53 protein-coding genes and 1 tRNA gene (1 of these 54 running past the window's edge) are annotated in these 57,671 nt (G+C 29.2%); 17 read left to right on the top strand and 37 right to left on the bottom strand.

What is annotated here, in order from left to right:
- Together HKP59_RS09390 and HKP59_RS09385 are read left to right on the top strand one after the other, a co-directional pair.
- Positions 1-505 carry the 3' end of a TolC family protein gene (locus HKP59_RS09390; RefSeq protein WP_291806086.1) on the top strand. It extends 890 nt beyond the left edge of the window, so the window shows 505 of its 1,395 coding nt (coding positions 891-1,395); the start codon falls outside the window, past its left edge; its stop codon occupies positions 503-505.
- A 163-nt stretch (positions 506-668) separates the two neighbouring features.
- Positions 669-3,806, top strand: a complete 3,138-nt coding sequence (locus HKP59_RS09385) for a glycosyl hydrolase (RefSeq protein ID WP_291806082.1) — start codon at positions 669-671, stop codon at positions 3,804-3,806.
- 81 nt (positions 3,807-3,887) lie between these two features.
- On the opposite strand, the gene HKP59_RS09380 is transcribed toward HKP59_RS09385, so the two are convergent.
- The 5 genes from HKP59_RS09380 to HKP59_RS09360 all read right to left on the bottom strand — a co-directional run bounded on the left by HKP59_RS09380 (position 3,888) and on the right by HKP59_RS09360 (position 11,211).
- A complete protein-coding gene (locus tag HKP59_RS09380) occupies positions 3,888-5,087 on the bottom strand; it encodes a toll/interleukin-1 receptor domain-containing protein (protein WP_291806080.1) in 1,200 nt (399 codons plus the stop codon).
- Positions 5,088-5,175: 88 nt separating this feature from the next.
- Positions 5,176-7,398 carry a caspase family protein gene (locus HKP59_RS09375; RefSeq protein ID WP_291806077.1) on the bottom strand — a complete coding sequence of 741 codons (2,223 nt, stop codon included), beginning with the start codon at positions 7,396-7,398 and terminating at the stop codon, positions 5,176-5,178.
- A 5-nt stretch (positions 7,399-7,403) separates the two neighbouring features.
- Positions 7,404-7,967: a hypothetical protein gene (locus HKP59_RS09370; RefSeq protein ID WP_291806075.1), complete on the bottom strand. Its 564-nt coding sequence runs from the start codon at positions 7,965-7,967 to the stop codon at positions 7,404-7,406.
- 35 nt (positions 7,968-8,002) lie between these two features.
- Positions 8,003-10,003, bottom strand: coding sequence for a tetratricopeptide repeat protein (locus HKP59_RS09365; RefSeq protein ID WP_291806073.1), 2,001 nt, complete (start codon positions 10,001-10,003; stop codon positions 8,003-8,005).
- Between the two features lie 290 nt (positions 10,004-10,293).
- A complete protein-coding gene (locus HKP59_RS09360; protein ID WP_291806071.1) occupies positions 10,294-11,211 on the bottom strand; it encodes an EamA family transporter in 918 nt (305 codons plus the stop codon).
- Between the two features lie 211 nt (positions 11,212-11,422).
- On the opposite strand from HKP59_RS09360, the gene HKP59_RS09355 reads away from it, so the two are divergent.
- On the top strand, positions 11,423-12,490 hold the full coding sequence (locus HKP59_RS09355) for a 6-phosphofructokinase (RefSeq protein ID WP_291806069.1): 1,068 nt from the start codon (positions 11,423-11,425) through the stop codon (positions 12,488-12,490).
- 20 nt (positions 12,491-12,510) lie between these two features.
- On the top strand, positions 12,511-13,611 hold the full coding sequence (locus HKP59_RS09350) for an ATP-dependent 6-phosphofructokinase (protein ID WP_291806068.1): 1,101 nt from the start codon (positions 12,511-12,513) through the stop codon (positions 13,609-13,611).
- A 110-nt stretch (positions 13,612-13,721) separates the two neighbouring features.
- Here the strand turns inward: HKP59_RS09350 and HKP59_RS09345 are convergent, their stop codons facing one another.
- The 11 genes from HKP59_RS09345 to HKP59_RS09295 all read right to left on the bottom strand — a co-directional run bounded on the left by HKP59_RS09345 (position 13,722) and on the right by HKP59_RS09295 (position 25,627).
- Complete coding sequence (locus HKP59_RS09345) at positions 13,722-15,275, bottom strand: DEAD/DEAH box helicase (RefSeq protein ID WP_291806066.1); 1,554 nt, start codon at positions 15,273-15,275, stop codon at positions 13,722-13,724.
- Between the two features lie 231 nt (positions 15,276-15,506).
- A complete protein-coding gene (gene ppk2 / locus HKP59_RS09340; protein ID WP_291806065.1) occupies positions 15,507-16,298 on the bottom strand; it encodes a polyphosphate kinase 2 in 792 nt (263 codons plus the stop codon).
- Positions 16,299-16,300: 2 nt separating this feature from the next.
- Positions 16,301-17,158 (bottom strand): polyphosphate kinase 2, encoded by an 858-nt coding sequence (ppk2, locus tag HKP59_RS09335; RefSeq protein ID WP_291806064.1) that lies wholly within the window; start codon positions 17,156-17,158, stop codon positions 16,301-16,303.
- A gap of 3 nt (positions 17,159-17,161) precedes the next feature.
- Positions 17,162-17,884: a sulfite exporter TauE/SafE family protein gene (locus tag HKP59_RS09330; RefSeq protein ID WP_291806063.1), complete on the bottom strand. Its 723-nt coding sequence runs from the start codon at positions 17,882-17,884 to the stop codon at positions 17,162-17,164.
- Positions 17,885-17,886: 2 nt separating this feature from the next.
- Entirely contained in the window at positions 17,887-18,339 is a 453-nt protein-coding gene (locus HKP59_RS09325; RefSeq protein WP_291806062.1) for a FixH family protein, read from the bottom strand.
- Positions 18,340-19,755 (bottom strand): cytochrome c oxidase accessory protein CcoG, encoded by a 1,416-nt coding sequence (ccoG, locus tag HKP59_RS09320; protein ID WP_291806060.1) that lies wholly within the window; start codon positions 19,753-19,755, stop codon positions 18,340-18,342.
- A gap of 172 nt (positions 19,756-19,927) precedes the next feature.
- Positions 19,928-20,581 (bottom strand): cbb3-type cytochrome c oxidase N-terminal domain-containing protein, encoded by a 654-nt coding sequence (locus HKP59_RS09315; RefSeq protein WP_291806058.1) that lies wholly within the window; start codon positions 20,579-20,581, stop codon positions 19,928-19,930.
- Positions 20,574-20,771, bottom strand: a complete 198-nt coding sequence (locus HKP59_RS09310) for a CcoQ/FixQ family Cbb3-type cytochrome c oxidase assembly chaperone (protein WP_291806056.1) — start codon at positions 20,769-20,771, stop codon at positions 20,574-20,576. Before HKP59_RS09310 ends, HKP59_RS09315 begins: the two co-directional genes overlap by 8 nt.
- Before the next feature lie 5 nt (positions 20,772-20,776).
- Positions 20,777-22,948, bottom strand: coding sequence for a cytochrome-c oxidase, cbb3-type subunit I (gene ccoN, locus HKP59_RS09305; RefSeq protein ID WP_291806054.1), 2,172 nt, complete (start codon positions 22,946-22,948; stop codon positions 20,777-20,779).
- Positions 22,949-22,967: 19 nt separating this feature from the next.
- Positions 22,968-23,150 carry a cbb3-type cytochrome oxidase assembly protein CcoS gene (gene ccoS / locus HKP59_RS09300; protein ID WP_291806053.1) on the bottom strand — a complete coding sequence of 61 codons (183 nt, stop codon included), beginning with the start codon at positions 23,148-23,150 and terminating at the stop codon, positions 22,968-22,970.
- A gap of 107 nt (positions 23,151-23,257) precedes the next feature.
- Positions 23,258-25,627, bottom strand: a complete 2,370-nt coding sequence (locus HKP59_RS09295; protein WP_291806052.1) for a heavy metal translocating P-type ATPase metal-binding domain-containing protein — start codon at positions 25,625-25,627, stop codon at positions 23,258-23,260.
- A gap of 113 nt (positions 25,628-25,740) precedes the next feature.
- On the opposite strand from HKP59_RS09295, the gene HKP59_RS09290 reads away from it, so the two are divergent.
- Positions 25,741-26,427, top strand: a complete 687-nt coding sequence (locus HKP59_RS09290) for a Crp/Fnr family transcriptional regulator (RefSeq protein ID WP_291806050.1) — start codon at positions 25,741-25,743, stop codon at positions 26,425-26,427.
- Positions 26,428-26,501: 74 nt separating this feature from the next.
- Here the strand turns inward: HKP59_RS09290 and HKP59_RS09285 are convergent, their stop codons facing one another.
- The 4 genes from HKP59_RS09285 to HKP59_RS09270 form a co-directional block, all read right to left on the bottom strand.
- Entirely contained in the window at positions 26,502-27,749 is a 1,248-nt protein-coding gene (locus tag HKP59_RS09285) for a pyridoxal phosphate-dependent aminotransferase family protein (RefSeq protein ID WP_291806048.1), read from the bottom strand.
- 153 nt (positions 27,750-27,902) lie between these two features.
- Positions 27,903-28,940: a cysteine synthase family protein gene (locus tag HKP59_RS09280; protein ID WP_291806046.1), complete on the bottom strand. Its 1,038-nt coding sequence runs from the start codon at positions 28,938-28,940 to the stop codon at positions 27,903-27,905.
- A gap of 69 nt (positions 28,941-29,009) precedes the next feature.
- Positions 29,010-31,076, bottom strand: coding sequence for a S9 family peptidase (locus tag HKP59_RS09275; protein ID WP_291806044.1), 2,067 nt, complete (start codon positions 31,074-31,076; stop codon positions 29,010-29,012).
- Between the two features lie 120 nt (positions 31,077-31,196).
- A complete protein-coding gene (locus HKP59_RS09270) occupies positions 31,197-32,624 on the bottom strand; it encodes an AAA family ATPase (protein ID WP_291806042.1) in 1,428 nt (475 codons plus the stop codon).
- 104 nt (positions 32,625-32,728) lie between these two features.
- On the opposite strand from HKP59_RS09270, the gene HKP59_RS09265 reads away from it, so the two are divergent.
- The 3 genes from HKP59_RS09265 to HKP59_RS09255 are packed head-to-tail and all read left to right on the top strand — an operon-like array spanning position 32,729 to position 34,817.
- Positions 32,729-33,457, top strand: coding sequence for a hypothetical protein (locus HKP59_RS09265; RefSeq protein ID WP_291806040.1), 729 nt, complete (start codon positions 32,729-32,731; stop codon positions 33,455-33,457).
- Positions 33,426-34,265 carry a DUF3822 family protein gene (locus HKP59_RS09260; protein ID WP_291806038.1) on the top strand — a complete coding sequence of 280 codons (840 nt, stop codon included), beginning with the start codon at positions 33,426-33,428 and terminating at the stop codon, positions 34,263-34,265. Before HKP59_RS09265 ends, HKP59_RS09260 begins: the two co-directional genes overlap by 32 nt.
- A 3-nt stretch (positions 34,266-34,268) precedes the next feature.
- The gene (locus HKP59_RS09255) at positions 34,269-34,817 is read left to right on the top strand and encodes an RsmD family RNA methyltransferase (RefSeq protein ID WP_291806036.1); all 549 of its coding nucleotides are present in this window, start codon (positions 34,269-34,271) and stop codon (positions 34,815-34,817) included.
- Here the strand turns inward: HKP59_RS09255 and HKP59_RS09250 are convergent.
- The 5 genes from HKP59_RS09250 to HKP59_RS09230 form a co-directional block, all read right to left on the bottom strand.
- On the bottom strand, positions 34,814-35,767 hold the full coding sequence (locus tag HKP59_RS09250; RefSeq protein WP_291806035.1) for an AAA family ATPase: 954 nt from the start codon (positions 35,765-35,767) through the stop codon (positions 34,814-34,816). The genes HKP59_RS09255 and HKP59_RS09250 overlap by 4 nt on opposite strands.
- A gap of 6 nt (positions 35,768-35,773) precedes the next feature.
- Positions 35,774-37,162 (bottom strand): peptidylprolyl isomerase, encoded by a 1,389-nt coding sequence (locus HKP59_RS09245; protein WP_291806034.1) that lies wholly within the window; start codon positions 37,160-37,162, stop codon positions 35,774-35,776.
- A gap of 1 nt (position 37,163) precedes the next feature.
- Entirely contained in the window at positions 37,164-38,012 is an 849-nt protein-coding gene (locus tag HKP59_RS09240) for a peptidyl-prolyl cis-trans isomerase (protein WP_291806033.1), read from the bottom strand.
- Between the two features lie 7 nt (positions 38,013-38,019).
- Positions 38,020-39,624 carry a peptidylprolyl isomerase gene (locus HKP59_RS09235; RefSeq protein WP_291806032.1) on the bottom strand — a complete coding sequence of 535 codons (1,605 nt, stop codon included), beginning with the start codon at positions 39,622-39,624 and terminating at the stop codon, positions 38,020-38,022.
- A gap of 103 nt (positions 39,625-39,727) precedes the next feature.
- Positions 39,728-40,009, bottom strand: coding sequence for a DUF493 family protein (locus HKP59_RS09230; RefSeq protein WP_291806030.1), 282 nt, complete (start codon positions 40,007-40,009; stop codon positions 39,728-39,730).
- 113 nt (positions 40,010-40,122) lie between these two features.
- Between HKP59_RS09230 and HKP59_RS09225 the strand changes: the two genes are divergently transcribed.
- The 5 genes from HKP59_RS09225 (at position 40,123) to HKP59_RS09205 (ending at position 44,609) form a co-directional block, all read left to right on the top strand.
- On the top strand, positions 40,123-40,659 hold the full coding sequence (locus HKP59_RS09225; RefSeq protein ID WP_291806027.1) for an ATP-binding protein: 537 nt from the start codon (positions 40,123-40,125) through the stop codon (positions 40,657-40,659).
- The gene (locus HKP59_RS09220) at positions 40,656-42,551 is read left to right on the top strand and encodes an ATP-dependent DNA helicase RecQ (RefSeq protein ID WP_291806025.1); all 1,896 of its coding nucleotides are present in this window, start codon (positions 40,656-40,658) and stop codon (positions 42,549-42,551) included. Before HKP59_RS09225 ends, HKP59_RS09220 begins: the two co-directional genes overlap by 4 nt.
- Positions 42,551-43,495 (top strand): methionyl-tRNA formyltransferase, encoded by a 945-nt coding sequence (gene fmt, locus HKP59_RS09215; RefSeq protein ID WP_291806023.1) that lies wholly within the window; start codon positions 42,551-42,553, stop codon positions 43,493-43,495. The genes HKP59_RS09220 and fmt overlap by 1 nt, the downstream gene beginning before the upstream one ends.
- 185 nt (positions 43,496-43,680) lie before the next feature.
- Positions 43,681-43,953: an HU family DNA-binding protein gene (locus tag HKP59_RS09210; RefSeq protein WP_291806021.1), complete on the top strand. Its 273-nt coding sequence runs from the start codon at positions 43,681-43,683 to the stop codon at positions 43,951-43,953.
- 98 nt (positions 43,954-44,051) lie between these two features.
- Positions 44,052-44,609 carry a YqgE/AlgH family protein gene (locus HKP59_RS09205; protein ID WP_291806020.1) on the top strand — a complete coding sequence of 186 codons (558 nt, stop codon included), beginning with the start codon at positions 44,052-44,054 and terminating at the stop codon, positions 44,607-44,609.
- Here the strand turns inward: HKP59_RS09205 and HKP59_RS09200 are convergent.
- On the bottom strand, positions 44,601-45,419 hold the full coding sequence (locus tag HKP59_RS09200) for an aminotransferase class IV (protein ID WP_291806019.1): 819 nt from the start codon (positions 45,417-45,419) through the stop codon (positions 44,601-44,603). The genes HKP59_RS09205 and HKP59_RS09200 overlap by 9 nt on opposite strands.
- Before the next feature lie 80 nt (positions 45,420-45,499).
- The gene (locus tag HKP59_RS09195; RefSeq protein WP_291806018.1) at positions 45,500-45,883 is read right to left on the bottom strand and encodes an START-like domain-containing protein; all 384 of its coding nucleotides are present in this window, start codon (positions 45,881-45,883) and stop codon (positions 45,500-45,502) included.
- 116 nt (positions 45,884-45,999) lie between these two features.
- Between HKP59_RS09195 and HKP59_RS09190 the strand changes: the two genes are divergently transcribed.
- The 4 genes from HKP59_RS09190 (at position 46,000) to HKP59_RS09175 (ending at position 48,751) form a co-directional block, all read left to right on the top strand.
- Positions 46,000-46,073 (top strand) — tRNA-Met (locus HKP59_RS09190).
- 52 nt (positions 46,074-46,125) lie between these two features.
- Positions 46,126-47,457: a site-specific integrase gene (locus tag HKP59_RS09185; RefSeq protein ID WP_291806015.1), complete on the top strand. Its 1,332-nt coding sequence runs from the start codon at positions 46,126-46,128 to the stop codon at positions 47,455-47,457.
- Positions 47,458-48,216, top strand: coding sequence for a hypothetical protein (locus tag HKP59_RS09180; protein ID WP_291806014.1), 759 nt, complete (start codon positions 47,458-47,460; stop codon positions 48,214-48,216). It abuts the gene before it with no gap.
- A 64-nt stretch (positions 48,217-48,280) separates the two neighbouring features.
- A complete protein-coding gene (locus HKP59_RS09175) occupies positions 48,281-48,751 on the top strand; it encodes a hypothetical protein (protein ID WP_291806013.1) in 471 nt (156 codons plus the stop codon).
- A gap of 19 nt (positions 48,752-48,770) precedes the next feature.
- Here HKP59_RS09175 and HKP59_RS09170 read toward each other — a convergent pair whose 3' ends face one another.
- The 10 genes from HKP59_RS09170 to HKP59_RS09125 form a co-directional block, all read right to left on the bottom strand.
- Positions 48,771-49,511, bottom strand: coding sequence for a LytTR family DNA-binding domain-containing protein (locus tag HKP59_RS09170; RefSeq protein WP_291806012.1), 741 nt, complete (start codon positions 49,509-49,511; stop codon positions 48,771-48,773).
- Between the two features lie 4 nt (positions 49,512-49,515).
- Positions 49,516-52,452, bottom strand: coding sequence for a sensor histidine kinase (locus HKP59_RS09165; RefSeq protein WP_291806011.1), 2,937 nt, complete (start codon positions 52,450-52,452; stop codon positions 49,516-49,518).
- Between the two features lie 21 nt (positions 52,453-52,473).
- The gene (locus tag HKP59_RS09160) at positions 52,474-53,118 is read right to left on the bottom strand and encodes a PH domain-containing protein (RefSeq protein WP_291806010.1); all 645 of its coding nucleotides are present in this window, start codon (positions 53,116-53,118) and stop codon (positions 52,474-52,476) included.
- Between the two features lie 5 nt (positions 53,119-53,123).
- Positions 53,124-53,831: an OmpA family protein gene (locus HKP59_RS09155; RefSeq protein ID WP_291806008.1), complete on the bottom strand. Its 708-nt coding sequence runs from the start codon at positions 53,829-53,831 to the stop codon at positions 53,124-53,126.
- A 7-nt stretch (positions 53,832-53,838) separates the two neighbouring features.
- Positions 53,839-54,321, bottom strand: a complete 483-nt coding sequence (locus HKP59_RS09150; protein ID WP_291806006.1) for a lipocalin family protein — start codon at positions 54,319-54,321, stop codon at positions 53,839-53,841.
- Between the two features lie 11 nt (positions 54,322-54,332).
- Entirely contained in the window at positions 54,333-54,926 is a 594-nt protein-coding gene (locus HKP59_RS09145) for a hypothetical protein (RefSeq protein ID WP_291806003.1), read from the bottom strand.
- Between the two features lie 105 nt (positions 54,927-55,031).
- On the bottom strand, positions 55,032-55,919 hold the full coding sequence (locus HKP59_RS09140) for a sporulation-delaying protein SdpB family protein (RefSeq protein ID WP_291806002.1): 888 nt from the start codon (positions 55,917-55,919) through the stop codon (positions 55,032-55,034).
- Positions 55,909-56,424: an SdpA family antimicrobial peptide system protein gene (locus tag HKP59_RS09135; protein WP_291806000.1), complete on the bottom strand. Its 516-nt coding sequence runs from the start codon at positions 56,422-56,424 to the stop codon at positions 55,909-55,911. Before HKP59_RS09135 ends, HKP59_RS09140 begins: the two co-directional genes overlap by 11 nt.
- Positions 56,424-57,179, bottom strand: coding sequence for a hypothetical protein (locus HKP59_RS09130; RefSeq protein ID WP_291805998.1), 756 nt, complete (start codon positions 57,177-57,179; stop codon positions 56,424-56,426). The genes HKP59_RS09135 and HKP59_RS09130 overlap by 1 nt, the downstream gene beginning before the upstream one ends.
- A 73-nt stretch (positions 57,180-57,252) precedes the next feature.
- Positions 57,253-57,671, bottom strand: a 419-nt coding sequence (locus HKP59_RS09125; RefSeq protein WP_291805996.1) for a hypothetical protein, incomplete at its 5' end; no start/stop codon positions are given.

Raw genomic sequence — 57,671 nt, 5'->3', positions numbered from 1 at the left:
TAAACAAGAAAGTTTACTAATTGAAAAACGATTAAAATTAAACAACCTATTACCTAAAATTGATGTAGAGTATAATTTTTTATCCACTGATTACGAAAATATAAACACCTTTAATACCGCAAATTATAAAAGTGGATTAAATATTAGTTTGCCTTTATTTTTAAGAAAAGAAAGAGGTGACCTCGCACTGGCAAAATTAAAGTTAAAGGATATTGCCTTTGATATTTCTGCCACAGAGGTCAGTTTAAAAAATAAAGTAAATGCAACAGTACAAGAGATTGATTCATACAGAAAACAATATCAAATACTTAAAAATTTAGTAATTAATTACAAACAATTGGTTACTAGTGAAGAACGTAAATTTAGCTTAGGTGAGGGTTCTCTATTTCTAATTAACTATCGTGAAGTAAAACTTATTGAAACTGAACTAAAAAGAATTGATGCTGAATTTAATATATTTATTAGTAAATCTAATTTATCAAGAGTCATAAATAATTTGTACTAAGAACTTAATAATACTATTAAACATGTTTCTGATAGTTAATTTTAAAAATTAACTATACTGTCATTATATAAATAATCTGTATCAATTAGCCATATTTATATTTGTTTATCTCTATTTTCAATTTTAATGTATATTTGAAACAATTAATTCTTATATACATAAAATGAAAAAATTAGTATCATCTTTTATAGTTGCTTTTGTAGTACTTTCAAGTTTTGCACAAGAAGCTAACAAGTTTTTCAACCCTTTAAAATATCGGAATATAGGACCTTTTAGAGGCGGTAGATCTGTTACAGCTAGTGGCGTTATAAATGACCCGCTCACCTACTATATGGGTACAACAGGTGGTGGACTTTGGAAAACTGAAGATGCTGGTGTAAGTTGGAATAATATTTCTGATGGGTTTTTTAAAACGGGTTCTGTTGGTGCTGTAGCAGTTTCTGAGTCCAGTCCAAACATTGTGTATTGTGGAATGGGTGAACATGCGGTAAGAGGTGTCATGACATCATATGGAGATGGTGTATATAAATCTACAGATGCAGGAAAAACTTGGAAAAAAATTGGATTAGATAAAACACAACATATTTCAAGAATAGTAATTCATCCTACCAATCCAAATATTGTTTTTGTTTCGGCGCAAGGAGCTTTATATGGTCCAACAAAAGAGCGTGGAATTTATAAATCTATTGACGGAGGAGCAACTTGGAAAAATGTGCTATTTGTAAATGAACTAACCGGTGGTGTAGAACTATCAATGGATATGAATTACCCTGAAATCATGTATGCAGCAATGTGGGAACACCAACGTAAACCTTGGAAAATTATTAGCGGTGGTGAAGGTAGCGGACTTTATAAATCTGTTGATAGTGGTGAAAGTTGGTTTAAAATTCACGAGGGTTTACCAAAAGAGAAAGGTAAAATGGCTATTGCCGTAAGTCGTTCAAATTCAAATACCGTTTATGCACTTATTGAAAGTGATAGCAATAAAGATTTAGGAGGATTATTTGTTTCTACAAATAGCGGAATGAATTGGACTAGAGTGAGTGATGACAATCGTTTAACGCAAAGAGCGTGGTATTATACAGAGGTATTTGTTGATCCAACAAATGAAAATGTAGTGTATGTTTTAAGTGCATCAGCATTAAGATCAATTGATGGCGGTAAAAATTGGGAGTTACTAAGTGGTACTCACGGTGATTTCCATGATTTATGGATACATCCAAAAAATGCTAACAATATGGTTATTGCAGATGATGGTGGTGCTTTTATTTCTTTTAACAATGGTGAAAGTTGGTCTGGGCAATCAAATATGCCTACTGCACAATTTTATCGTGTAAATGCAGATAATTTATTTCCTTATAACTTATATGGCGGGCAGCAAGATAATTATTCTGTAAAAATAGCGAGTCTATCAGAAGGTAGAAGTAGCATTTCTACTCAAGATTGGACAGATTGTGCAGGTGGTGAAAGCGCTTTTTTAGCTTTTGATCCTGACAATCCTAGATATGTTATGGGTGGTAGTTATTTGGGCACAATAGAAGTACTAGATATGAAATCAAAGGCGAGTACTAATATTATGGCCGCTCCTATTCAATATTTAGGAAGAGAAGCTAGAAATATGAAATATCTCTACAATTGGAATGCGCCAATAATTAGATCTAAACATAACCCTAATACCTTTTATCACGGTGCTCAATTAGTTTTAAAAACAACTGATATGGGTGAAACTTGGGAAGAAATTTCACCAGATTTAACAAGAAATATAGATGAAAAACAAGGAAATGGTGGTGGGCCTTATACCAATGAAGCTGTTGGTGCAGAAAACTATGGAACGCTAAGCTATATTTTAGAGTCACCTTTTGAAAAAGGAATTATTTGGACAGGGAGTGATGATGGATTTGTATATATCTCTAAAGATGATGGTAAAAATTGGGTAAATGTTACACCAAAAGGACTTCAAGAATGTTTAATTAATTCTATTGAAGTATCTCCTCATAATCCAGGCACAGCTTATATTGCAACTACTCGTTACAAATTTAATGACTATACGCCTGCTATTTACAAAACTGAAAATTATGGTAAATCTTGGGTAAATATAAGTGCTGGAATTCCATATGGTTCTTTTACAAGAGTTGTTCGAGAAGATTCAGATAGAAAAGATTTACTTTTTGCAGGTACTGAAACAGGAATTTATATTTCTTGGAATGGAGGAAAATTTTGGGAGCCATTTCAATTAAATTTACCAGTTACACCAATTACCGATTTAATGGTGCATAAAGGAGATTTATTAGTTGCTACTTCAGGTAGATCATTTTGGATTTTAGACGACTTAGGACTTTTATCTCAATATCAAAAGGATACTACAAATAAACTTTACAAGCCTGAAGACACCTACTATGGATCTTGGAGAAGCCCTCTTAATTCAACTAATTCAAAATTTGATGGAACAGACCTTTTTGAAGGTGTGAATCCTGCAAATGGTGTTGTAATTTATTATAACCTTGAAAAACTATCTGATTCAGTTGAAATTTCATTAGATATAAAAAATGAAAAAGGCGAATTAATTAGAACTATAAGTTCCATAAAAAATAATACTTTTAAAAGGTATGCTGGCGGACCTTCTCCTGCTCCAACGCTTTCAAAAAATGAAGGCTTAAATAGATTTGTTTGGGATATGCGTTACCCAATGATGCCCGGAATTCCTGAAGTATATTTAGAAGCGAGTTACAGAGGACATAAAGTTACACCCGGATCTTATACAATTGATTTAAAAATAGAAGATGTAGTTTTAAACTCAAAAGTTCAAATAGTAGAAAATCCTAATTATGGTGTTCCAATGAATCAATACTACGTTTATGATACATTTATGACAGAAATGGAAAACTCTTTAACTGAAATGCATTTAACTGTGAATAAACTAAAAATTATTCAAGAAGAAGTTAAAAAAATTGTAACAAATTTAAAATTGAATGAAACGAATGGTAGTGAATTACTAGCTAATGGAAATAACTTATTAAAGAAATTAGTTACCTGGGACGAAGCAATGGTTCAACGAAAGTCTAAAGCTTACGATGATGTTGAAAATTTCCCTAATAAGTTTACTGCTGAATATTTATACCTTATTAACCAAACTGAGAGTGCTATTCCAAGGGTTAATAAATCATCAATAGATAGAAAAGCTGAATTAGATGCACAATGGATTCAGTTAAAAGAGGAAGCAACTACTTTGATAAATTCATCAATACCAGGCTATAATAAAAAACTTTGGGAAGCCGGTATTGGCGCACTAAAAATGGATTAAAATATTGTTTTAGTTTATACTTTAATATAAAAAGCGGAATAGTAAATATTTACTATTCCGCTTTTTATATCATTGATTTCTTTAAAAAGAGACTTGTATCCAATAGGCCGTTCCGCTCATTTGAACATCTATTACTTTAAAGACTTCGTCTTTGGATGTACTATGAATTTTATTTCCAAATCCTGGAGAACCATAAGGTCCTTTGTGAATGAATCGTTGCGTTCTTGCAAAAATTAAATCATTTACTTCTGGTGTAAATCCAGTCTCATCTTCAAAAATTGTGAAATATAATTCTCCATTTGATGCAGAAAACTGAACAAACCCAGTTTTCGTAAAATACCTATCTAACTCCGTTAACGCATTTTCATAAAAGATAGCGTTCTTTTTATATTTCATTAAATAATTTAAGATAGCCGTTGAAGTATTTTGTGAAACGGCAACATTGTACTCATTTTCCTCTTCTGCAACAGCTCTTAGCTCATTTAAAATTAAATTTATCTCATTGCTGTGCTCACAATTAGGAAAGTTCGCTAAATGAGTTTCATAATCTATTATTTCTATACTTTCACCTATTTTAGCATAATCCTCAGCATCAGTTATAACTGCTATAGGCTCAATGGGAATAACGTCTTCTTTATCTTTGTTATCAATTTCACCGCCCATTTGGGTCATAAAAAATGCACCTGCCGCAATCACTGCAACTCCGATACCATACAATAGTAAATTACTCTTTTTTTTAGAAGCAGTATCTTTAGGAAAAGACTCTTTTTTTTCTTCAATGTTCTTTTTATCTACAGTTTTAACTTGTTCTTTTTTTTCGTTAAAAGCTTTTTCAGGTTCCTTTTTTATCTCAATACCAGATTTGGGAGTAATAATATTTTGAGAATCAACAGGTTTAAGTGGTTTAACATCTAAAGTTGATAGCAAAAGCTTCATGCTGTTTTCTTCATTCAAATAATAATCAATATGCTGAATTCTTCTTAATCTGAATGGAACATCGCACTCTTCAATTTTTATAGGAATAACACGCTTTCTTTCTTCCAATGCATAAGAAATTTCATCCATTACATTTCCAGATTCTACAGAGTTTTTTGACATGATCAAAATCACATCTTGGCAAGTTTCTAAGGCTAACTCAATTGAAGCATCCCAATGACCACCAGGCCTTATTTGTTTATCTAGCCACAAAGTTGCGCCAGCTTCTCTTAAGCTTTGAGTGAATTTTGCTACAAAATCAGCATCCTTTCGAGAATAACTAATAAAAATAGTATTCGAAGACATAATAAAAAAATTTAGTTAGTAGTAGTATTTGTTTACTAATATAGTAAAATTTATTACATCATGATTAAATCATTTTATAATCAGCTATTTACATTAAGAAATGTTCATACAAAAACTTTATAAAATCATCTTCAGGATTATCGGTACTCATTAAAACTGTATAAGCCTTATATGCATTAGTATGCATTGATAATTTTTCTCTTATTCCTGACATTTTAGTAGCCTTCAAATAATATTCTTTTGACTTATCAAATTTTCTGGCGTATAAATATGCTTCGGCTAAAGTTGCAAACTGCCAAACATTTTTACTACTAGCTTCTGCGGCTTCAATGGCTTTATTTGCATATTTGAGCATATCATTTTCATTATGATACTTCACAAGACTTAAAAAAGCAAGATTGATTGCGTGATAATAAATTTGATCTAAATTATTTGCTTGAATGGCAAGCTCATACCCTTTCGTGTAATACTCAAATGATTTATCTCCATCTTCACTTGAATATGTATTCAAATATAATCGCTTATATCTTCCAGCAATTAAACCATAAAGGTCTGAATTATTCTTAGCTAGCGGATGACTTATTAAAATTTCTAAAGCTTCCTCTTTTCTATCGAGCCCTTCTAATGCAAAAACAAGCCGTTTTAATCCATTCGCATCAATTGAATTTACAACGGGTAATAACTTTTTAACAACGGTATTATATTTACCTAATGCTAAATTAATTTCCTCTTTATTTGTATATTCATTATAAAAATTATTCCCTGTTAATGTATTTACTATCAATAGATAACAATCATTAAACTCATCTTTAGGTTTAACCATAGATAAGTGATTACCATCAACCATTTCACAATAGTCATCCTCAAAAGGTTCAAAACAAGAATCAATAGCTACATACTCATCATTGGTAGCTGCGGCAACTTTTAATTCAAAAGGATAATCATTCTTAAATTCAGTATCCCAATTACTGCGCAAGGATTTAATAAAATCTCCATCACTGCTTAATTGTAAATATTTATTATCAAAAGTATTTGCTAATACATCTGGGTTAATTCCATTATTAGGGGAACCTATAAGTATTAAATGTGATATCTTATTTCTTAAATCTTCATCTAAGCTTAAAATGGCTTTTTGAGCTATTAAACCACCAAGGCTATGCGCTACAATGGCAAGTCTATCGTATTTATCAAATTTATACTTAAATGATTTTGCTAAAAATTTAGCGATTTTATCAATGTCTTTCGTTCCACCCCATATGTCTTTTCCAAATTCTGGATTTACATGTTGTGAAAAACCCAATGGCTTCATATCCCAACCATCCATTCTTTTATCATTCATCAATAATTCAGGGATAATACCAAAAGTATCAGCAGCCTCACCAGAAAAACCATGTATAAAAAGCAACAAATTATTGGACTTTTCATCTTGTCTATAAGAGGTAACAACTTCTTTTAATTCTTTACTAGAAACTTTATTTGGCTGTTCCCATTTTTCCACAGAAAGCTTTTCTCTAATTTTTTTCGGAACATAACTAAGGGTAAAGTTATCATACGCTTGCAAATTAGCATAAGGGTTCTGTTTTTTACCCACCATTTCAGCTAATCTTGGAACTTCCCATTGAATATAATCTAAAACTTCATAAATTCGAATAAATGGATCCCTAAATTCAGATTTATGTTTGCCTTGAAAAACATCTAATATACATTTTGTAAAGAAACTATTTTGACCCTCTGGTTGAAATGAGATTTGGTCTTCCCAGCACGAAGAAACGATGGTTACTCCACGCTCATTATCAATTTTTTGCCCCAGCCCATCTCTTATTTGAGAACTCTTTGGTCTTAATGAAGATTTACTTTTAACCTCTTTCGAGTTATGCAAATTGAAGCCTTGTGTTATTCCAGCTGCATGACAACAATCTAAGAAAAATATTAATCGCTTAGATTTTAACCCATCCAATTTATCCTTAACAGTCTTAGCACTTATCCAAGTTTCCTTAAATATTTCATCACTTTCATTGCTCATATCAGAAGGCTGAATGAAGTATTCATTAAATTCATATCCACCATGACCAGTATAGTACAAAAAAACAGAAGAGTCCTCATTAGTTATTTCTTGAAGTTTATCAAAAGCATCTAATATATGTTGTTTTGTAGATTCTTTTCCTGTTACTAAAATAATATTATTTGGATCGTAGCCTGAAAGATTTTCATCAATCAAAATATCATAAATAGCTTTTGCATCTATATATGTATTTAGTTCTGGATCTTCTACACCTATTATTAAAGCATACGCATTTTCTAACTTTTTCATGGAAATTATAATTTTAAATTACTGTATAACAATTTTACCTTATTGACTTGTGATTGTGTGATATTAGTAAAATTTGAGTTTGTTAATTGCAGTAAGGTTTGAAATAATTTTGCCTGTTGAAATGAAATAGCTTCAGCTTTCAATAATTCGTCTTTCAAATCTATATTAGTTTTATTTTGAGATGAAATATCATTTTCTTGCGCTTTTAGAATAATTCTATGGTTTAAACCATCTCTTATGTTCATCATTTGATGATATGGTGTTACCTCTTTAAAAGATGGTCTTTTCTCGCCAATTTTCATAGCTTGCTTCGCTATTAATCGAGGTGTTTGTTCCGTCAAATTTTCACCAATTGCTTCATCAATTTCTTGATCAAATTTTAATGAAATTCCAGTAGCAGTGGCGTCTATACCACTTAACTTATTCATTATATTTGAAAAATGTTTTCTGAAAATCCAAAAAATAATTAGCATGGTTATAGGCCAAATAATATGCCCTATAATACTACTAATAAATTCTAAAGTTGTCCATACTTCTTTAACCTCTTCGGTAGAATCTTGAAAAGCCATAAATTTGATTTAGTTAGTTAGTTTTTAAAAATTAGTTAATGCCAAAAGTTCAAAACATTTTTAAATCGGTCATCATTAAAATAGTCAACAAATATTGGGTCATTCATATATGAATTTGGTGTAAATAAATATCCATGAGCAACTGCTTGTGTTAAATGTTCAAATACTTTATTGTCTTCACGAATAGTTGCATAATACTGTGCTAAAGCATAATCAATAGTTCCAAATTGATAATCAGATTGTTGTAATCTAATTTTTTTAAGCGTTTCTTCAGACTCTTGATGTTGGTTATTTTTGAATTGAGAACTTGCAAGCTTAGAAAGTAACTCTGCATTTAAAGGATCTTTTTTTAATACTCTTTCAAAGTGATTTTTAGCTTTTTTAAAATTTTGATTATAAAAATAGGCTAATGCTAAATTTTCGTCATTCTGTTTAATACTAGCCGATTGAATCAATTTATTAAAATAAACTTCTGCCAGATCTATTGATTTTAGTAACAAATATTCATTCCCTATATACAGGTATAACTCTTGTATCTCAGAAAATTCTTTATATTCTAATTTTGAAATTAAGTCTTCAACTTCTTTATTTTCACCAGAACGAATGAGCGCTGAAAACAATGGTTTTTTTAATTGATTTTCATCCACCGTTTTATTAATTTCAGTCAGTAAATCAATAGCGTCATCATAATTACCTAATTCAATTTCTGATAATGCTTTTATATAAATTCTATCTTTACAAAAAGCACAATTTTCAATTTCCATTCCTTTAGTTGAAATTTCATTAAAAATAGCAATCACGTCTTCAGGTTTATTTACAAACTGCAATGCAATTGTCATATTACCTGAATTCGTTGACAAATCAAATGGAGTAATATCATATTCCTTTTTTGAGTAATAATAAACTTTATCGTTTTGACCTCGCAATAATGCCTCATACATATTTAGCAAATTTTGTTGTCTTAGGTTTGCAAACGATGTTGGATTAATTGTTTTTAACAAAGAATCTGATTTTTTAAAATCTCCTGTATTGAAATAATGTGCTACTCTTTCAACCTTCGGTTCAAAATAGTTAGAATCGGCTTCAATAGATTTATCGAGCAATTCAACATATTTTATAGGATCATCTATTGTCGCCTTTGCTTCATAAAGATATTTGTAAGCTTCAAATTTAGGAGGAGAGCCTGGTTGTAAATTCGCTTTTTTATTTTCTTCTGTTATTAAAAATCCTAAAATAAGTTGATTCAATTTTTCAATACATTCTAACGGTGATTTAGAATCACATTCTATTAATTTAAATGATATCAATTGCGTATCCTCAGCGCTATTTGTTATTGTTCCTTGAAACAATAATTTTTCGTTTTCTAAATAAAAATTTCCAGAAATAAGCTTACCTGCATTGAAATATTCATTAATTACACTCTTGTTGTCAATTGGAGCTGAAGAATCAGATGCATTATTTATTTGAAGTAAATAATTATCTATAATTTCAGGAGATATAACCTGACCTACATTATTTTCAGAGATGCCATGTATTATCCAATCTGAAGTCATTTTCCCGATAATATCATATTTTTCATCACCTGTATTATTCCCAAATCTAAGTACAGCTATTTTATCATTTAGATTATTTATTGACTCTTCTTTATCTGAAATTTTTGGTGTAGAAAAATTATTTTGAATAATCAGTAAAGCAGATAAAAATGATAAAACACTAATAATCCCCAAAATATAGAAGTACATTTTATGAAATGGACTATTTTTAAGTTCTACTTTAACTAAGTTACCTTCTTCATTTAATTTCTTATTTTTATAGTCTAAACCTACTAAGTGATAGCGCCAAACTAAAAATATATTAATTGGAAAACCAATTAATAATATAATTAGTAAATAGGTGACTGATTTTTTTGAAAGACCAAGAGGTTCCCACGTAACAGCTAAAACTTGAATAAGTACCCAACTAGAAACAATATAAATTGAAAGTTTTTTAAAAACTTCCTTATCATTACACTCTTTTAAAAAATTCTTTATATTCATTTAAATCAATTAAATAACTTATTTACTGCAATATAACAACTTGAAAAATTGGAATACTGAAAAATTTTCACTAATATAGTAAAATATTAACTAAAAAATATTTAAAATGTCAAAGCCAGAAAAAGAGACTATCAAGCCAAAAACAGGTATAACTATTAAACCAAAAACAGGTATTACAATTAAACCTAAGACAGGTATTACTATTAAACCTAAATAGTATTTCGAATTTATTAGAAGACAGATTTTTTAATCTGTCTTCTAACTTTTTAACCAATATTCTATCCAATTAATTATTTTCTAAATCTTGAGTAAATAACTAATTTTCTTTTTGTATTTATAAAATAAACACCAGTTAACAAAACTATGGCGGCAATAACAGATTGAATTGTAATTTGTTCTTTTAAAAAATACCAACCAAGCAAAAGAGCAATAATTGGATTTACATAAGTAGAAGTTGCTACCTTTTCAGGTGAAACTGTTTTTAGTAAATAGTTAAATGATGTAAATGCCACTATTCCACCAAATACAATCAGTAAAAACATTGAAAGTTGCACCTTACCACTCCAAACTGTTGGACTAGACCAAACTTCTCCAAAAGACAAGCTTACTATAAAAAGCATAATACCTCCTGTAAGCATTTGATAACCGGTATTTATAAAGTAATTTGATGGCAAATCAGCTTTAGAAACAAATAAACTTCCATAGCCCCAACTAAACATACAGGCGAATATCATTATAACTCCAAGCAAAGTTCCTTCTTTACTTATTATTTCTTTTTGACTTACCAAAAGAAAAACTCCTATTATACCCAAAATTACACCAATAACTGACATTAATTTTATTTTTTTTCCATCAAAAAAACGCATTAATAATAGGACCACTAAGGGCTGTGCTGAAATTTCTAAAGCTGCAAAACCGCTATCAACATATTTAAGAGCCCAAACTACTACTCCATTTCCAAATGTTAAAAACAAAAAACCTGCAACAGCAGTATTCGCTAATTGTTTTTTTGAAATTAAAAGATTTAGCCCCATAATTTTACCTATGATAAATATGAGAATTCCAGCAGAGATAAATCGAATAGATGCAAGCATAAAGGGCGGTAATTCACCAACAGCCACTTTATTCATTAAATAAGTAGACCCCCAAATAACATAAATTGCAAAAAAAGCTAAAATAATAAGAACTGTATTTTGAGGCTTATTCATTTTATATAAATTATATATTGTAATAAGTTTCAATATTAAGAAATATAAGTGGATTATTAGGAAAGCCCTAAAAAGATTTTAATTGAATTAAATATGACTTTAATCATTGCTAAATTGTATCGTTTTGTATAATTTCGCAACCGTTTAATTCGTATTTTAATAGTACAGAAAACGACAAACAAAAAAATAATCCCTTAAAATGGGAAATTATATGAAACAAAGAATTTTAGTTGTTAATAGTGGTGGAGACTGTCCAGGAATGAATGCAGTAATAAGGGCCATCGTTAAACGTGCAAGTCAAGAAACCAAGTGGGAAATTATAGGAAGTGTAAATGGATTTGATGGTATTTTATCTGAACCTCTGGAATTAGTACCTCTAACTGAAAAACGCGTTGAAGGAATTCATATACAAGGTGGAACAATTTTAACCACCAATAATAAGCGAAACCCTTTTAATTATCCTGTCAAACAAAAAGATGGAACTATAAAAAATGAAGATGTTACTGACAAATTAATTTATAATCTTAAAGTTTTTAACTTTGATGCGGTTATACATATTGGAGGTAATGAGTCTCATAAAATTTCCCATAAATTATCTCAAAAAGGCGTAAATATCATAGGAATTCCGAAAACAATAAATAATGACTTATCAATAACAGATTTTTCATTTGGATTTCAAACAGCCGCACATGTAGCGACTGAAGCGGTGGATAAATTAGTTACTACAGCTAATTCGCATAATAGAGTTTTAATTTTAGAAGTAATGGGACGTGATGCGGGCTGGATTGCACTACACGCTGCAATTGCTGGCGGTGCAGAAGTATGTCTAATTCCTGAGATCCCGATTGACATGGAAAAAGTATTACAAAAGTTAAAGTCGAGATATACAGCTGATGGTAGAGGATTTGCAAATATAGTTGTTGCTGAAGGCGCCTATTTTAAAGGTGAAAAAAATGAAAAAATATCTGGAAGTATTGCTCGTAAAATTGCTGAAAAATTAAAAGAATCAAACTTTCAAGCTGATATTAGAGAAACAATTTTAGGACATTTGCAACGAGGGGGCTCACCTATTGCATTTGATCGAATTTTAGCGACAGAGCTTGGAGTAAAAGCTTTTGAATTGGTTAAAGAAAAAAAATTCGGAACTATGGCGGTTCACCAAAATTTTGAATTAACTCATAAAGATTTAAAAGAAGTCATCGATCAATATAATAAAGTTGAATTATCTCATAATTTAATTCATACTGCAAAAGGAATTGGTATTTCTTTTGGAGATTAATAATAGTTACAAAATTAAAAATGAAGAAAAAAGTATTAGTATTAACAGGAGGTGGAGATTGCCCTGGATTAAATGCAGTTATTAGAGGAATTGTTAAGCGCGCTGCACAAACTGAAGATTGGGAAGTTGTAGGAAGTATACAATCATTTGATGGTGTTTTAAGAGAACCTACTGAGATTATAGAATTAAATGAGAAAACCGTTTCAGGTATTCACTATCAGGGTGGAACAATTTTAGGTACGACCACAAAAGGAGGACCTCTTGCTTGGCCTGTGAAAGAAAATGATGGCACATGGTCGTTTATTGATCGTTCTGATGAAATGATACGAAGACTAAAACATCTTGGAATAGAAGCCGTAATAAGTATTGGAGGAGATGGTTCACAAAGAATTTCGCAAGTTCTTTTTGAAAAAGGATTGAATATTATAGGTGTTCCAAAAACTATTGATAATGACTTATCTGCTACGGATTATACGTTTGGGTACCAAACAGCTGTGCAAATAGCTACAGAAGCTGTTGATAGACTTGTTACTACTGCAGCCTCACACAACCGTGTAATTATTCTTGAAGTGATGGGAAGAGATGCTGGTTGGATTGCTTTAAGTTCAGCTCTAGCAGGTGGTGCAGAAGTTTGTTTAATTCCTGAAATTCCTTACGAAATCAATCATGTTCTTTCAACTATAAATAAGCGTTTTAAAGACGGAAAAGGTCATGTAATTATTGTTATTGCTGAAGGTGCAAAACCTAAAGATGGTGATGTGTTTTCTCAACAAAGTGATGAAGTTGGAAATGCTAACTTAAAATTAGGTGGTGTTGCAAATAAATTACTAAAAGATTTAAAAGCAGCTGGTTGTGATGCTGATATGAGAGAAACAGTACTAGGTCATTTGCAGCGTGGAGGAGTCCCTACTGCTTTCGACAGGATTTTAGCAACTCAATTTGGTGTAAAAGCTATGGAGCTTGCTATTGATGCTAACTATGGTAAAATGGTAGCTTATCAACATCCAAGTATTGTTGCTGTTCCTTTTTTAGAAGCAATTAGTAAGTATAATATTGTAAAACCAAATTCATCATTGGTAAAAACTGCTCGAGGTATTGGTATGTCTTTTGGAGATCAATAAAATTATTAAATTTTAAATAATTTATAAAAATCCACAATTTTAAGTTTTAAAATTGTGGATTTTTACCATTCAATGATTAATTCATGAATTGAATTAAAAATATTTAAATATTAATCTTCCGGCGGTCTACCGTGAATAATTTCAAAATCTCTATCAAAATTATCCTTTAAATAAAGTCGTAATTTAGTTCTATAATCTTCCTTCAACCAGGTTACAAAATTATGAGTGCTTCTACAAATACACTTTGTATATCGTTCCACTCTATAATCAATATCATCCGATAATTTTTTAGATAACTCGTAAGCATCATATACATCTTCGCTATTCTCAATACATATCTTAGCATGCTGTTTAATTGATTTTTCTAAAACAACTTTTGAAGATTCACCATTACTAATAGATGCTGTATATATTCTTTTCACATCAAAATATACTTCTTTTGAGTTTCCAAATTCTTCACGAAGTTCAGGAGGCATTTCATATTTGAAATTACTTTCAATTTCTTCATCACTAATAATTTTATCTAAATAGTAATTTGGAGCTCTAAATATTTTTTGCCAGTCTAAGTCTGCACCCCATTCTCCAAAACGATACATGTTATTTCCTAAATCAATAACAGAAAATGTTTTTTTATCTTTTAAAATTCGTGAGCCTCTACCAATCATTTGATAATACAGACCAAGTGATTTAGTTGCTCTATTTAAAATAATTGTATTTACTGTAGGCTCGTCAAAACCTGTAGTTAAAATACTTACAGAAGTTAAAATTGCATGTGGAGTTTCTTTAAACCATTTTAACACTGTTTTTCTATCTTTTTTACTATAAGTGTTATCTAAATGAGCAATAGGATATCCTGCCGATTTAAAAGCCTGAAAAACTTGAATAGAGGTATTAATTCCGTTGTTAAAAATTAATGTTTTTTTACCTTTTGAATGGGTTTCATATGCTTGAATTAATTTGCTAAGCATATCATTATTTGTATATAAATCTTCGGAAGACTTTACAGTATAATCGCCGTTTGCCCCTACTTCTAATGATGTTAACCCAACATTATAAGAAAAGACTTCTGCCTTTGCTAAAAACTTATTTTTGATTAATGATTCAATTGTTTCTCCCACAATTAATTCATTATAATTATCTTTCATTGGAAGCTTTATATTACTGCTTAAAGGTGTAGCCGTTACGCCTAAAATGAACGATTTTTCGAAAAATTCAAATAATTTTGTAAATGAATTATAATGTGCTTCGTCAATAATAACCAATCCAATATCTGAAATATCAAATTTATTATCGTTTAGCCTATTATTTAAGGTTTCTACCATTGCTACAAAACAGCTATAATTAGCCTGATCATCTAAATTAGCAGTACTATTAATAACTTTGTTTGTTACATGAAATTCTGTAAGCATTTTAGAAGTTTGCTTACATAACTCTATTCGATGTGTTAAAACTAAAACTTTTTTATTGTGGTGTTTTAAATACTGCCTTACAATTTCAGAGAAAATAACAGTTTTACCTCCACCTGTAGGAAGTTGGTACAACAAATGATAGTCATCTTTAGCCTCTTCAAATCTTTTAAAAATTTTGTTAATTGCTTCCTTCTGATAACTATAAAGATCTTTTCCTGCTTTTCTTTCTTCTAATTCTGTAACTTGGTCTGACACACGAGTTGGTATTTATTGATTTACAAAAATACTTCCTTTATTAGGTTTATGACAAGTATTTAGCCTAAAAATTTAAAAATAAATGTTACAGTTAATCTAATTAAATCTAGAAATATAATTTAAACAACTGATTAAGAGATATGTAGGATTTTTATTTAGAGTTGTTTTGAACATAAAAACAAATACAATATAATTGTATAATTGAAAAAAAAATAAAAATAAGTGTATAAACTATACTTCTCTATTTTTATCGTAAGGTATACTATTAAGAACGTGCTTTATTGCATCTACTCTTGCAAAAGTTTTCTTATTAGCTCTAATAATTTTCCATTCTACAACACCTAGCTTTGTTTTTTCAAACATTTTCTTCTTATACTTTGTATATACATCCCATAACTCCTGTGCCTTTTCATCAACAGCTGTCATTTTCCATTGCTTTAATGGGTTACTTTTAATATCTTCAAATCTTTTTGCTTGCTCACGTTTTGAAATCGACATATAAATTTTAACCAAACGTATTCCTGACTCAGTAATCATACGCTCAAAATCATTAACTTGATTCATAAACGTTTCGTGCTCGTCATCAGTGCAAAATCCATTTACGGGTTCAACAACTGCTCTGTTATACCAACTTCTGTCAAAAAATACGATTTCTCCTGCTTTAGGAAATTGTTTCACATACCGTTGAAAATACCATTGCGTTTTTTCATCTTCAGTAGGCTTTGGTAATGCTACTATTCGTAAATGCCTAGGGTTCATTCTCTCTGTAGCGCGTCTAATCGCCCCACCTTTTCCGGCAGCATCTCTACCTTCGAAAATTACAATAATTCGCTCATTTTCAGCAATTGCCCAAGTCTGTAATCGAATTAATTCAACTTGCAATTTTTTTAATTTCTTTTCATATTTCGCATATCTAACAGCCTTTTCTATATTAAATGGTTCCTTAGATAATATGGCTTTTAATCCTTTCTTTGTATTTAGGATATCTACATCTTCTTGTGTTAAAATATATTCTTTATGCATGATTAATTTAACTGTTTAGATGATCTATAATACCTCATAATTACATTAGGATCAGGCAGCAACGTTGTAGATGCATTGTCTTTTCCTTCATAGTCAAATTGAGAGAGTACATATCTAATACTCTCTAGCCGTGCAATCTTTTTATTATTTGCTTTAACCGTAATCCAAGGACTATAACTAGTATGGGTCTTACTAAACATTTGTTCTCTAAAATGAGTATAAGTATCCCATAATTCCTGTCCTTTTTTATCAACTGGGCTAAATTTCCAACGCTTTAACGGTGTACTTAATCTAGAATTAAAGCGTGATAATTGAACATCTTTTGAAATTGAAAACCACAATTTAATAATTGTTGTGCCATCTTCATAAAGCATATGTTCAAATTCGGGAACTTGAACCATAAATTTATTGTATTGTTCATCTGTACAAAAACCCATCACAGGCTCAACTACTGCCCTATTATACCAACTTCTATCAAAAAATACCATTTCCCCTGGATCCGGTAATTCTTTAATATAACGTCTAAAATACCATTGACCTCTTTCAACTTCGGTTGGCTTTGTTAAAGCAACAACTCTCATTGATCTTGGATTCAAATGCTCAGTAAAACGTCTAATATTACCTCCTTTTCCAGCTGCATCTCTGCCTTCAAAAATAATTACAACACGCTTATTTGTTTTTAATATCCAATGTTGAAGTTTTACTAATTCAATCTGTAAACGACGTAATTCTTCTTCATAAAATAAATCTTTATTTACTTTATCAATAGAAATATTCTTTTCTTTTATTAATTGTAAAAGCTCATCATTTGATGATATTCTTTTAAAATCGTCAATGGTTAATTTGGGTGAATTTGACATAAATTATTCGTTATTATCTATAGATACACACTCCGTAGGATTATTTGAAAGCTGTAATTTCGCATCTGAAGGCGAAATATAAGGAATTCCTAAACCTAATCCACGCAAAATAAATAATAATCCGATAATAACAACAAAAACTGGTATAGCTTTTTGAATTTTTGAACGAATAGAAACACTAACAAAGTTCCCTAACAAAATAGCTGCAGCCATCATGGGTATAGTCCCTAGGCCAAATATTGCCATATAAAGTGCGCCTTGTATAGCATTTCCTGTAGAAATTGATCCTATTAAAGCCATATAAACTAAACCACACGGTAAGAATCCATTAAAAAATCCTATGAGAAATAATGCCTTATTTGATTTTTTACTTAAATAAAAACCAAGTTTAGATTTAACTTTAGCGATTATTTGATAAAGAGGTTTTGAAAAGTTATATTTATTAAAAACCGATATTGGAATTACTATTGTAGCAATCATTATAACGCCCATTAGAACAGATAATCTTTGCTGAAAACCTGCTAAATACAGACCTCTACCAATGAAACCAAATAATATACCAATTAATGAGTAACTAATAAGTCGTCCAAAATTATACAAAAAGGTTTGAAAAATTACTTTACTTTTTGATGACCTATCAACTGGTAATACAAATGCAATAGGTCCACACATACCTATACAGTGAAAACTTCCTGCTAATCCTAAAACAAGTGCAGTCCAAAGCATTTTTAATACATTATTTTTTCTTTAAACAAATAAGCCTTTCCATTAGCAATCCAATCAATTCTTATATCCCATCTTCCCTCTACCAACTTATCATTAGTAATAAGAAAATCTAATGTTTCTAAATCTATAGGTATATTAAAATCAATTTTAGTATTTGATCCACGTTGAAAATCAATACTACCTTTAATATCAGAAGCTTTAAATTCTTCAGGAAAACTAATTAACAAACCACCATCTACTTTTCTATAAGTAATGTTTTGCTTTAATTCAGCAGCACTATTTAATTTATCGATTTCTTGCTGATAATTTATTTCATCCTTATAGTAGTCTTCAGACACCAAATGATGATCATATGCAGGCACAAATGTTACTTTATACACAAAATATAAAATAAAGATGATAAAAGATGCAAGTGAAATAATAATGCCTGTTGGCCAACTAATTTTAAATTTCATTTATTTTATTTTTACGGGTCCCATAAAGTTCGTAGTCGTAGTTTCTATTAATTCCCCATTAGAATAAATTCCAAGTTTTAGTTTCTCTTTGGAAGAATTTAAATCACTTCTATTTATTTCTATAAATAAGGTACCTTCTTTTAATCCTTGGCGCTCAATATTACTAGTTCCACCAACTAATTCAATTTTTCCTTTGTGAGAAATTAATTTAATTTCCACATTCTCAATATCTTTTGTTGTTTTGTTAATAAACTTAACGGTATATACATTTTTTATTGTTGTATCAGTTGATTGAAAAGTTTGACCTGGAAGTCTTAAAACTGTTGCCTCAACATCATTCCTCAAAAATAACATGGTAACTAAAACACCTACTAAAATTGTTAATATTACAGAATAAGCAATTAGTCGAGCATTAAATTTGAATTTCTCTTTCTTTTCAATATTATCTTCAGATGCATATCGTATCAATCCTTTTTCAAAACCAGATTTTTCCATGATATTATCACAAGCATCAATACAAGCCGTACAATTGATACATTCTAATTGGGTACCATTTCTAATATCTATTCCTGTAGGACATACATGAACACATTGTTTACAATCTATACAATCACCGTGACCTAGTTCATCTCTATCTTCATTCTTTCTTATTTTTTTTCTCCCATTTTCACCCTCTCCTCTTACAAAATCATATGCAACATTTATAGATTTATTATCTAAAAGAACCCCTTGAAGCCTTCCGTATGGACAAACAATGATACATACTTGCTCTCTGAACCATGCAAATACAAAATAGAAAACACCTGTGAAAATTAATAAATATATGAGTGTACTAAGGTGCTCTTTAGGTCCATCGCTAATATAACCTAAAACTTCATCTGAACCAATAATATAAGCCAAAAATACGTTTGAAATAATAAATGAGATCATAAAGAATAGAAACCATTTTAAGAGTTTTTTTCTAATTTTCTCTGCATTCCATTCTTGCTTATCTAGTTTAATTTGTTTAGATCTATCTCCTTCTATTAAGTATTCTACTTTCCTAAACACCATTTCCATGAAAATAGTTTGAGGACACATCCATCCGCAAAATATTCTACCAAAAATGACCGTAAATAATATAACAAAAACAACACTTACCAGCATAGAAATTACTAACAAATGAAAATCTTGAGGCCAAAAAGGAAATCCGAAGATGTGAAATTTTCTTTCTATTACATTAAACAATAGAAACTGATTTCCATTGATTTTGATGAAAGGTGATGCTAGCATAAAAGCTAACAATATCCAACTCACATAGGTTCTGTAATTATAGTATCTTCCTTTTGGTTTTTTTGGAAAGATAAAATTTCTTTCACCACTCTCGTCGATAGTTGCAATTGAGTCTCTAAAGATTTCTTTATTCTCTTTATTCATATTAATATTAAAAAAGATTATTTCTTAAATTGTTAAGTACAAACTTATGCTTAAAATTAAAACTATTTAGATACAAAAGTGACAAAAATCATCTAATGTTTTATCTAAAAATAAAAACATAGTTCAAAGGAACTATGTTTTTATTTTTATGATATTAAAATGCTAAAATTAGTTATTCTGCAGGTGCCGGATAAATAATATCTCCTTCAGGTGCCTTTGGGTTGGCAGGAGAAGTACCTTGCATTGATATAATATAACTCGCCAATTGTATTCTTTCTTCTCTAGTAATAGTACTCTCCCAAGCTATCATACCTTTACCAGGTCTACCTCCATTTGTAAGTGTATTAAAAATAGATTTAACGTCACCACCTAAGATCCAAGCATTATCAGTAAGATTTGGACCAATACTTCCTCCTAAATCATCTAAATGACAAGCAAAACATGTTTTTGATGTAAATAATTCTTTCCCTTTAGCTAAATTTTCATCATCTGTAAAAGCTACAATATTATCTGTATTAAACAATTCTGGGTTGGCAGCCTTATAAGCTTCAACTTCTTCCTTTCCTTTAGCTACTTCCGCTGCATATTCTTCAGCTTGGCTATATTTTTCAGAATTATAAAACACTTGAGTATAGTAAAAAATACTAATTGCAATTGTAATATAAAATCCATATAACCACCAAGGTGGCAATACATTATCTAATTCTTTAATACCATCATAATCATGCTCTAGCATAATATCTTTCTCCGTTCCTAATTCGTTGGCCTTCGTCATGGACTTCATAAACTTTTTCCAACCTGATATATTTTCTGAATTTTTATTCATGGTTAATTTCTTTATTGTTATTATCTTCTTCTAACGGTAATTGACTCACATAATCAATTTTTCCTTTCGGTAATTTTATTACAAAAACTACCATAGTAATAAATACTATAAAAAAAAGTACTAGTGATACGATTGGATAAATTTCCACTCCATCAATACTTGATAAATTATGTTTAATAAATTTTAACATTCTATTTATTTTAGTGCTGTATTTGTATTCCCTTTAATATCTGTACCTAAACGTTGTAGGTAAGAAATTAATGCAACTATTTCCTTGTTTTGGATATTACTTGATCCGTAATTTGCAACAAATTCAGGATCTTGTCTTAAGCTAGTTTCAATTTCTTTAGCTTGAGCCAATAAATTTTGTTTTGCTCCAGAAATATCTTCATCGCTATAAGGAACTCCTAACTTCGCTAAACCACTCATTTTATCTTCAAGATTTGAAGCGTTTAAGTCGTTTTTAATCAACCAAGAATAACGAGGCATAATTGAACCTGGAGAAGTTGAACGTGGATCCATCATATGGTTGAAGTGCCAGTTATTATTATATTTCCCACCAATTCTATGTACGTCTGGTCCTGTTCTACGAGATCCCCATAAGAATGGAAAATCATATACAAACTCACCAGCTTTAGAATATTCTCCGTAACGCTCTACTTCTGAGCGGAATGGGCGAATCATTTGCGAGTGACAATTATTACATCCTTCTCTAATATAAATATCTCTACCTTCTAATTCTAAAGGTGTGTAAGGTTTTACACTTTCAATTTTAGTTACATTGGATTCAACTAATATTAAAGGAACAATTTCTACTAAACCTCCAATTAATATAGCAACCGTTGTTAAAATAGTAAATAAAACAGTTCTTCTTTCTAACCAAGTGTGCCATCCTTCACCAGCAATTCTTTGACCACTAATTTTCTTCAATGGAACTGATTCAGCTAGCTCATCCTCTACAGCTGAACCTGCTTTTGCTGTTTTAATAATATTAATAGCAAGTAAAATAAATCCTGTTAAATATAACGTCCCTCCTATTGCACGCATTGCATACATTGGTAATACCTGAGTTACGGTTTCTAAAAAGTTTCCATATACTAAAGTACCATCTGGATTAAACTGTTTCCACATAAATGCCTGTGTAAAACCTGCAACATATAAAGGAATAGCATAGAATAAAATACCTAAAGTTCCCAACCAGAAATGAGTATTCGCTAATTTTTTTGAATACAACGGTGTTTTCCAAAGTTTTTCAGCTAACCAATAAACAATACCAGCAATCATAAATCCATTCCAGGCTAAAGCACCAATATGAACGTGTCCAACAATCCAATCTGTATAATGTCCAATTGCATTTAAATTTTTAAATGAAAGCATAGGACCTTCAAAAGTGGACATACCATAACCTGTTATAGCTACTACAAAGAATTTCAAAATAGGATTTTCGCGAACTTTATCCCAAGCTCCACGTAATGTTAGTAAACCATTAATCATACCACCCCAAGATGGGAAAATTAGCATTACTGAAAATACAGTTCCTAAATTTTGCGCCCATTCTGGTAAGGCTGAATACAATAAATGGTGAGGTCCAGCCCAAATATATAAGAAAATTAATGTCCAAAAGTGAATGATTGATAATCTATATGAATACACTGGTCTATTTGCTACTTTAGGAACAAAGTAATACATTAAACCTAAAATTGGAGTTGTTAAGAAAAATGCTACCGCATTATGCCCATACCACCATTGAACCAAAGCGTCTTGAACTCCTGCATATACAGAATAACTTTTAAAAGCAGTTACTGGCATTTCAAGATTATTGAATATGTAAAGAACAGCAATCGTTACTAAAGTCGCAATATAAAACCAAATTGCAACATATATATGACGCTGACGTCTTTTTAAAATAGTTCCTATTAAATTTATTCCGAAAACTACCCATATTAAAACAACGGCTATATCTATAGGCCACTCTAATTCTGCATATTCTTTTGAAGAACTCAATCCTAAAGGCAATGTAATCGCTGCTGCAACTATAATAGCTTGCCATCCCCAAAAATGTATTCTACTCAAAACATCATTAAACATTCTTGCTTTCAGCAGTCTTTGAGTTGAATAATAAACTCCCAAAAAGATTCCATTTCCTACGAATGCAAAAATAACTGCATTAGTATGTAACGGACGTAAACGCCCAAAACTTAAAAATGAAATAGCATTGTCAGATCCTGCAAATTCTAATAATCCTGGGAAAATAAATAATAGAGCTACTAAAAGCCCTACTAACATACCTACAACTCCCCATAGAATTGTAGCCCAAAGAAACATTTTTACGATTTTATTGTCATAATAAAACTGTTCTTTTTCCATACTTTGATTGATTAATTAATTATTTAGTTGATTTTTCTTTTTTTATATCTTTTTCGGAAACTAGCTCGTCATCAAATAACATTCGTACTGAAGGCGTATACGTATCTTCGTACTGACCCGATTTTACTGACTTAATAAATGCAGTAAAAAATAAGATAGCAACAATAACGCTAACACCTATAGTAATGTATACTACTTCCATTTTTAGATTTTAAAATTTGATACGCCTACAAAAATAAATTCTTTTTTATAAAAACTAATGATATTTATCATATTAAAAATGATTATTTTCAATCTCTCACAAACATACTAAAGTTTTTTAGAAATCCAATTTGTTAATATTGTGACAAATATTACAATCGATATTGAACTCAAAGGCATCAAAATCGCAGCAACAACGGGTGTTAATAATCCTGAAAGTGCGAAATACATACCAATTATATTGTAAAAAAATGAAACTACAAAACTTGCCTTAATAACTGTGACAGTTTCGTTTGCAATTGTTAAAAACTTAGGCAATTTGTTGAAAAGTTTTGCATCAATAATAGCATCACAAGCAGGAGAAAAAACATTCACATCTTCTGAAATAGCTACACCTACATTACTTTGAGCTAAAGCTCCTGCATCGTTCAAACCGTCTCCAATCATCATTACTTTCTCTCCATTTTTTTGAAGTTCCTTAATATATTCTAGCTTATCTTCAGGTTTTTGATTAAATTGATAAGTAATATTCTCAGGAAGAAATTTCTGTAAATATTCTTTTTCTCCGTCATTATCTCCCGATAATATGACCAGATTATAGTTCTGTGACAAATTTTCAAAAACTTGCTTTGTTCCTTCTCTATAGCTATTTTTAAAACTATAACTTCCTTTTAAACTGTTATTTATTTTAATATAAATAATCGTTTCATTTATTCCATCATCTTGTAAACCTAAAAAGTTTGCTGAACCTAGTTTAATTATAGTATTATCAATTGTTGACAAAATACCTTTCCCAAGAACTTCATCAAATAAAGTGGGTTTTTCATCCAAAGCATCTACATCTAAATATTGATATAGTGTTCTACTTAAAGGATGGTTTGAAGCTCTTAAAACCGTTTTAATTTTTGAAAGTTCATCATTACTAAGTTCTTCCCCATTATAAATTAATTGAGTCTTATCATTTGAGGTAATTGTTCCAGTCTTATCAAAAATAACAGTGGTTATTTTAGCCATTTTCTCAATCGTTTCAGCATTCTTTAAATAGAAATTTTTATATCCAAAAATTCTCAAAATATTACCTATTGCAAATGGAGCTGATAATGCTAAAGCACAAGGGCAAGCAATGATGAGTACTGCTGTTACAACATTAATTGCCATTTCAGCATTATGGAAATACCAAAATATACCCGCAACAAAAGCTATTATTAAAATTGTAATTGTAAAATATTTACTTATGGTATCCGTAATGTTTTTAATAGAAATATCGTTCTCTTCATTAAAAATATCATTACTCCATAATTGAGTTAAATAGCTCTGTGAAATTGTACTTAAAACATCCATTTCAATGGCTCCTGCCGTTTGCTTTCCTCCTGCAAAAATTTTATCTCCAGACTCTTTGGTAACAGGAACAGATTCACCAGTTACAAAACTATAATCAATCGCTGCATTTCCATTTATTAATATTCCATCAACGGGAATTAATTCTTCATTTCTAATTAATAAGCGATCACCTTTTTGAATATCTTTAACTGGCAAACTTTCTTCAATTCCATTCACTATTTTTGTTACTGCTATTGGGAAATATGACCTATAGTCTCTTTCAAAAGATAAGAAGTTATAGGTTTTTTGTTGAAAAAACTTTCCTAAAAGCAAAAAGAGAACTAGTCCTGCTAAACTGTCAAAAAATCCTGCGCCAATTTGCAATATTATTTCCACAGAACTTCTTATAAATAATACAGAAATTCCTAAAGCTATTGGAACATCGATATTCAACATTTTATGCCTAAGACCTTTATAAGCTGATATAAAATAATCTTTTGCAGAATAAAATACTACCGGAACTGCCATTATAAACATTAACCATCTAAACAAAGGCTTGTACTGGTCTAACCAAAACTCATCTGCTGTAAAATATTCTGGAAAAGATAATAACATAATATTACCAAACGAAAAAGCAGCTAAAGAAACCTGATAGATTAGTGTGCGATCAACTTTAGAATTCTTAGCATCAGCATCCTCTAAACTTATGTAGGGTTCATAGCCTATTGAAGTGATTAGTTCTACCAATTTTTTTAAACTTGTAAGTTTATTTTTATAGGTAATTCTAATTGTTTTCAGAGGAAAATTTACCATAGATGTTGAAACACCATCATTTAGCTTATTCAAATTTTCTAATACCCAAATACAAGAACTACAATGAATACTTGGAATATAAAATTCTACTACCGAGGTTTCCCCATCATCAAATTCTACTAACTTCTGTATAATTTCTTCATTATCTAAATAATTATACTTTCCCTGAATATCCTTTGGAATTGTCCCTGGAGTTGCTTCTAAATCATAATAACAACTTAATTCATTAGCGTTTAATATTTCATAAACAGTTTTACAACCATTGCAACAAAATATTTTTTCAGTAAAAACAATAGGTTTTTTTCCGCAATCAGCACCGCAATGATAACAATTATTCGAACTCATAAATTAATTAAATGGTTTACAAAACTATTCATTTATTGCCTTAATAAAATGATAAATATCATTTATTTTTGTACATTTGCCGCACTTACCGCTAAGCCTAAAATTTAAAGTATATGTCGAAATGTGGACAATGCATTATTAAAAGATTAAACCCGCTTAAATGTCTAACTCATGACGAGTTGGAGAAATTCTCTGATCATAAAACTTCGCTTTTTATTAAAAAAGGTGAAAATTTAATGACTGAAGGAAATGCGATTAATGGTTTATATTGTATTAGAGATGGTAAAGGAAAACTCACTAAACTTAGTACAAACGGTAAAGAACAAATAATTAAATTTGTTAAAGGAGGAGATATATTAGGTCAGCGTTCTATATTAAGTGACGAACCAGTTGGTCTAAATGCAACAGCTTTAGAGGATATGCATGTTTGTTTTATTCCAAAACAAGATATTTTAGACACAATTAAAGATAATGGTCAATTTTCATTAAATATTATGAAAATAATTTCACACCAATTAAATGAAGCTAATATTTTAGTTTCACAAATGGCTCAAAAACCTGTGAAAGAGAGATTGGCTGAAACGTTAATTCATTTAGAGGAAATTTTTGGTGTTGACAATGAAGGTTGTATCGATGTTATTTTAACTAGAGAAGAAATTGCAAATACTATTGGAACAGCAACTGAATCTGCTATACGATTATTATCAAATTTAAAAAAGGATGGCATCATTAACTTAGTCAATAAAAAAATAAAAATTATTGATAAAAGTTCACTTAAAAATATGTCTGAAGGTTATTGATATTTTACTTTATAATATCAAAAAAAAAAGGCTTTTAGATGTATCTAAAAGCCTTTTTTTATTTAATATGTTTTCTAAACCATCATTTTAGCTGCAATTCTTTTATAAATTCCTTTTTCAAGCTTCTCTCGAATTGCTGAAAAAGATTCTATAGTTTCTTTTACATCTGTTAAAGTATGAGTGGTTGTTGGTATTAATCTCAAAATAATTAATCCCTTAGGAATTACCGGATAAACCACTATTGAACAAAAAATACCATAGTTTTCGCGTAAATCATTTACCATAGCCATTGCTTCAGGTATATCACCCTCTAAAAATACAGGAGTTACACACGTATTTGTTTTCCCAATGTTAAATCCGTTATCTTTTAAACCATTTTGTAAAGCATTCACATTCTCCCATAGTTTTTCTTTAAGCTCAGGCATTGTTCTAAGCATATCTAAGCGCTTTAGAGCACCTTTTACCATCGGCATTGGTAAGGATTTTGCAAACATTTGAGAACGCATATTGTATTGTAAATATTGAACTATATCCTTATCTGCAGCAAAAAATGCTCCAATACCTGCCATTGATTTCGCAAAAGTTGCAAAATAAACATCTATATCTTTCTGAACTCCTTGTTCAAATCCTGTTCCCTTTCCATCTTTTCCTAAAGTTCCAAAACCGTGAGCATCATCAACTAAAAGTCTAAAATTAAATTTACTTTTTAAGGCTACAATTTCTTTTAATTTTCCTTGCTCTCCACGCATTCCAAAAACTCCCTCTGAAATAACAAGAATACCTCCTCCAGTTTCATCTGCAATTTTTGTAGCTCTATGTAAGTTTTTTTCTAAACTTTCAATATCATTATGCTGAAATGTAAAACGCTTGCCTGGATGTAATCTAACTCCATCAATAATACAAGCATGCGCATCCATATCATAAACTATTACATCGTTTTTACTCACCAATGCATCAATTGCAGAAACCATACCCTGATAACCGAAATTAACTAGATATGCGGCCTCTTTTTCTACAAACGCTGCACATTCTCGCTCCAATTGTTCATGATATTTAGTATGTCCTGACATCATTCTAGCTCCCATTGGGTAAGCCATTCCATATTCTGCTGCAGCTTCAGCATCAGCTTTTCTAACTTCAGGATGATTCGCTAAGCCTAAGTAATCATTAATACTCCAAGTAATTACGTCTTTGCCATTAAATTTCATTCTATTGGAAATCTCACCTTCTAATTTAGGAAACACATAATACCCTTCAGCTTGTTTAGCCCATTTTCCTAAAGGCCCTTTATCTTTAACTATTCTTTCAAATAAATCTCTCATTCTTTAAATTGTTTTGAGTAAAATGTACTTTTAAATTACTTCTACTTAATACTGCAAAGTACGGTATTTTTTTTATGCTATTCAAATGTTAATGTTACAAAAAAAAGAGGTTAAAAATAAATTTTTAACCTCTTTTTTTTAATTAAAAATGAATTACTTAATATATTCTACTTCAGAATGTGCTTGTTTTTGTGTATCAAAAAAACCTTGCTCTTTCATCCAATCATCACTATATATTTTTTCCATGTAGCGAGATCCATGATCTGGTAATATAAGAACAACTTTTGAATTTTCATTAAACATTCCTTTCTCAGCATATTGAATTGCAGCTTGCACAACCGCTCCACTCGTATAACCAGTAAAAAGGCCTTCAGTAAGCGCTAATTCTCTAGCTCTATGCGCTGCAGCTTCATCCGTAACTTTCTCAAAAACATCAATCAAATCAAAATTAGTCGCTGTAGGAATCAAATTTTTACCTAAACCTTCAATTCTATAAGGATAAATTTCATTTTTATCAAATTCTTTTGTTTCATGAAATTTCTTTAAAATTGAGCCAAAAGCATCTACTCCTAAAGTTTTAATCGATGGATTTTGTTCTTTTAAATATTTTGATACACCTGAAATTGTACCTCCTGTCCCACTAGCGGCAACTAAATGAGTTATCTCACCATTAGTTTGCTCCCAAATTTCAGGACCGGTTGAACGATAGTGAGCATCTCCGTTTAATTCATTAAAATATTGATTAATATAAATTGAATTGGCTGTTTCTCTATGCAAACGTTTTGCTACTTCATAATAAGATCTTGGGTCATCGGCGGCCACATGTCCAGGACACACATATACCTTTGCTCCCATAGATTTTAGCATGTTAATTTTACCTTTAGAAGCTTTAGAATTAACAGCTAATATGCACTTATAACCTTTGATGATACTAACTAATGCCATACTAAAACCAGTATTTCCAGAAGTTGTTTCAATTATTGTGCTCCCTTCTTTTAAAATTCCTTTTTTTTCTGCATCTTCAATAATATGCATAGCAATTCTATCTTTCATAGAATGTCCAGGATTAAATCCTTCGTACTTAACATAAAAATTACCAGTAAGGTTTTTTGTGATTTTATTTAACTTAATTAGAGGAGTATTTCCAACAAGGTCTAAAATATTTTTACTTATACCTGTATTTTTTCTCATTTTTTTTAATTTAATTCAAAAATGAATTATGATTAATAAACTATAACGTGCAAATTTAATAATTTTTTTTTAAACTTTTTTGTAACCTTCTAAACCAAGAATAAAACTATAATCTCTAGCTATTTCTTTAAGGGAATCAAATCTACCTGAAGCTCCTCCATGCCCAGTATTCATATTGGTGTGCATAATTAAAATATTGTCATCTGTTTTTAATTCTCTTAATTTTGCCACCCATTTTGCAGGTTCGAAATATTGTACTTGAGAGTCATTTAATCCTGTTGTAATCAGCATACTAGGATAGTTCTGTTTAGTTACATTGTCATATGGTGAATATGATTTCATGTAATCATAAAATTCCTTCTCATTTGGGTTTCCCCATTCATCGTATTCACCTGCTGTAAGCGGAATAGTGTCATCTAACATAGTTGTAACTACATCAACAAATGGAACCGACGCCAATATCCCATTAAATAAATTTGGGTTTATATTTATTACTGCTCCCATTAATAACCCTCCTGCAGAACCACCACTTGCATACAAATGGCTTGGTGAAGTATAATTTATATCTAATAAATGTTTGGCACAATCAATAAAATCTGTAAATGTGTTTTTTTTGTTCAATAATTTACCTTCTTCATACCATTTTCTGCCTAAATATTCACTTCCTCTAACGTGTGCAATTGCAAAAATAAATCCTCTATCTAGCAAACTTAAACGTGTTGAACTAAAGCTAGCGTCAATGGTATGACCATAAGAGCCATAACCATATAAAAGCAACGGTGTTGTATTTGTTAGTATTGTATTTTTATGATAGACTAATGATATAGGGATTTTAGTTCCATCAATAGCTGTTGCCCATAATCGTTCACTTTTATAATTTTTTTTATCAAAATTACCTCCTAAAACTTCATGTTCCTTTTTTATATCCTTAGTTCTTGTTACAACATTAAAATCAATGACAGAGCTAGGAGTTGTCATTGAATTATAACCGTATCGAATAATATTCGTATCAAATTCAGGGTTAAAATATACGCCTGCAGCATAGGTTTCTTCTTCAAAAGGAAGATAATAATCTTCAGATGAATCCCATCGCATCACTCTTATTTTATTAAGTCCATTTGCACGTTCTTCAATAACTAAAAAATCTTTAAATATGGAAATATCTTCAAGTAAAACATCCTTTCTATGAGGAATTACATCTACCCAATTCTCTTTCAATGTCTTATTTAATAAAGTTTTCATTAACTTAAAATTGGTTGCACCGTCTTTATTAGTAAGAATATAAAAGTGTTCATTATAATGTGCTAAACTATACTCCAAATGTCGCTTTCTTGGTTGAAACACCTTAAAATTCCCAATTGGGTTATCTGCTTCAAGAATTTGATATTCTGTGGCTACTGTGCTATGTGAACCTATAATAATATATTTGTCTGATTTTGTTCTGTAAACATAGGTGCTGTAAGCTTCATCTTTTTCGTGAAAAACTTCAACATCTAATGCTGGATCAGTTCCTAAAACATGTCTATATATTTTCTCGCTTCTTAATGTTACAGGATTTTTTTGAGTATAAAAAACCGTTTTATTATCACTCGCCCAAGATGCACTTCCTGTTGTATTCTCGATTTTTTCAGGAAAAATTTCACCTGTTACTAAATTTTTAAACTGCAGAGTGTATTGCCGTCTACTTATGGTATCCAAACCAAATGAGACTAATTTGTTATTTGGACTTACTGATAAACCCGATAGTTTAAAATAATCGTGTCCTTTAGCTAATATGTTTACATCAAATAAAATTTCCTCTTTTGCTGATAAGGATCCTTTTTTTCTTGAAAAAATAGGATATTGCTTTCCTTTTTCAAAACGAGTGATATAATAAAAATTATTCTTTTTATAAGGTACAGACTCATCTTCTTCTTTTATTCGAGACTTCATTTCCTCGAATAAATCTTCTTGAAACTTTTTTGTATGAGCAGTTTTCAACTCATAATATTCATTTTCAGCATTAAGATAGTCTATAACTTTAGGGTTTTCCTTTTCATTAAGCCAATAATAATTATCGACTCTTATATCACCATGAATTTCTAATTTCTTTTCAATCCGTTCAGCTCTTGGCGCTTTTATATTCTTCTCTAACATTTATTCTATATAAATTTCTGATGGGCAAAAATAGACTATTTATGAGTCAATTTCTGAATTTTCGATAATATTAATGTAACAATTAATACGTTAAAAATAACTTCAAAAGCTCTAATAATTCTATTCTTCAAAAAAATCTTCTTTAAATCCAATTAAATATACCTTTTCCTGCGCTCTTGTAATTGCAGTATACAACCATCTTAAATAATTAATATTTTGACCTTCAGGTAAATATGGCTGCTCAATAAATACAGTTTTCCATTGTCCACCTTGAGATTTATGACAAGTAACTGCGTATGAAAATTTAACCTGTAAAGCATTAAAATATTTACTTTTTTTGATCCCTAATAATTGTTTGTATTTAGATTTTTCATGTGAAAAATCCTTTCCTACTTCATGGTACAATCTGTTGGATTCTTCATACGAAAGTGACGGTGATTCAGAAGTAAGTGTATCTAACAACAAAACTGTTTCAAATGGTTTTTGATTTGGATAATCAATCATACGCACTTTTACTTCGGCAAAATTAAAACCGTATAATTCTTTAATATTAAAGATTTCTAATATCTCGCAAATATCCCCATTTGCTATAAAACCAGCTTCGCTAGAGTCTTTCAACCAAAAATAGTTGTTCTTAACAACCATAACATAATCGCCTGTTGAAATCTCATTTTCCTGACCTCTTATTTTGCTTCTAATTTGTTGATTGTATTGATTCGCTCTTTTATTAGATCGAACTATAAAAGCAGTATCCTCCACTCCAATATGATCATAAGCAGTTGTTATTGCGTCTTCAATTTCATAACCATCTATTAGTCTAATTAAATCAGGGAAACCTAATCGAAATGTAAAATTAGTAAAACCATTATTTCCCAAAATTAAGCGAAGTTCAGTAGCGTTTAATAAAATTCCTGAATCTTCATGCTGACGCATTACTTCACTTAATTCAATTTCTGTAATATTTTTATTGTAGTTAAGCGCTAATTTATTTGCATCTAATGCCGGACTTATATCTAACTTAACTGGCGGTAATTGTGCAGTATCTCCGATAAGTATTAATTTGCAATGCACTCCAGAATAAACGTAAGACATTAAATCATCTAGTAATGAGCCATTTTCAAATAATTTTGATCCTACGGGTGAATCAGGAATCATAGACGCCTCATCAACTATAAATAATGTATTTGTATGTTTATTTGTTTGTAATGTAAAATCTACTCCACCTGCTTTATTTTTTTTTGGAAAATAAATTTTTTTATGAATTGTAAATGCTTGTCGTTTAGAATATCCTGATATAACTTTTGCTGCTCTACCAGTTGGAGCAAGCAAAACTGCCTTTTTACCAGCTCGCCATAGATTATTAACAACTGTACTAATTGTAGTGGTTTTACCGGTTCCTGCATAACCTTTTATCAAAAATAATGCATCAGTATCATTTCCAAAAATAAATTCAGATAATTTAATTAATAACACATCTTGAGAATTTGTAGGCTCGAAAGGGAATTTTTCTATAATTTCTTGGTAAAATTCAGGCGCAGATTTTGTCATATTTAAAATAAATGTCAAATATACAAATTGATTTATGCCTAAAAATTTTTCTCATTAAAAAAAATTTGTAGATTTGCGTACACACATATTAAAACAATTAAATTATGACCTTTTTGATTATATTAGCTGGTATTGTAGTTACTGGTTTTTTAGCTTATGCAATTGTAAATTTTATTCCAAGAAAATTGCATTGGATTGTATCAATCGTTTTAATTGCACTAGCTGCATTTTTGGTTTATAAAATCAATTTTGAAATTCAAAAGCCTGTTCAATTTAATAAAGAGAAAAAAATTAAGTATGCAGCAGTAATTAAGAAAATGAAAATTCTTCGTGATGCTCAAGTTGCTCATAAGAAAGTTACGGGTAAATATACTTCAAATGGAGAAGGGTTAATTCAGTTTATAGACACTGCTCAATTTGCACTAACACAAACTAGAAATGTTCCTAAAACTATTGATGTTGGTGGTGGGATTACCAAAGAAATTGAAGAAAGAGTTGTTGATACAATTGGATATGAAGCTGTAAAACTTCGATTTGCAGGATTAGACTATAAAAATATGTTAAACATTCCTGGTACTGATCAACAGTTTAAAATTGAAATTGGCGAAATAGAAAAAATAGCTGGTTTAAAAGCTCCTGTATTTGAAATAAAAGTTGATAAAGCTCTTATTTTAAAGGGAATGGATTATAATTTAATTAAACAAGAGAAAGAAGCAATTGGTGGAGAGGAAGTTAGAGGAGAGTTTATAAGAGTTGGTTCTTTGGGTGAAGTTAGTGAAGATGGTAATTGGCCTCCATTCTATGATAAAGGAGATAATCAAGATAACGAATAAAAACGTAGATTTTTTAAATCTGCTAGAAAATCATTTATCCATCCAACTTAGTTTGGATGGATTTTCTTTTTGTATATATAATAAAATTCAAGAAGAAATAGGCATCTTTGCTGTTTACGAATTTCAAAATTGCACCTCTCCATATAAACATTTAGAATTACTAGAAAAGTTATACCGGCAAGTGCCAATGCTGCGGAACAAGTATGATTCTGTTAGTGTTGTTCATTCAAATAATTTAGTTTCACAAGTTCCTAATGTATTTTTAGATAGAAAGAATCTATCTAAATATCTCGAGCATACGGTTAAAGTTCTTGAAGACGATTATATTACTATTGATGAAATATATAATTCTGATATTGTAAACGTATACATACCATTTATAAATATCAATAATTTTTTGTTAGACACTTATGGATCATTTATTTACAAACATTCATCAACCATATTAATAGAAAAATTATTGAATTTTTATAAACATAAAGAAGATGATTTTTGCTTTGTAAACGTAGCTTCAAATAACTTTGAAATTGTTGTTCTTAAGAAAGGAAAATTCATTCTATTTAATTCTTTTAATTTTTCAACAAAAGAAGATTTTATATATTATATCTTATTTATAGCTGAACAGCTAAATTTAAATCCTGAAGAATTTAATTTAGTTCTTTTAGGTGATATTGAAAAAGATTCTGAATTATATACTATATTATTTCAATACGTCAGAAATATTAGCTTTTATAAACCAACTAATTTTCCTTCAGAACTAAATCATATTTCAGCTCACTCACACTTTACATTATTAAATCAATTATAAAAAATGCGAATCATATCGGGAAAGCATAAAAGTAAACGTTTAACTGCACCAAAGAACTTACCAGTTAGACCAACAACTGATATGGCGAAAGAAGCTTTGTTTAATATCCTTAACAATGCATATTATTTTAACAATATTAGTGTATTAGATCTATTTTCAGGAACGGGAAATATAAGTTTTGAATTTGGTTCTAGAGGTACAGAGAATATTACTGCAGTAGACCAACATTTTGGTTGTATAAAATATATAAATGCAACTTCTAAAGCGCTAGATTTATCAATTCATACGATAAAAAGTGATGTATTCAAGTATTTAGAAAAATCTACTGCTAAATTTGATATTATCTTTGCAGATCCACCTTATGAATTTGAAGTAAATTTATTTGAAAAAATAGTGGATCTAATTTTTAATAAAGAGTTACTAAATGAGGATGGGATACTGATTGTTGAGCACTCTAAACATACTGATTTGTCGGGTCATCCATTTTATAATTACTCTAAAAAATATGGAGGTAATATGTTTAGCTTTTTTGAAAAAGAGGCTTCCTCTTAGAACAGCGATTCAATAATTTGTTTTTCAGAAATACCTTCTGCTTCTGCTTTATAATTTTTAACAATTCGATGTTTTAAAATTGAATAAGCTACAGCTTGAACATCTTCAATATCTGGAGAATATTTTCCATGAACTGCAGCATTAGCTTTGGCTCCTAAAATAAGGTTTTGCGAAGCTCTAGGACCTGCTCCCCAATCAATATAATTACTTACAATCTCAGGTGCATTTTCTGAATTTGGTCTTGTTTTTGAAACTAACTTTACCGCATATTCAATCACATTATCAGCAACAGGAATTCTTCTAATCAAGTGTTGAAAATTATTAATTTCTTCTGATGATAATAAAGCATTAATAACTGGCTTTTCATCATTTGTTGTACTTTTTACAACAGCAACTTCTTCATTAAAACTTGGATATTCTAAATTTATTGAAAACATAAACCTATCTAATTGTGCTTCTGGTAAAGGGTAGGTACCTTCTTGCTCAATAGGGTTTTGGGTGGCTAATACAAAAAACGGTTTTGAAAGTTCATAATGATGGCCTGCTACAGTAACAGTCCGTTCTTGCATAGCTTCTAACAATGCTGCTTGTGTTTTTGGGGGCGTTCTATTTATTTCATCAGCTAAAATAATATTACTGAAAATTGGCCCTTTTATAAACTTAAAATGTGTGGTTTCATCTAATATTTCACTTCCTAGAATATCAGAAGGCATTAAATCTGGAGTAAATTGAATTCGCTTAAAATCCAACCCTAAAGATTCTGCAATAGTATGTACAATTAAAGTCTTAGCTAAACCTGGAACTCCAATTAAAAGCGAATGACCTCCACTTAAAATTGACAATAAAATATGTTCAACAGCTTCATTTTGACCAATTATTACTTTACTAATTTCTTGCTTTAAAGCTTTGTATTTTTTCACTAATTCTTTTAATGCAGTAACATCAGACATCGTATATTATTCTTTTTTCCAATTATTTTTAAACTCACATTTCTTAAAATCTTTATTAATTTTTATGTAAGTATCTTGAATTTTAACTTTTGACCATTTATCAATGGTTTCTTCTTGTTTTTTCTGTAATGTTAATTGTTGTATTTTCTCATAATCTTTTGTGAAACTAGCAGTGTGGGCTTCTTCCCTACTTTTAAGTAAAATTATTTTATGCATTTTTTCTCCACCTCTTATTTCATCATAATAAGGTTCTGTAATCTCTCCTCCTACTAAATTACTAACACGTCCGTAAAGTGTAGGATCCATCCGAGTTAAATTAAAACGAGTATCATTAGTTTGAGGATTTAAGATTAAACCTTTATTATTTTTAGTTTCTTTATCTTCTGAATACTTTGCCACAGCTTCTTCAAAAGTAATATCTCCATTCAAAATAGCTGTTCTAATCCTTGCCAATTCGTCTTTTGAGGCTTTTAGCTCAGATGGACTTACTTTTGGCTGAATTAGAATATGACGAGCATCTCTTTCTTGACCTTTAATTTTTTCAACTTGGATAATATGATACCCAAAACCAGATTCAAATGGTTCTGAAATTTCTCCTTCATCTAAACTAAACGCAACCTCTTTAAATTCTTTAATAAAGCCACTCTCACGTGTAATTGTATACTTACCTCCTGCTCCTTCTCCATTTCCTGATACTGCAGGATCATCTGAATTTATAATTGCTTTAAGGTTAAAACTAAAACCGTCTTCAATTTCCTTTTTTATAACATTAAGTTTATCAATTACCCTGTTTATTTCTTCTTCTGAAGGCTTTACAATTTTAACAATTTGGGCTAATTCAATTTCAGCACTAAATTCAGGAAGGTTATTGTCCTTTTCCAAGTTTTTGAAATAGGTTCTAACTTCCTCAGGTGTAACACTTACTTTTTCTGTAATACTTGATCTTTCCTGACGAATTAGTAATTGCTCTTTTTGAATTTCATATAATTCTTTTCTTAAATCTTCTTCATCGTTAAAACCATACATTTCAACTACCTTTTCTATAGCTCCTAATTGCTGAGTAAAATAAGCTATATTCCGTTGAACTTCACTATTAATTTCAGCATCTGTAACAATAACACTGTCTATTACTGCATGATGAGCAAGTAACTTTTGCAACATGAGTTCTTCTAACATTTCACAATCTGAAATATCCACTTTTCCCTCAACTCTTTGCTGTAGTTCTTTTTTAAACTTATCAATATCAGAATCTAATACGATATTTTTACCCACAACTACGGCAACTCCATCAACTTTTATTCGCTCAAAATTATTATTTCCTACATTCAAACTGTCTTGGGCATAGGTTATCATAAAAAATAGCATAAACGCTATTCCTAAACTGTATTTCTTCATCTTAATAAATTTCAAATTGTTGTTTTTTACTTGCATCATCAATTAATGTCTCTTCAATATTTCTTAATAATAATAATTTTCTTTGATGTAAAATCATCTGCTTAATTGTAGGTGTAATATAACTTTTAGGTGAAATATCATTCCTATCTAATACATCTTTAATCGTGACCAAATATAAGCTTAATGAATCTTCTTTTTGAATAAATTTTCCTTTTTTTAATAACTGTTTTTTATCAACCTCTTTCAAAATTTGAGTTTTAGCTAATACATCACTAAACTTGATCCAAATCGAATCATTTAAATGATATGATTTTAAATAAATTTCTTTAGTTATTAAACTGTCTAAATCATCTTTCTTAGTTGATCTAAATAATTTTATGAGCTCGTTTTTATTTAAAATATTCTTTCCGATTTTAATATATTTTAACTTGACTAATTCTTCGTTTAGTTTAAAGTTCTGTTTATTTTTATCGTAAAATTCATCAATATTATCATTTGTAATTTCAGTGTCTAAATATTGCTTTACAACGGCTTCTTTATAAGAGTTAATGAATAAATCTTCGCGATAACTCTTCACTAGTTCTTCAAATTTTTCTGTACTATTTTTTAAATTAATTTGAGCCTTTGATAATAATAAATGCTGCTTTATCCAGTTATTAATAAAGTTATTTGCTATTATGGCACTATCCTGTGGACTCATATCATTTGCAAAAATACTTTTTAAATCTTCCTTGTATAAGTAGGTGTCATTAACTCTTGCAACCGGCTGCCTAGTATCATTTTTAATTGTAAAATAATCACACGAATGTAAAATTGCACCTAGTATGATTACTAAATAAATACGTTTCATAAATAAATTAAAGTTTTAATTTTTTTATCCTCTTATTTTCCTTCTTATTAATTTTAACCTCATATTTATTTCGAAGTTTGTTAGAAAATAAAACCTCTAAATAATTTTGATATTCAGACATAACAGTTCCTCTTATACTTTGAAGCTCTTTACCCTTATATTTCTGTTCTTTATTTTCAATATAATATGTTGAGATACCCAAACTATCTTTTGCTTTATCCCATACTTCTTTTTCTAATAAATCAAAAAGTAGCAATCCTTCTTTAAACTCTTTATAAGCATCCCTGAAATTAGCATTTGAATCTTCTATATGGTCTTTAAAATAATACAACACTTCTTTTTCAGTAAATGCATCAAACGCTTTTTTAACAGAACTAGCTTTAACCGTTTTTAAATAAGTGATAAACTTGGTTTGTGGAATTGAATCACCATTAATATTTAGTAAATTTTTATTAAAATTTTCAGAATGAGTATCCCAATCCTCATTATTAAACTGCTCAAGGGCACCATTATCTACAATAACGCTATATTGTTTAAACAATTTATTTAGAACAGATTTAGTTATTAAATTAGAACGGGTATCCTTTTCAATTTCTTGCGTTAATTTAGCTTCCAATTCCTCAAAACTTTGTAATGGATATTTTTTAATTAACTTCACAATATGCCATCCGAATTTAGTTTTGAATGGTGCTGAAATTTCACCCTCTGTTTTTAATGAAAATGCAACTTTCGAGAAATCCTCAATCATTTTACCGCTTCCAAATTTATTCAATTTTCCACCTTTCATTCCAGTTGCTCTATCTTCAGATACTTTTTTTGCCAATTCTCCAAAATCTATTGAATTATTTTGAAGTAATTTATATATAGAATCTATTCTTGCTTTCGCCAATTCATTTTGATTTTTAAGCATTATATGAGCAACTTCCACTTCTCCTTTGGCATCTCTAATCTCAGAAACCTTTAAAATATGGTAGCCAAATTTTGTTCTGAAGGGCATGGAAATTTCACCTAATGGAGTTGTAAATGCTACATTTTCAAACGGATATACCATTTGCAATGCTGTAAAATAACCTATATCTCCTAAGTTTTCATTTACTGTGGGATCTTTGGAGTATTGCTTTGCAACTTCTCCAAATTCAACACCAGATAACACCAAATTCCTAGCCTCTAACAATTTATTGAAAGTTTCTAATGTATCTTTTGGTGTTGCATCTTGGTTAAGAAAAATTAAAATATGACTAACGCGCACCTCTTTTTTTAATCTTGCATAAGCTTCTTTTACCAACTTTGCTGTTACTTCCTCATCCTTTAAATAAGGTTTTACAAGATTGTTTTTATATTGATTTAATTCATTTTTAAACTTTTGAAAAGTATCGAGCTTAATTAATTTTGCCTCTTTTACTTTTAATTTATAATCAATAAATAACTTTAAATAATCATCTATACTAGTCTTATTATCAGTTACTAAACTTAAATTTTTTTGATATACTTTTATAAATTCATCAGAATAATAAGGTTCTCCATCTATTTTAAATAAAACATGACTATTATCTTGTGAAAAAACTTTTAAAACTGTAAAAAGTACTATTAAAAGTATATACTTTAATTTCATTTATTCAACTAATTTATATGATTCATTCGAAAAGTAAAACACTCATTTTAAATAAAAAACATTGCAATTTATTATATATTTTTGAAGCCTGACGTTAAAAGAATCACAAAGATATTATACCTTCTACTTTTTCAGCTTGTTTGTACTTTAAAATAATGTCGTCTGCTTTTTTCATAACAACAAGTACTGATATACTAATATATTTACCTGTTTTAGAAGAAGTTTTCGTAATTACAGCACCGGTAAAATCAAATAAATCTTCTACCTGCTTAATTTTATCATCATCTGAAGGAACTATAAACTTGAAAAGATATTTTGAAGGAAATACAGTATCTTTCTTTAATTTTTTCTTTAATTTTTTATAAAACTGATCTCTTTTATCCATTTTTATCTATGATAATTACTTAAACATGTTAAGCATTAACTTTTGTTAATATTTAAATGACAAAATTACATGAATATTTTAGTATAATTTAATGATTCATTTATTTTTGTATTATGCAACAAAAAATAGTAATTACAGGAGGGCCTGGAACCGGAAAATCTACCATTATTGAGGAATTAGCAAAGCGAAATTTTACTTGTATGACAGAAATTTCGAGAGAAGTTACCTTAAATGCTAGAAGTAAAGGTATTGAACAATTATTTTTAACTAATCCATTACTGTTTAGTGAATTATTATTAGAAGGTCGAAAAAATCAATATTTAGAGGCTGCCAAAAAAAATAACGATATTGTTTTCTTTGACAGAGGTATTCCTGATGTTCATGCTTATATGAACTATATAAGTATAGATTATCCAGATACATATATTACGCAAAGTAATTTATATAGATACAACTATATATTTCTAATGCCGCCTTGGGAAGAAATTTATATTTCAGATAATGAACGCTATGAAAATTTTGAGCAAGCTTTAGCTATTCATAACCACTTAGAGCGAACTTATAAAGAGTTAAACTATAACATTATAGAAGTTCCAAAGGGAGATATAAATGAAAGGGCCAATTTTATATTGAATGCTATTCAACTATGAGTTCACCTCTAGAAATATTAAAAACCTATTGGAACTATTCAGAATTTAGAGATCCACAAGAAGAAATAATTAAAGCTACTTTACACAAAAAAAATACAATTGTTTTATTACCAACAGGTGGTGGTAAATCATTATGCTATCAAATACCCACGCTACTTTTGGATGGTGTATGTATTGTAATTTCTCCCCTAATTGCTCTAATTCAAGATCAAGTAAATAGTTTAAAAGAAAAAAATATAAAGGCAATAGCGTTAACCTCTCAACTTAGCACTGAAGAACTTATTATTGCTTTTGATAATTTGCAGTTTGGTGGTTATAAGTTTTTATACTTGTCGCCAGAAAAATTACAATCTGCATTTATTCAAGAAAAAATTAAACAATTAAACGTTTCAATTGTTGCAATCGATGAAGCACATTGCATTTCTGAATGGGGACATGATTTTAGACCCTCTTACTTAAAACTAAAAATTTTAAAAGATTTACATCCTGAAGCAACTTTTATGGCTTTAACCGCAACCGCTACTGAAAAAGTTCTAAACGACATTGAAACAAATTTAGATATAAATAACCCGATAACTTTTAAAAAATCATTTAAGAGAAATAATATAAACTATAGTGTTTTAAGTACTGAGAATATCTATGGAAAATTACTTCAAATTGCATATAAAATAAAAGAGTCCATAATTATTTATACAAATAATAGGAAAGAAACTGAAGAAGTATGTGCCATGCTATTAAAAAATAACTTTAAGAGTAGTTTTTACCATGGCGGTCTATCCTCTTCCGAAAAGGAAGCTTCATACAATCGCTGGATGTCTAATGAAACATCTATTATGGTTGCTACTAATGCTTTTGGAATGGGAATAGATAAACCAGATGTTAGAGCTATTATTCACATAAACACGCCTGCCAGTCTTGAAAATTATATTCAAGAGTCCGGTAGAGCTGGAAGAGACGAAAAGGAATCCTTTTCTTTAATTTTAACGAATAACACAAATTTATACAGTGCTTCAAATAATTACACATCTAACACTCCATCGTTTAAATATATTAAAAGAGTTTACGAGCATTTAAATCAATATTTTAGTATAATTCTGGGTGAATTACCTACCCAATTATTTGATTTTTCATTGCAAGAATTTTGCTACACGTACCAGTTGAAATTATTAAAAACCTATAATTCAATAAAGGTTTTAGAGCGCGAAAATATTTTACGCTTAGATGAAGATTATAACAAAAAATCTACAGTAAAATTTTTAGTGTCAAGTAATCAAGTATTTGATTTTATAAGCAAAAACCCATCTAAAAGTAGTTTAATAAACTTAATTCTAAGAAGTTATGGTGGTATTTTTGAACATTTTATTACAATCAATGAATATGGGCTATCAAAAAAATTAAACTGTTCAAAAAATGATGTTATTAATCAATTAAATAATTTGCATTCAAATGGCATCGTACATTATTCTCATGAAAACACAAATTCAAAATTAACTTTTTTAGTAAATAGAGATAGTGAATATACAATCAATAGTATTTCCAAAAATATTGAACAACAAAATAAGTTAAAATTAGAAAAATTAAATGCTGTAATTTCATACATAGAAAATAAAACTACCTGTAGAAATATTCAGCTACTTTCGTATTTTAATGAAACTACAACCGAAAATTGTGGTACTTGTGACATTTGTAAATCTAAAAATCTTGAAAAAGTTGCATTAGAAAAAGTTTCAATTCGTATTAGTAAATTATTAAAAAATAAACCTATGTCTTCAGAAGAAATAATATGTATATTAAATTTTTCTAAAGATGAAGTTTTAGATTCATTAAAAATTCTTCTTGAAAAAAATAAAATTGCAATAACTTCGCAAAATAAATTTAAAAGCAACCTTTAATGAGAGATTTAAGAATTGTATTTATGGGGACACCAGACTTTGCTGTGGCAATTTTAGACAGACTAATTCAAGGAAAGTTTGATGTAGTTGGTGTTATAACAGCCCCAGACAAACCAGCTGGTAGAGGTAGAAAAATGAATGAATCTGCAGTAAAAAAATATGCTGTAAAAAATAACTTAAAATTATTACAGCCTACTAATTTAAAAAGTGAAGAATTCATTCAAGAATTAGAAGCTTTAAACGCAAACTTACAAATTGTTGTAGCTTTTAGAATGCTACCAAAGGTGGTTTGGCAAATGCCAATATACGGCACTTTTAATTTACATGCTTCTCTATTACCTGCTTATAGAGGTGCAGCACCTATAAATTGGGCAATTATTAATGGTGAAACAAAAACTGGTGTCACAACATTTTTTATTGATGAGAAAATTGATACTGGAAATATTATTTTACAACAGGAAGTATTAATTAGAAATGATGAAACGGTAGGTGAATTGCATGATAAATTAATGAATGTAGGAAGCGAGTTAGTGGTAAAAACTGTAAATCAAATTCAGCAAAATACTATTAAAACCTATAAACAACCTAAAATTGAACAAAAGCCTGCTCCAAAAATTTTTACTGAAACTTGTAGAATAGATTGGACAGCTCCAATAAATACTATATATAATTTGATTCGAGGCTTAAATCCATATCCTACAGCCTGGACAATTTTAACAAATGATGATGAAGAAATTAAATTAAAAATTTTCGATATAAAAAAGGAGGTTTTATCACATCAACATTTTTTAGGCACTATTATTACTTCTAAAAATGAAATTAAAGTTGCAGTTACTAATGGATTCATAAAAATTGAAAAACTTCAACTTGCTGGTAAACGAAAAATGGATACTGAAAGTTTATTAAATGGATTTTCATTTTCAAAAAATGCTCGAGTGCAATAACCCTATATTTTAAAGGGCTTAGCGCTTTTTAATGATATTGACCTCCGGTTATTAACATTTCATGTCATTTATTAACAAAAAAGGCATTTTTTTTAGTTAAAACTTGCATAAACCCTTATTCCGTATAACTTTGTTAAGCTTTTATAAGCAAAAAATGTTTAACCAATTAATTTAAAATTCAAGTTATGAACAAATCAGATTTAATTGATGCAATGGCAGCTGATGCTGGTATCACAAAAGCAGCGGCGAAAGCAGCACTAGAATCGTTAACAGACAATGTTACTAAAACTCTTAAAAAAGGTGGAAAAGTAGCTCTAGTAGGATGGGGAACTTGGTCTATTTCTAAAAGAGCAGCAAGAAGTGGTAGAAACCCTCAAACAGGGAAAACTATTCAAATTAAAGCTAAAAACGTTGTTAAGTTTAAAGCAGGAGCTGGATTTAGTGATGCAGTGAACTAAACACATAAGAATACATTCTTATTCTAAAAACTCTCTAATTCTTTAGAGAGTTTTTTTTATAGCTATTTTTTTTTATATTTAAAGAAATTAATATAATTATGAATGTTCACAATCCATCTAAGGGTAAATTGCTAATTTCTGAGCCATCTATTTTGAATGATAAATCTTTCAATAGATCAGTCATATATTTATCTGAACATAGCACGGAAGGATGTATTGGTTTTATTATAAATAAACCTACAGAGTTTATTCTTCAAGATTTAATTAATGATATTAATTGTGATTTTAAAATTTACAATGGAGGACCAGTTGAACAGGAAAATTTATATTTTATTCACAAACTACCTCATTTAATTCCTAACAGTGTTCAAATAGATAATGGTATTTATTGGGGTGGTGATTTCGATATTTTAACAAATTTATTAAATAGCAATACCATAAAACCTACCGATATAAGATTTTTTCTAGGTTATTCTGGTTGGTCTATCACCCAATTAAATGAAGAGTTAGAAGAATCAACCTGGACTGTTGTTGAAAATAAATATCCTAATATTTTACAAGTTAATAGTGACAGTATTTGGAAAAATCAATTGTTAGAATTTGGAGGTGAATATAAAATTTGGGCTAACGCCCCAGTAAACCCAAATTTAAACTAGCTTTTCAAATTCCAAAGTCAACTCTTTTCCTACTTTAGTTTTAAAATTAGTCTTTTTATAAGTTGTAACAACTTGAATACCAACAATTACATTGGTTATAAAAATCTCATCAGCTTTCTGCAAATCAAAAGGAGATATTACACCTTCTTCTAATGTATAATTCTCTTTCTTTGAAATTAGTTCAATAATTTTTTTTCGCACTATTCCCTTAATGCATCCCGAATCAATTAACGGTGTTTTAATACTTGTTCCTTTTACTATAAATATATTCCCATTAATAGCTTCTACGACTTGTTTTTTTTCATTAACTAAAATACAATTATCAAATTTATTTTCAGAAGCATAGATACTTGCCAACACATTTGTAATTTTATTGGTAGTTTTAAGTGTAGATAATAAGCCAGAATATAAATAATAATCTTTGAATAAATCAATTTTATACTCTTCTTTTCTATTGATATTTAAAGGTATAGTTTCAATTAAATAACTTATTTCATTTGAAATTGGCTTATATAAACCACCATCTTTTCTATAAACAGTAACTCTCACTCTGGCATCTTCCAAATTATTTTGAATTAAAGTAGTAGTAATTTCTTCTTCAAAAAATTCCAGTGTAAAATTCATTGGAATCTCCATTCGAAGCATCCGCATAGAAGCCATTAATCTAAAATAGTGATCTTCAATAAAATAGCATTTTAAATCTTTAACTTTTATAGTCTCGAATAGAGCATCTCCATATTTAAAAGCTCTATTAGTTGTATTTAAAACACCTTCTAATTGATTAATTAATTCTCCATTTAAATTTACCATATCTTAAAATTTCGATGCAAATTTACATAAAAAAACCTTGAATTTCTTCAAGGCTTTTTTATATATTATTTCAATTTATACTATGCTCCTATTGTGTGTTTTAGTTCATCTATTTGATTCTCCCAAAACATTTTAGATTCTTCAATTTCATCTTCTTCAGCAAAATCAGTAACAATTAATGAAACATCTTTAGTTATTTCATCAACTTCGACCCTAAATTCAAAATAACTTTTATCATCTTCACCGTCTAACCATTTAAATTTAATTTTTTCATAAGGTCGCTCTTGCAACACTTTTGCTTTTTCTTCAGATCCATCCCATATAAAAGTAAATGTTTCTCCTCTAGAATTAACATTATCTGCAAACCATTCCGACAGCCCTGAAGGCGTACCAAAATATTGATATAGCATATGAGGAGAAGCGTGAATTGGGAACTCTATTTCAAATTTTATTTTTGTAGACATATTCAATTATTATTGTCACAATATATATAAATATTCTATTTAAAAAAAATTTAAATTATTAAAATAAATTATGGCGATAACTATTTTATTTTTTATATTTGCAGCCTCTAATAAATGGCGTGGTAGCTCAGTTGGTTAGAGCGTCGGATTCATAACCCGGAGGTCTGCAGTTCAATTCTGCATCACGCTACAAATTTAAATCTATAAAAACGAACAGTTTAGCTTTCTAAACTGTTTTTTTTATGTCTAATTTAAATGAAATTATTACCTTTAACTTCGAAAGTGCATACGATTGTGCATACGATTTGTCAATGAAAAAGAATTATTCCCCGCCAAAACTATATACTGCCAAAGGTGATTTAAAAAAGCGTTGGTATGTGTATTTTTCTTTCCGAGACCCTAAAACGGGAAAGCTAAAACGAGTGACACCTTTTTATGGAGAAGCTCATAAATACAAGACGAAAGAAGATCGACTTTATGTATTGTCAGCTTACAGAAAAAAAATTCTTGAATTACTAAAAAAAGGATACAATCCTTTTGAGGATAATACGGAATTACAAACCAAACAAAAAGAGTTAGCGAACACTAAAAAAATTGCAAGTAGAAAAACTGAACCTACAACTAAGGTTCAGCCTAAAGTTACAAAGAAAAAACCTGTTGCAATTCATGAAAAAACTATTAAAGAAGCACTAGATTTTGCACTATTAATTAAGAAAAACATTGTAACCGCTAGTACTTATAACGCATATAAAGGGAAAGCGAAAGCATTGCAAGTATTTATTACTAAGAACTATGCTGGTATTACACATATACATTTATTAACTAAAAATATAATGGTGCAATTTTTAAATGATGTATTGCAACGCACCAGTCCTAGAAATAGAAATAATTACCGCTTGGAATTAAGTAGTTTATTTCAAACACTGGAAGACAATGAAATTATAGTTTCAAATTTTTTAAAGAAAATCCCAACTTTAAAAGCAATCCCAGAAAGAAATAAAACGTATACAAAAGAAACTCAAGAAGCTATTTTTAAGTTTTTAGAAACCAAAGATCCTACATTACTATTATACATAAAATTTATATCATATAATTTTCTTCGACCAATTGAAGTATGCAGATTAAAAGTTGGTGACATAAATTTAAGAGATAAAACTATAGCATTTAAAGCAAAAAATAGCCCTTTAAAAACGAAGATTATTCCAGATATTCTAATAGATGAGCTTCCTGATTTATCAAATTTGGATAGAAATAATCCTTTGTTTACAATTCACGGTTTAGGAAACTCTTGGAAAGCAACACCTCATAATAGAAGAGACCATTTTTCAAAACGATTTAAAAAAGTTGTAAAGGAACATTTTAATTTAGGTGCTGATTATACATTATATAGTTTTAGACACACCTATATTACAAAACTCTATAGAGAACTTGTGAAAAACTCATCTCCTTTTGAGGCTAAAAGTAGGTTGATGTTTATCACTGGTCATAGTTCTATGATTGCATTAGAGAAATATTTACGGGATATTGATGCTGCCCTACCCGATGATTATTCTGAATTTTTAAGAGAAAAATAAATGAAGGAACAACAAAATACTTTTTTTCTAAATGAAATGATAGAAACCTTTCTTCATAATTTTATTTATTACATTCCGAGTGAAATTATTCTAGATGGAGTATTAGAGCAAATTGAAAATGAAATTGAGGATGATTTCTTTGATGAGCTATCAATTTTTGATAATTATAATGGAATTGGCATTTTTAATAATGAAGATGCTATAGAAATTAATACAAGACTTTTAGAAAAACGTTCTTTACTTGAACAAAATATTTTTAAACTTTTAGAAAAATCTACAGAGCTTAGTTCATCTGAATTTCAGTTCATTATTAATAAATACTTTGATCAATTAATACTCTATTTATTTTTAACAAAATGGTTGACAGATAATTTAAAAAAATATAATAAGGAAGTACTTCATATAGCGCTTATTGGTGCATTCAAACTTCAACACGAAAATTTTAATGCTCATTTAAGAGATTTATATACCAATTTTGAAAACTTACTTGACTTAGAGAAAGAACACGATTTTTCTATCGTTAATTTTGTGATGATCCATGTGCCAACTATAGTTGCTACATACTCTAAAATCTTGGATAAAATATCAGATAAAAATACTACTGAACAAATTGAAGAACATCATAAAAAAGAATTAGAGAATAATAAGCAACTAAAGAAAAAGATATCGAAAAAGAAAAAAATACGACCTCAAATAAATGATAGTGAGATTGAAAAATTGATTTTAGAACGCGTATTTAAAGTTAAAATAGATTCCTAAAAAAATAAAAAAAAGTAATTATGCGTCAAACATACGTTTGTTTAACGTACAATATTAAAAAATTATGGAAAAACACTTATATATATGTGAATTCTGCCAAAAAGAATTTGAACCAACAAGACGTAAAGTACAAAAATTTTGTTCTGCTACTTGTAGAAGCAAAAACCATCATCATAAAAATAAAATGACGAATAGTACTTCTAAACCAGTGTTATCAGACACTCTTAATGAACCAAAGAAAAATACAATTGAAAAAATAAGTATATCTGGAGTTGGAAATGCTGCACTAGGAACTTTAGCGGCTAATACTGCAACAGCATTTGCTAAGGAAATTTTTGCTACTGAAAATAATAAACCAGCAACAAAAAAAGACATACAGGAATTAAAAGACTTGATAAATACACGTTACTTTGAAGTAAATAATATGTCTACTGATGCTTTTGGTAACAAACCTTATTTTGATTTATCAACAAATAAGATCGTCTATTATAATGAGCAACTACAACGATTTGAGTTGCCCTTTATGGATGTATAAATGTTTAATTATTATTTTGTTATTTAAAACTATTCAGAAAACCTTGTCTTTTATTTCTTGACACTGGTATTTTTGAATTATCAGATAATAAAACATAGCCTTCATTAAAGTATTTTTCGATATGGTCTAAATTTATTAAATGTGATTTATGGACTAAATAAAAATGTTGAGACTCTAATAATTTATTGAAATGACCAATACTGTTAGAACTTAAGATAGATTTTCTTGCTTTGAAATGTATAGTAGTATAGCCATCAGTTCCTTCACAATGTAAAATTTCATTAATTTTTACAAATTCTAGTCCATCTTGCGAAGGAATTACAATTTTCTTATTTTGAAATTTTTGAACGCCTAAATTTTCAATAAGTAACTTGTTTTTTTCTAATGCTGTTTTGTCTTCAATATTTTGAATGGCTTTATTAACTGTAATAACTAAGTCTTGATTGTCTATGGGCTTTACCAAATACCCTATAGCGCAATTATTTATTGCTTCAATAGCATAATTATCAAAGGCAGTAGCAAAAATAATTTCAAAATTTGGTTTTTCTATTTGAGAAAGAAGATCAAAACCACTCATTTCAGGCATGGCAATATCTAAAAAAACCAATTGAGGACGTAATTTTTTAATTAACCCTATCCCCTCTTTTGGACTTTGCGTTTCTGCGACAACCTTAATATTTGGACACAAACGATCTAATTTATTTTTTAGAATTGCTAATGCTTTCCGCTCATCGTCAATTAAAATAGCGTTTATTGTCATTTTATTAATGAATTTGTTTAAAAGTTAATGTAACAATGGTTCCTGTTTCTTTGTTTTCAATTTTAGAACGATCTTTTATTTCATATTTAATATTCCATTCTTTACTTTGATTTAATAAGTCTAATCGTTCTTGCAATACGGCTGAAGAATTAGATTTATAATTTTTTGAAGATGCCTTAAAAATAGCTTTCGCTTTATTTATGCCAATACCATCATCTTCAATTATTACTTGAAAGGTGTCATGATAATGTTGCTTAAAAGAAACCTTAATCAAGCCATTCTCCATTTTATGAAAAATTCCGTGATTTACGGCATTTTCTATAATAGGCTGCAACAACATTGAAGGTATTAATTGATCATCTACATCAATTTTATCACAAACTGAAATAACATAATTTAATTTTTCTTCAAACCGTAGTTTTTCCATTTCTAAATAACTGGTTAATAAATCCAACTCTTCTTTTATGGTTACAGTTTGCCGTCTGGAGTATTCAAAGAATAAACGAATAAGTTGTGAAAACTTTGATAAATAATTTTCAGATAATTCAACTTCATTGCGTTGTATAAAATACTGAATTGCATTAAGTGAATTATGCACAAAATGTGGATTCATTTGGCTACGAAGTGCTTGTAATTCTAGCCCTGCAACACGTTTTTCTTGAAGCATTTTTTCTTGAGCCTTCTTTCTAATAGTTTGAATAATAACCTTGTTAAGCCTTACAAATAAAAATAATAACAATATTAAAAATCCTATTTTTGCAAATGTAGTTTGCCACCAAGCTGGAATAACATTTAAATATTGCCTCGATATTATTTGGTTGTTATGTTGATCTGTAGCAAGTACTTCAAAAGTGTATAATTTAGGTGATAAATTAGAAAAATTAACTGTTTTAGTTTGTGTGTTTGTCCATTTTTTTTGAGTAGGCAACAATCTATATTTAAAAGCTATATGTTCTTGGTTTACATAATTTTGCAATGCAAACGTAATAGCTATATTATCGCGAGCACCGTTTTTATAGCTTAAAGTATCATTTTTGGTTTTAAAATAGAGTTTGGGTTGCTGCTTATAAACAGTGCTTTTAAGATTCAATCTAACCAAACCTAAATCGCTAGCAACATACAATAAACTGTCCTGTTTATAAATATCATTAGTGTTATTTTGCAATAAACCATCAGCTTCGTAAAAGGCATCTATTGTATTAGATTGTGTTCCTCCTTTTAGGTTTAATTGTATTTTTTTTATTCCTTTTTGGGTGGCTAACCACAGGGTATCTTCCTCTTTTAAAATACTTTTAATGGACAACCCATCGGTTTCATTTAAATGGATTAGTTCTTTATCATCAAATAAATAAACACCTCTTCCATCAGTACCAATTAAAAGTTGTTCTCTTATTGCTGATAAAAAACTTATTGACACGTTGAGTAAATCATTTTCCAATTTTGGTCTTACCAATGAATCACCAGCAAGTTTAAATAAACCATCACTACCACCAACATAAAGTTGATTACTAAAGAATGCTCCATTTTTTAGGCCTGATTTTTGAACTATAACCTTTGAATACTCATCTCCTTTAATCGTTTTTACAATTCCTTGACTAGTTATATAATAATAACTATCATTGTGATAAACTATATCTTTAGCACCAGAAGTATTACCATTAATGAAAAGATTATCTTTAGTATTTACAAAATTTAAGACTTCAAGGGCATTATTTTTTAAAATATATGATTTATTAGCAGTAACAAATAGATGTTGATTTGAGAGGTCGTATTTTTTCATTTGATAAATTTCACTATGAGGAATATTAAATTCTAATAAAGATTGAGTTTTGTTAGTTCTTACATCTAACTTATAAAACCCTTTATTATTAATACCTGCATACAAATTATTCTCAATTGCATTAATTTTCTGAACCTTTAAGTTGTTAAAATAAGTGTTAGTTTGTAATTGTGTATTAGGAATAAGTGAAATACCTTTAGAAATACTGGTTAACCATACATTACCAGAACTATCTTGATAACTATACTGCCCTAATTCTTTTGAAAATGAATATTTTTTCTTTACGTTTAATTGATAATCAAAAATAATTAAATGACCTGGAATGCTAATTTGAAATTCATGGGTTAAACTTTTGCATTTAAAGTATTTGTGTTTTTCACTACCAATTAACTCTTTATAATTTATAAACTGTGTAGTTTTATTATTAAAATTTATAAAAAGTACACCTGTATCAAAGGTAAAGAACGCAATTTGATTATACATGAGTCCTGTTTCAATAATTTGAGCACTGACCAATAAATTTTTATTTTCAATAGGTATAGAAATAGTATGTTTAAACTTAAAATCCCAATCATATACCAAAATTTGATTATCTATTAAGTTTAAAATAACAAATTCTTTGGTTTGAGGGTTTACAAGACTACTAAATTTCTCAATTTCAGTTAAACCGTATTTACTTATAATTTCTAATGATAATTGTTTAGATTTTTCAATGTTAAACCCATCATTTACTAGTTGGTTATTCTTCATAGTTTTAATACCATTACTGTAAAACCATAAATTATCTGTTGTTTTAGAAATAAATCTAGGAGTTAGTACCTCTTTATTGTTTGTTGCAAATTTATAAATACTATCTTTTTTTATATAACCCTGATATGCACTTTTAGAGAAGTACCATAGTCTGCCTTGGTAATCAGTTTCTAGCTTCCAAGTATCATTGTTTGGTAAACCATCTTTTATAGTAAAAATTTTAAAATTTTCTCCATCATATTTTACGATACCTTGTTTGGTTGCAAACCACATAAAGCCATTGGTGTCTTCTGCAAGATCATAAACATGGTTGGTGGGTAACCCCTGTTTGGTTGTATAACGTATGGGTTCTTGAGCAGTAAGTTTACTACTTATGATAATTAAAAATAATATTGCACGATAATTTTTCACATTTTAAAGATAGTAGTTTTTTTATTTAATGTCCCTTTTCATTTTTTCAGTTTCTTGAACAAAATCTTTGTAACCTTCTAAATTACTTTCAAAATCTGCTCTACCAGAATGTATCCCTTCTTTGCGAGACGATAATCCTTTTTGAGCTAATTTATAAACTTGATAGGGATCTTTTATAAATCTAAATCTATCATAAGCTGTTTTGCTACCGCGTTTTCTACTTTGTGTTATTCTACCAGTATCCATTAAAATTGTACCTGAACCAAATAGTTTTCCAATTAAATCAACATTCACAAAAGAACTTTTAATTTGATCATAATAAATAGAACGTATATCCGCTCCAATAATCCCTGATTTTATTATGAGGCGCTTGTTTGTTACCAAGTAATCAGTTGCCTTAAAATTCATATAAAAAGCAAATGGAATTAGTACCGAAATACCAATTAAAACAAAAAGAATTATTTTAAATACTTGTGTTGGATTACTTCCTAATTTTACTGTTTTATGCGCAGCAACGTCACCTAAATTAAAAAATAAAAGTAATGCAATAAATAATGCTACTCCTGAACAAAGAAAGGCAATTGTTAATAGTGATTTTAAATCTTGCTTACCACTCCACAGTACTTTCTCTTCAGTTTCTAATATATATTCAATTTCTGGATTCATTTTTTTTAATTTTTGGCCTTTTCATTGGCATCATCAATCATTTTTTGATTAGGCTTTATTGATATATTTACACGCCTATTTTTAGCTCTACCAGTTGATGTATTATTATCAAATACAGGTTGAGTTTCTCCAAACCATAATGTAGTTATACGATCTATATTAATACCTTTTTGATAAATTAAATAATTGGTAACAGATTGGGCTCTAGATTTCGATAAATTTAAATTTGATGAGGCAGTTCCAACACTATCAGTGTGTCCTTCTACTATAATATTGGTATCGGTATATTCTAGTAAAACATTAGCAAGTTTATCCAAAGTTTGTTTAGAGCTTTCATTTAAATTCATTTGACCCGTTGGGAAATAAACGCCACTGTTTTCATCAAAAGTGACTATAATCTCGTCATTAATTCGCTCTACTTTGGCACCTGGAATTTCTTCTTCAATTTTTTGAGATTGTTTATCCATTCTGTTTCCAATAAGAACGCCGGCAGCACCACCTAGAACGCCACCTATAACTGCCCCTTCTGTACCTTTACCACCTTTACCTAAATTATTACCCAAAACACCACCTATAACAGCACCGGCAGCAGCACCTATTGCACCCCCTTTTTGTTTATTATTTGCATTTTTAACAGATTTACAACTTGTATAATTTAACGCTATAGTAATCGTTATAAATAATACAATCATTTTTTTTAGTTTTGCTTTCATAGTGTTATTATTTTATAAAATTCATATTAATTAAAAACGGGCTTCCTTCAACAAAAAGCGATAATTGCCATTGCATATTCGTATCAGATAACTGTGTTAGCTTTAAACGATATCCTTTATCATTATTTTCACTTTTTCCCTTTGCATTAGTTGGTTTCAATAAAAAATCATGTAACCCAGTTATTTTGTCTACTTCTATAATTGTAAACTTAAAATAACGTAATTGTTGATCACAACTAGTACTTTTTAAGGTATAAGTACCACTATTATTATTACTTATAAATTGCCAAGTACTGCCTTCGAAACAATTTTGAGCTGCGTCATCAAAAAGTGATATTTTAAAGTTATCTGATTTGTCGTAAGTTATTTGGTTCAAGGTCCAATTTCCTTTTATCACACGTTTGGATTGCCTAACGACTTTTGTACTTCCACATGATGATGTTATTAATAGTAAGATTAGAAAAGGTGTTAATATTTTTAATTTTTTCATGAAATTTTAGTTTAAAAAATTATTTTTATTGGATATTTCCACTCATTTGTCTTTTGATTTTTCCTAAATTCTAAAGTTTTAACATGGGTATCATTTGGATATTCTTTTCCGCTGCCAGCATAATCTTTTTCATTAGGGTTATTAAATGGCGATTTAGTTTTTTTGAACTCCACATCTACTTCCGCTTTAAAGTCGTTTAGCAATCTAATATCTTTAACAGCTACTGCATTAAATTTTAATGTTTTCAAAATTACTGTACCATCAGGTTTTCTCTCCAATATATAGGGTTCTGCAGCTTGTGTAGTAACTATTTTATAAGGTCTATAACTAGTCGATGGATTTGGGATATCTGAACGTAACTGTGTAGTTAAATATCCGTCATTATATAGTTTTGAGTAATAAGATGAGCCATTAGCGATATCACTGACAGATTTTATATAAATGTTAGATAGTTTTGTTTTAAACACCACAGGACTTAAAGCTTCTTTTTCTGCTAAGTGCTCTAAAACGTACTCTTTAGTTAATAATCCCTTGTCATTAGCACAAGAACCAATGAACATAACAAACCCAAAAATTGAAATTAATTTTAATATTTTTTTCGTCATTTTTTATTAATGATTAATTTTAAATAAAATACAATTTAAAACATATTTAGAAGTAATTAATTAATCTAATTTTAGTTTGAAAATTGTTATGTTTTATTTAGATTTTTATAATTTAATGTTGATATTTTTTGGGAAAAAATATAGTATTGATGCAGCCGTCATGGTTAAACCAAAACTTACAAGACCATGAATTAGCGCAATTAAAAAATGAAATAAAAAGGCCATTATAAATAATAGTTTCCAATTCCAATTATTTCTTTTAATAAAAAGCCAACTAAATAAAGTTAATTCAAAAAGAATAGTGCCCCAAGTTATTGAAATGACAACGATTTTGGAAGACAGTAAAAAGTAAGTTAAATTTATTAAACTATCTGAAACACCAAAAATGTTATGGGTAAACCAATAATAAACGGCAGTACCATTTTGCCATTCTGTTACAAATATTTTAGCAACTCCAGCGTGAAAATAGATTATTCCTATTTGCAATGTTATTATTGCATAACAAGACCAAACAAATAGTTTTAATTTTTTATTTTCTCTAATTTTTGGTTTATGCCAATGATTTATTCGATTATCGGTTAAAGCTAATGGAATTATTAATAATGTTAAAATAGATGATATTTGATCACCGCCTTCAATAATTATTCCTGAGAAAGTATAACTTAACGCAACCCACCAATGTAAAAAAGATGTAATTTGAGGTAAAATTCCTGAAATTACTATAATAAGTATAGCAATACAAATCCAGTAAGCAATAATCATGTTATCATTAAACAGATAAAATATACTAAGTTTTTCTATATCAAATATTTGCTGTTTTAACAATTCTCCATTTACTTTAGGGAATAAATTGTCGAACCCAGAAAAAATCAAAGTTAATAATAGGCTGAACGCCAATACAGATCTAGCTAAGCCATAAACATTTGTCCAAGGGTTTAAGGTTGAATATTTATTTATAATAGAATCTAAACTATATTTTAAATCATTTAACATAAATTCTTGCGTAATTGTATGGCATAACTAAATTTTTGTGATTTTTTGACCAAGCCCAAGGAATTCTTTCTTGTTTAACAATAAAATATTCACCAATCATATTTTTTGGATAGAATGAACTCATAATAGTGTCATATTTAATGTTATCAAATTTAAGCTCATTTGGTTTTCCTTTGACCCACATATTTTCATCTATTTTTGAGAGTATTGTTCCTAGCTCTATATTATGTAATCTGCTTTTTCTAGAAATTCCCAAAAAACTTGATAGAGAACTATTTTGTTCAGTTATTTTGACAAGGGAATCATTATGACTTTTGTATACAGTTATTAATTCTTCTCGTGGGTTCCTTGTGAAAAATCCCCATCCTTGAGGTATAACACTAAATATTATTGTTTTATTTAAAAAAGATTTATTGCTAGGTATTGGAAATGAAGCCATAAATATATTTATTAATATAGCACTCCAAAAGATTAAAATAAAAAAAGAAAATAAATATTTTTTCATTATTTTATATTTAATAAGTACAAATCATTAATTAGTATTTCACTATTTAACTCATTACTAGGATTAATACTACCATTAGTAACTGTTACATCAGTATCAATAGCAGCATACCTTTCAATGGCCCAAGCAGCATATACATATGTCATAGCTGCTGCGGCATGAACAGCAACTACATAAGCGGCTGCCACTAATACAATCCCTGCAAAAATACATTGTCCCTGAAAAAAATCTTGATTTAACGACCCAATATTTGCAATGGACAGCGATAAACTATCATAATTTATTGTTCCGTCACTATTTTTATGTTCTTCAATATTAATTTTGCTAACAACCTTGTCTAGATCGTCTTTTTGTTGTTCATTCAGATATTTGTCTAAGGTTGTTTTTAGTAATAGTTCAGCACCAGATTTTAGTGATTCTTCAATTTGTAATTGATTTTTAGATTGAATGCTTTTTTTAAAACTATTAAAATAAGTAGTGTTTTTCTTTTCAATTTCATTTAAAATTTCCGCTACTTTAATAGAATAATTTATTTTATCATCTTGTGCTAGTTTTTTTAATTCTAAATAACTAAATGAATTCAAAATTGAAGGGACATGGTTGATAAAATCACCATGAGTAAAAAAGATTCCTTCAAAAATTTCTTTTCCGGTAAATTCTATAACTTCAGGTTCAAAGGAGTCAGAATCGTTTGAACAGCTAATTGAAAGTATTAAACAAAGAGTCAATAGAATTAAATTTTTAATTTTTTTCATAATTTTATATTTATTTAGAAGGATTTTAAAGTAATTTGATTCTAATTATTTATGGATTTTAAGAAAAAACGATTTATTGAAAATCAAGATTTACTAAGTCTTTAATCATTAGTTCAGTAGATAGGTCGTCATCATGTGGCTGACCTAAAATAATACATACAATAACGTGAAATTCAACAACAATTCCAGCATAGATTTGATGTGTGTATGCATAAGCATAATCAACAACAATTTTTTCGCCTAAGGATGAGCTGAATTTTGTAGAACCTAGCTCAACTATGGCACCTTGTAATTTTTCACGATTTAAAAAGCCATTATTATCTTTAAAATCTTCAATATTAATCTGTTCAACTAAGGAACTTAAGTCTTCTAGCTGTTTTTTAGTTAGGGTTGATTCAAATGTTATTTTTTTTATAAATTCACCTCCATCTTCAATGGCTTTTTGTATTGCAATGGGATTTTTTGATTTTATTATATCTTTAAAATTATTGA

Origin of the sequence: Lutibacter sp., assembly GCF_013041805.1 — a bacterium.
Taxonomy (GTDB): Bacteria; Bacteroidota; Bacteroidia; order Flavobacteriales; family Flavobacteriaceae; genus Lutibacter.
Note: the sequence above shows the minus strand (reverse complement) of the source record. Positions and strands in the feature narration are given on the sequence as shown.

Coding starts and splice junctions, on each gene's coding strand:
- HKP59_RS09375 (WP_291806077.1), bottom strand. CDS start 7,398: ATGAAAAAGTTAGAAAATGCGTATGCTTTAATAATAGGTGTAGAAGAT.
- HKP59_RS09245 (WP_291806034.1), bottom strand. CDS start 37,162: ATGAAGAAATACAGTTTAGGAATAGCGTTTATGCTATTTTTTATGATA.
- HKP59_RS09260 (WP_291806038.1), top strand. CDS start 33,426: ATGATAAAGGAGATAATCAAGATAACGAATAAAAACGTAGATTTTTTA.
- HKP59_RS09140 (WP_291806002.1), bottom strand. CDS start 55,919: ATGTTAAATGATTTAAAATATAGTTTAGATTCTATTATAAATAAATAT.
- HKP59_RS09295 (WP_291806052.1), bottom strand. CDS start 25,627: ATGAGTTCGAATAATTGTTATCATTGCGGTGCTGATTGCGGAAAAAAA.
- HKP59_RS09210 (WP_291806021.1), top strand. CDS start 43,681: ATGAACAAATCAGATTTAATTGATGCAATGGCAGCTGATGCTGGTATC.
- HKP59_RS09235 (WP_291806032.1), bottom strand. CDS start 39,624: ATGAAATTAAAGTATATACTTTTAATAGTACTTTTTACAGTTTTAAAA.
- ccoG (WP_291806060.1), bottom strand. CDS start 19,755: ATGAATAAAGAGAATAAAGAAATCTTTAGAGACTCAATTGCAACTATC.
- HKP59_RS09135 (WP_291806000.1), bottom strand. CDS start 56,424: ATGAAAAAATATTTATTTTCTTTTTTTATTTTAATCTTTTGGAGTGCT.
- HKP59_RS09145 (WP_291806003.1), bottom strand. CDS start 54,926: ATGACGAAAAAAATATTAAAATTAATTTCAATTTTTGGGTTTGTTATG.
- HKP59_RS09185 (WP_291806015.1), top strand. CDS start 46,126: ATGTCTAATTTAAATGAAATTATTACCTTTAACTTCGAAAGTGCATAC.
- HKP59_RS09385 (WP_291806082.1), top strand. CDS start 669: ATGAAAAAATTAGTATCATCTTTTATAGTTGCTTTTGTAGTACTTTCA.
- HKP59_RS09195 (WP_291806018.1), bottom strand. CDS start 45,883: ATGTCTACAAAAATAAAATTTGAAATAGAGTTCCCAATTCACGCTTCT.
- ppk2 (WP_291806064.1), bottom strand. CDS start 17,158: ATGTCAAATTCACCCAAATTAACCATTGACGATTTTAAAAGAATATCA.
- HKP59_RS09325 (WP_291806062.1), bottom strand. CDS start 18,339: ATGAAATTTAAAATTAGTTGGCCAACAGGCATTATTATTTCACTTGCA.
- HKP59_RS09265 (WP_291806040.1), top strand. CDS start 32,729: ATGACCTTTTTGATTATATTAGCTGGTATTGTAGTTACTGGTTTTTTA.
- HKP59_RS09255 (WP_291806036.1), top strand. CDS start 34,269: ATGCGAATCATATCGGGAAAGCATAAAAGTAAACGTTTAACTGCACCA.
- HKP59_RS09365 (WP_291806073.1), bottom strand. CDS start 10,003: ATGAATATAAAGAATTTTTTAAAAGAGTGTAATGATAAGGAAGTTTTT.
- HKP59_RS09225 (WP_291806027.1), top strand. CDS start 40,123: ATGCAACAAAAAATAGTAATTACAGGAGGGCCTGGAACCGGAAAATCT.
- HKP59_RS09220 (WP_291806025.1), top strand. CDS start 40,656: ATGAGTTCACCTCTAGAAATATTAAAAACCTATTGGAACTATTCAGAA.
- HKP59_RS09180 (WP_291806014.1), top strand. CDS start 47,458: ATGAAGGAACAACAAAATACTTTTTTTCTAAATGAAATGATAGAAACC.
- HKP59_RS09285 (WP_291806048.1), bottom strand. CDS start 27,749: ATGAGAGATTTATTTGAAAGAATAGTTAAAGATAAAGGGCCTTTAGGA.
- HKP59_RS09240 (WP_291806033.1), bottom strand. CDS start 38,012: ATGAAACGTATTTATTTAGTAATCATACTAGGTGCAATTTTACATTCG.
- ccoN (WP_291806054.1), bottom strand. CDS start 22,948: ATGGAAAAAGAACAGTTTTATTATGACAATAAAATCGTAAAAATGTTT.
- fmt (WP_291806023.1), top strand. CDS start 42,551: ATGAGAGATTTAAGAATTGTATTTATGGGGACACCAGACTTTGCTGTG.
- HKP59_RS09150 (WP_291806006.1), bottom strand. CDS start 54,321: ATGAAAAAATTAAAAATATTAACACCTTTTCTAATCTTACTATTAATA.
- HKP59_RS09310 (WP_291806056.1), bottom strand. CDS start 20,771: ATGTTAAAATTTATTAAACATAATTTATCAAGTATTGATGGAGTGGAA.
- HKP59_RS09280 (WP_291806046.1), bottom strand. CDS start 28,940: ATGAGAAAAAATACAGGTATAAGTAAAAATATTTTAGACCTTGTTGGA.
- HKP59_RS09205 (WP_291806020.1), top strand. CDS start 44,052: ATGAATGTTCACAATCCATCTAAGGGTAAATTGCTAATTTCTGAGCCA.
- HKP59_RS09155 (WP_291806008.1), bottom strand. CDS start 53,831: ATGAAAGCAAAACTAAAAAAAATGATTGTATTATTTATAACGATTACT.
- HKP59_RS09355 (WP_291806069.1), top strand. CDS start 11,423: ATGAAACAAAGAATTTTAGTTGTTAATAGTGGTGGAGACTGTCCAGGA.
- HKP59_RS09230 (WP_291806030.1), bottom strand. CDS start 40,009: ATGGATAAAAGAGATCAGTTTTATAAAAAATTAAAGAAAAAATTAAAG.
- HKP59_RS09270 (WP_291806042.1), bottom strand. CDS start 32,624: ATGACAAAATCTGCGCCTGAATTTTACCAAGAAATTATAGAAAAATTC.
- ccoS (WP_291806053.1), bottom strand. CDS start 23,150: ATGGAAGTAGTATACATTACTATAGGTGTTAGCGTTATTGTTGCTATC.
- HKP59_RS09360 (WP_291806071.1), bottom strand. CDS start 11,211: ATGAATAAGCCTCAAAATACAGTTCTTATTATTTTAGCTTTTTTTGCA.
- ppk2 (WP_291806065.1), bottom strand. CDS start 16,298: ATGCATAAAGAATATATTTTAACACAAGAAGATGTAGATATCCTAAAT.
- HKP59_RS09160 (WP_291806010.1), bottom strand. CDS start 53,118: ATGAATCCAGAAATTGAATATATATTAGAAACTGAAGAGAAAGTACTG.
- HKP59_RS09175 (WP_291806013.1), top strand. CDS start 48,281: ATGGAAAAACACTTATATATATGTGAATTCTGCCAAAAAGAATTTGAA.
- HKP59_RS09200 (WP_291806019.1), bottom strand. CDS start 45,419: ATGGTAAATTTAAATGGAGAATTAATTAATCAATTAGAAGGTGTTTTA.
- HKP59_RS09250 (WP_291806035.1), bottom strand. CDS start 35,767: ATGTCTGATGTTACTGCATTAAAAGAATTAGTGAAAAAATACAAAGCT.
- HKP59_RS09170 (WP_291806012.1), bottom strand. CDS start 49,511: ATGACAATAAACGCTATTTTAATTGACGATGAGCGGAAAGCATTAGCA.
- HKP59_RS09130 (WP_291805998.1), bottom strand. CDS start 57,179: ATGAAAAAAATTAAAAATTTAATTCTATTGACTCTTTGTTTAATACTT.
- HKP59_RS09315 (WP_291806058.1), bottom strand. CDS start 20,581: ATGAATAAAAATTCAGAAAATATATCAGGTTGGAAAAAGTTTATGAAG.
- HKP59_RS09330 (WP_291806063.1), bottom strand. CDS start 17,884: ATGCTTTGGACTGCACTTGTTTTAGGATTAGCAGGAAGTTTTCACTGT.
- HKP59_RS09275 (WP_291806044.1), bottom strand. CDS start 31,076: ATGTTAGAGAAGAATATAAAAGCGCCAAGAGCTGAACGGATTGAAAAG.
- HKP59_RS09380 (WP_291806080.1), bottom strand. CDS start 5,087: ATGTCTTCGAATACTATTTTTATTAGTTATTCTCGAAAGGATGCTGAT.
- HKP59_RS09370 (WP_291806075.1), bottom strand. CDS start 7,967: ATGGCTTTTCAAGATTCTACCGAAGAGGTTAAAGAAGTATGGACAACT.
- HKP59_RS09350 (WP_291806068.1), top strand. CDS start 12,511: ATGAAGAAAAAAGTATTAGTATTAACAGGAGGTGGAGATTGCCCTGGA.
- HKP59_RS09290 (WP_291806050.1), top strand. CDS start 25,741: ATGTCGAAATGTGGACAATGCATTATTAAAAGATTAAACCCGCTTAAA.